The following is a 54526-nucleotide window of genomic DNA, read 5'->3' as shown; positions in this document are numbered from 1 at the left end:
TCGTCGAACCGGTCCCATCAGCGGCGGAGAGATCCACGTCAAAACGCGAAACCACCTCCGAGGCCGAGGGCACCAAAAACACATCAGCATAGGTCAGGTCGGTGGACGGATCATTGATGAATCGCATGACTTCCAATCTGGGGGAGGGCCCGCTGTACCGCCGATGTATCTTCCGGCCAGGGCCCAAGTTTTATACTTTGCGGTCAAAATAACGACGGGATGAAAATTCTATTCCCGGGTTGCTGCGGTACCGGCACGCGAGCATCGGTGACCAGGCCTTGGACGAGGCCGACCGGATGTTCCACTGGGACCGGTCCGGCCCGCGCCCAGCCGACCACCCCAACCTCACCGATCTCGGGTGGGGGGGGGTCAGTCGTCACTGCGGGCAGGTGCTCCCGCCAGGATCAACGACTGTATGGCGCGGAGTTCCTCGTTCGACGGCACGCGCTGCGGCTTCTGCTCGAGGTGGTACCCGTCCCCGGCGCTGCGGGGGAAAACATGCAGGTGCGTGTGGAAGACAGTCTGGCCCGCAGCCTGCCCATTGGACATCAACAGGTTGAACCCCTCGAAGCGCGGCAGGGTGTGCGAGAGGTTGTGGGCAACATCGTGGGCAAGATCGGCGACCGCCGCCCGGTCCTCGGCCGGCATATCGAGGAAGTTTTCCGAATGGTGCTTCGGTATTACCAGCGTATGGCCGTCGCTGATGGGATGCCTGTCCAGGAAGGCAAGCGCCCTTGGATTCTCACCGACCACCAGGGCGTCGAGCCGGCCCTCGCCAATGGCGCAGAAAACGCATTCCTCGCTCATAGCTCCCGAGGGTAGACCTCTCGGTGCCGCCCGGCCAGAACCTGGAGCATGCCTGTTTCTGCCGAAGGCCATGGGGACGCCGGCCGCTGGGCCGTGCGCCCCCATGGCTCTTCCCGATCAGGCCAGGGAATCGGCTACCAGATTGGTCAGGTCCACCATCCGGTTGGAAAAGCCCCACTCGTTGTCGTACCAGGCAACAACCTTCACCTGGTTGCCGATGACTTTGGTGAGCCCGGCGTCGAAGATCGACGAGGAGGGATCTCCCACGATGTCCGAGGAGACAATCGGATCCTCGGTGTACGTCAGATAGCCCTTTACCGGACCCGACTCGGCAGCAGCCTTATAGGCCGCGTTGACCTCCTCGGCCGTGACTTCGCGGCTGATCGTCGCGGTGAGGTCGGTGGCGGAGCCAACTGGTACGGGGACGCGCATCGCGTAGCCATCGATCTTGCCCTTGAGTTCGGGCATGACGACGCCGATGGCCTTCGCCGCGCCGGTGGAGGTCGGGACGATGTTGATGGCCGCGGCGCGTGCCCGGCGAAGATCCCGGTGCGGTCCGTCCTGCAGGTTCTGGTCCGCGGTGTAGGCATGGATCGTCGTCATCAGCGCCTTTTCAATGCCGAACGCCTCATGCAGGACCCGGGCCAGGGTGCCGACCGAGTTCGTGGTGCAGGAAGCATTGGAGATGATGTGGTGCCTGGCCGGATCGTAGTCGCCTTCGTTGACTCCCAGCAGCAGGGTCACGTCCTCATCGGTGGCAGGAGCGGAGATGATGACCTTCTTCGCGCCGGCGCTCAGGTGCTTGCCGGCGTCCGCGCCCTTGGTGAAGAAGCCGGTCGATTCGATGACGATATCGACGCCCAGCTCGGCCCAGGGCAGCGCCGCCGGATCCTTTTCCGCAAAGGTGCGCACGGTGTGCCCGCCGACGATGAGATTACCCCCGCTCACCTCCACCGGGACGGGAAGTTTACCGACGACGGAGTCGTAGCGCAGCAGGTGGGCCAGTGTCCCGGCGTCGGTGAGGTCATTGACGGCGACGATCTCGAAGGGGGCGCCCTGCTCCAGGGCGGCCCTGAAATAGCTGCGTCCGATGCGTCCAAATCCATTGATTGCTACACGGGTGGTCATTGTGGTTCTCCTCAGGAGATTGGGGATATTGATCGGCGCCCCACCCATCGGCGAAGCGTCAGTAAAGGTCCGCTAGCGTGCGGCCGCTGTCCACCGGAACCCGTGGAGGGGGTCGGTGCCTTGTCCCCTCAGGAAAGGATCGCATGTCCCCCGTCCCCGGCGAAGGGACCGCGGACCGCTCGAGCCCGGGGCGGCACGCTTCCCTGCGCCGGTGGAACCGGAAATGCCGATGGCCCCGCCCCGAGGGGAGGAGCCGCCGGCGCCGGTATCTAGGAGACGGTGGCGGAGGTGACGACCGGGAAGTCGATGTCGACGTCGGCGGTCTTGTTGAAGAAGTTGGTGAAGACGTTCAGCGCGATGTTGGCCACGATCTCGCCCATTTCCTCATCCGAAACTCCGGCGGTCCGGACGTCGGCGATGTCCTGCTCGGATACGGATCCGCGGCTCTCGAGAACCGCGGCGGCGAACTTGAGGATGGCGTCGGACTTGGCATCCGCAGCGGTGCCGCGGCGTGCGTCCTGGACGTCCTGCTCCGTGAGTCCCACGCGGGGTGCGGTGAAGGTGTGGGCCGAGAGGCAGTAGTCGCACCCGTTGGCCTGGGCGAGGTTGAGGGCCAGGCGCTCCTGGGTCTTTCGGCCGAGGACGCCGCCGGCCAGGGCGCCGGACAGTGCCAGATACCCCTTCAGGGTTGCCGGGCTGTTCGCCATGGCCTTGGTCATGTTGGGTACGGCACCCATCCCCTTCTTCACCTGGGTCAGGAGCTCCTGTGCGGCACCTGAGGCCTGGTCCAGTTCAATGAGCGGCATGCGGGTCATGGTTCCTCCAGATTTGTAACGCTAGAACTTGTTTCTTGGCGTGAGAATAATCCTACTCTTAATTCTCACGGATCCAAATCGAACTAGACGTTAGAACTGGAATCCGGTCCGTCCGGCCGCTCAATCGGCTGCGGAGCGGCCGGCAGGAACCGACGGAGGCACTGTGGCATGGTGAAGGACCGCCCGGTCACCTGGGACCCGCGGTCGGGTCGGCGGCTTCGACGGGCGGGGGCGCCGGCGGGTGACGCCGTGGGGGGCGGACCGGGCCGGGTCAGTGATGCGGCGGGTGGGCCTTAGGCCGGCACCTCTCCTAGCACGGGAAGAACCTTGATCGAGGTCAACGCGACGGCCGTGAGTTCGGTCCGGCTGACGCCGGCGCCGCCCAGGACCTCCATGCCGCGGGTCAGGGCCACAAAGAAGGATGCCAGCGCTGTGGCATCGGCGGCCTCGTCGACCTCTCCGCCGTCCTGCGCGTCAATGATGCATTGGCGGTAGATCCCCTCGAGATCGCGGAAGCCCTGGAGGGCAGTTTGGGTGACGTCGGCGTCCCGGCCGGCCAGTTCCACTGTGGCTTTGGTGAAAAGCACGCCCTTGTCGCCGCCATCGCTGAGGGTGATTGCCAGTTTGATCAGATGGCCGCGGATCCGTTCCAGCGGCGTGGCAGTCGAGTCGCCCAGTTCCTCGTCCAGGGCCGCGACGGCGTCCGCGGTGTCGGAGCTCAGTGCCCGCAGGAAGAGCTCCCGCTTGCCGCCGAACGCGTTGTACAGGCTCTGCTTGCCCAGGCCTGTCGCTCCAACCAGATCCTCGAGGGTGGTGCCTCCGTAGCCGTGGTCGGAGAAGGCCTTGCCCGCGGAGTGGACGACATCGGTTTCGAGGAATTTACGCGGTCTGCCCATGGAGTGAGCCTATCGTTTGTTGACCAGCCGGCCCAGTACCACGGCTGTAACTCGCTGGGTGGCGGGACTCCGGGTCCGGGCCACGCTGCCGGGTCACCTGCGGGCAGGGGGACCGTTCCAGTGGTCTTAAAGCAGGGCCATCCCGTGCTGTCTCTTGCGTCCCCGCTGGGGAAGGATTCAAATGGTGCGATGAGTGAAAAAACCGGCACGGCGACACCGAGTGAGCACGTCGGACTGAAGCGGGCCGTCGGTGCCCCGTTGCTGTTCGCGTTCATCGTGGGGGATACCCTCGGGGCGGGCATCTACACCCTCGTGGGTTCCATGTCCGCCGACGTCGGGGGCGTGATCTGGCTGCCGCTGCTCATCGCGCTGGTCGTGGCGCTCCTCACAGCGGGGACCTATGCGGAGCTCATCACCAAGTATCCGCACGCCGGCGGAGCCGCACGGTACGCCGAGCGTGCCTTCAAAGTTCCCTATGTATCCTTTCTCGTCGGATTCCTGATGATGGCCTCGGGCATCACCACGGCTGCAGCCCTGGCGAACGCCTTCGCGGGCGACTATCTGGCGGCGCTCATCGACGTGCCGGCGCGCCCGGCGGCGGTGGTCTTCATCATCCTGCTGACGCTGATCAACCTCCGCGGCGTCCGTGAATCGCTCGGCGCGAACCTCATCGCGTCAATCATCGAGGTGACCGGCCTCGTGCTCGTCATCGTGGTTGCCGCCATCGTGCTCGGTAGAGGTGACGGGGAACCGGCCCGGCTGCTCGAATTCGCCCCGGATGTGTCGCCACTGGGCGGCGCCTTCGCGGCGTCCGTCATTGCGTTCTTCTCCTTCCTTGGCTTCGAGGCAGCCGCCAACATGGCCGAGGAGGTGCGCGACCCCTCCAAGGCCTACCCGCGGGCCCTCTTCGGAGCCATCGGCACCGCGGCGGTCGTCTACCTCCTGATCGCACTCGGTGCCGTGATCGTCCTGCCTCCGGCCGAACTGGCCGACTCCACCGGTCCGCTGCTCGACGTGGTGCGGGCCAGCGGCGTCGGGATCCCGCTCTGGCTGTTCAGCCTGATCGCCCTGGTCGCCATCGCCAACGGCACCCTGCTGTTCATGGTCATGGCCAGCCGGGTCGGCTACGGCCTCTCGGAAGCGAAGCTTCTTCCCGATGCGTTCTGCCGGGTGCTGCCGAACCGGCGCACGCCCTTTGTCTCGATCATCGTCGTCGCCGTCCTGACGATCATTTTGACCCTCGTCGGAAACGTCAACTCACTGGCGGAGACCACCGTGCTGCTGCTGCTCCTGGTGTTCCTGTCGGCCAATGTCAGCGTGCTTGTGCTCAAGAAGGACAAGGTGGAGCACGCCCACTTCTCGGTTCCCCGGATCGTGCCGATCCTCGCGATGATCGCCAGCATTGTGCTGCTGGCCCAGCAGTCCGGGATCATCTGGCTCGGTGCCATCGCCTACGTGGTGGTCGGATCGCTGCTCTACCTGCTCGCCCGCGCCGGCCGCAAACGGGAGGAGCGCGTCTCGGCCTCGGTGTAGCGCCGCCCGCCGGCATACCGGGTTCGCCGCAGTGCCGGGCAGCCGGATTCCGGTACCTCCCACCATGCCGCTCGACGGTTGTACCTTTACCTGTGCTGGGAGCTGCGTTTTTCGGCGCCCATGCTGATCAGGAAACCGTCGGGGTCTTTGATGCTGGCAACCCGCTCGCCCCACGGCATGTCGGCGGGCCCCCTCACCGCCTGGCCGCCGGCTCGAAGGGCCTGCTCGTAGGCAGAATCGGCGTCATCGACGTAGAACCAGAGTGCTATCCGGTCGGCGGCGGCGGTGGGCACCTCGTCGGCTGCGATCGCGACGGTGGCTCCTCCGACGCGGAGGGAGACGAAGACGTCGTTTCCATCGGGCCCGGGGTACCCGTATGTGCGCTCGGCGTCGAATGCTGACTCGTAGAAGCTCACGAGTCGCTCAAGGTCCTGGGTTGAAAGGATGGGGAATCCGCCGCGCACCGCCATGCGGAAAGTCTAGGACGCTCCGTTGGGCGGTGGCGATGCCGCCGCCGGCAGAAATTCAGCGGAGGCTCATCAATGTCCAGGTCGTTCGGTGCCGCTGATCACCCGGTCGCGGCCGGCAAGCACACCGGTTCCGGCGAGCACAGCCATGACGCCCGCGGTGGCCAGGAGCGGAAGCGTCCACTCTCCGCTCACATCACGGAGGCCGCCGAAGATCACCGGGCCCGCCGCTCCCAGACCGTAGCCGAAGGATTGCGCCATGCCGGACAACGAGGCTGCCTGCGGGTAGTTCACGGTGCGGAGGCTGAAGAGGGACAGGGCGATGACGATCAGGCCCCCGCATCCGATTGCGCCCAGAATGACCCACAGCAGGATGAGCCCCGGCGCCAGCGCGAGCCCGAGGAAGGTCACGACCATGAGCGCGCTGGTGGAGAAGGCTACGAGCCGCTGATCCGGTCCCCGGTGCAGGATCCGTCCGGTGGCGAGGCTGGCGAACACGCTGACCAGCAGGAAAACGGAAAGGTGGATACCCGCCGTGGTGGCGGGGACGCCCCGGCTTTGTTCGATGGTGGGAAGCCAGGCCATCAGGACGTAGAAGGCGATCGATTGCAGTCCCATGAAGACCGTCACCTGCCAGCCCAGGGCCGAAGCCCAGGGCGAGCGGAAACGGGCCTGCGGCGCGGTGGCGTGCGCGGCGGCTGCCCCGTGCCGGCGCAGCCACGGCAGGAGCACCGCCAGGGCGATGAGGGCCAGCCCCACCCAGATTCCGAGGGCGAGCCGCCACCCCGCCGGGGACGTCTGCGCCACCGGAACGACGACGGCCGCCCCGACCGCGGCGAAGGCGGCCTGGGTGGCGGTGTAGCTTCCGGTGACCTGGCTGACCCTCCGTGGGAAGTCCCGCTTCACGAGGGATGGCACGAGGACATTGAGGAACGCGATGGCCAGGCCGATCAGGGCGGTGCCTCCCCAGATGAAGCCGGGCACGGGCAGGGAGCGGAGCACGATGCCCGCGGCGAGGAGCAGCAGGGATACCCACAGCGCCCGGTCCAGGCCCAGACGGGCGGCGAAGCCGGGCGCCACGGGTGAGAAGACGGCGAAAGCGATCAGGGGAAGGCCCGTAAGGAATCCCGCTGCGGCACTCGAGAGCTCAAGGTCTGCGCTGATGTTCCCGAGAACCGGTCCCACGCTGACGAAGGACACCCGAAGGTTGACTGCGATGAGCAGGACGCCGATGAAGGCGAAGCCGAACCTGGCGGTGCGGTCTGGTGTGTTCCGGGCAGCAGCGGGCATCGGGTGATCTTCCATCCTTCGGGAGACGACGAGCGCTCGTGCGCCATGCGGTCCCGTCTTTGCCGGGGCAGGATCGGTTCGGGCCCGGACTTTCAAACTGCCGACAACTTACCGCATCTCGAGGTGTGAAACGCCCAATCCTGCACTCGCCGAAGAGCGGTTGTTCTCCTCCTGGACGCGTTGAGGAGTGGGGGCGCCCCGAGGCAGTGTCTGGCCGCGCCCGCCTGGAGCGTCGGCTAGACTCCTGAACCGGGCTGCCTCCGCAGGATGTTCAATCCGAAGTTGTGCGATGGTGCGATCATCCCGGCCCATTGGCGAGCGGGTTCAGTGAGGAGCGGTTGAGGATGAGAATGACGGTCGTCGGCGGAGGCTCGACCTACACGCCCGAACTGATCGACGGCATATCCCGGCTTCGGGACTCGCTGTTGATCGACGAAGTGGTGCTGACCGATCCCGCCGCCGAACGGCTGGAACTGGTTGCCGGTTTGGCCCGGCGGATTCTCGCCCGAGGTGGCCACCCCGCGAAGCTAATCGCGACCACCGATCTCGATGCCGCCGTGACGGATTCCGACGTGGTCCTGATCCAGCTGCGCGTCGGAGGGCAGGCGGCCCGGATCGGCGACGAGACCTGGCCCCTTGACTGCGGCTGCCTCGGACAGGAAACCACGGGAGCCGGAGGCCTCGCGAAGGCGCTGCGCACGGTTCCCGTGGTGCTCGATGTCGCGGACAGGGTGCGCCGGCTTGCCGCACCGGGTGCATGGATCGTCGATTTCACCAACCCTGTGGGCATCGTGACGCGCGCCCTGCTCGACGCGGGCCACCGCGCCGTTGGCCTCTGCAACGTGGCCATCGGCCTGCAGAGATATTTCGCGCGGCTGCTCGAGGTTTCCCCCGAGCGCGTCGAGCTGGACCACGTCGGCCTGAACCACCTGACCTGGGAGCGGGCGGTGCGCCTCGACGGCGTGGACCAGCTGCCTCTGCTCCTCGATCGCCATGCGGCCGACATCGCAGGGCACCTGCACCTTCCCGAAGGTGTCCTGACGCGGTTGGGTTCCATCCCGTCCTATTACCTCCGCTACTTTTACCAGCATGATGTTGTGGTTGGGGAGCAACGCCGGGAGTCCTCCCGCGGGCAGCGGGTGGCGGACATTGAAGGGCAGCTCCTGAGGATGTATGCGGATGAGTCCCTCGATGAGAAGCCCGCGCTGCTGTCCGAGCGCGGTGGAGCGTTCTACTCCGAGGCGGCCATCAACCTGGTCGCCTCACTGATGAGCGACCGCGGCGACGTCCAGGTGGTCAATGTCCGCAATGAGGGAACGTTCCCGTTCCTCCCGGCCGAGGCCGTCATCGAGGTGCCCGGAAGGATCACGTCCGGGGCCGTTGTCCCGGCGAAGGTGGAACCGGTGGATGCGCTGTATGCGGGATTGATTTCCCATGTGTCGGCCTACGAGGAACTGGCGCTGGACGCCGCGCTGCAGGGCGGCCGGGACCGCGTCTTCCGCGCCCTGCTCGCCCACCCCCTCGTGGGGCAGATCGACCTTGCCGACCAGCTGACCGACCGGTTGCTCAGCGCGAACCGGCAGCACCTGCCATGGGCAGGATGAACGCGGCGGTGCTGGCCATCGACGGTGGCAACAGCAAGACAGATGTCGCGCTGATCGCTTCCTCCGGGGAGGTTCTCGCGCACGTACGGGGGCCCGGGTCCTCACCCCACTTCCTGGGCATCGACGGCTGCGCCGATCTCCTCGACGGACTCGTCGCAGAAGCCGCCGCCCGGGCCGGTTTCGAGGGTGCTGTGGGTGTGGCAGACTCTGCCGGCGCCTATCTCGCCGGAGCTGACCTGCCAGGCGAAACGGCAGAGCTGACGCACGCACTGGCCGCCAGGGGCTGGGCACGCGAGACCGTCGTGGACAACGACACGTTCGCCCTCCTGCGTGCCGGAACCGATGACCGTGATGCGGTGGCCGTGGTCTGCGGGGCGGGAATCAACTGCGTCGGTGTGTCGCGGGACGGCAGGCAGGCGCGCTTCCCCTCACTCGGACGGATTTCCGGTGACTGGGGCGGCGGGATGCAGCTGGGCGACGAAGCTCTGTGGTGGGCGGCGCGGGCGGCCGACGGCAGGGGCGAGCCCACCTCGCTGGTTCACCTCATCACGGAACGGTTTCGTGCCGACTCGCTCGAGGACGTCATCGAGGCCCTCCACTATGGCCGGCTGGACCCAGCCGAGCTGAGGACGCTCGCTCCGGTGGTGTTGCAGGCAGCCTCTGGAGGGGACGCCGTCGCAGTCCGGATTGTCGAGCGGCAGGCGGAGGAAGTGGTTGTCCTCGTCCTTGCCGCGCTGCGGCGGCTGGAGCTGCTGAAAAAGCCCACCACCGTGGTTCTCGGTGGAGGCGTGCTCACCAGCGGGAACGATCTCCTTCACTCTGAGATCCGTCGTGGTCTTCGGGGCGCCGCACCGCTGGCCGCTGCGCATACCACCGGATCGGCGCCGATTGTGGGCGCCGCCCTGCTGGGCCTGGACCGCCTCGGGGCCAACCGGGAGTGCGAGAGCCGCCTGCGGGCATCCTTTGCGCGGATTCTCTCGGGGACAGACCTTCGTGGGCCTGTCGGATCGGCAGCCAACTGACGCCTGCTGCGCGGTGTCCGCCCCGAGCAGCGTCGGTGACGGGTCGGTTGAGGGTCAGCTCTTGTTCAATTACTGGGCGAGCTTCTTCAGGATGCCGCTGGGGCAGCGGACGCAGGTGAGATTGTTGACGTCCCCGTAGGGGGCCACGCCGCGCCGCGGGTGACACGGGACTCCGCCGGGCCCCTTGGCACTGACGGCAGGAGGACCCCGGAACGGTGGTGTCCGGGGTCCTCCTGAACGGCTCGGCGCGGGGTGGGTCAGCCGTGCAGGGTGGCTGTCAGCGAGATGTCCTTGACGGCGGCAAGGGCCTGCGAGACCGGGCAGCCCTCCTTGGCGGCCTCGGCGAGGCGCTGGAAATCCTCTTCCGAGATCCCGGGCACGGTGGCGTCGAGCGTGAGCCGGATGGCGGTGATCCCGGTGCCGGGCTGGAAGTCGACCTCCGCCTTGGTTTCCACGCGCTCCGGGGTTTTGCCTTCCTCGCTCAGGGCGTGGCTGAAGGCCATCGAGAAGCAGGCGGAGTGAGCTGCGGCGATGAGCTCCTCAGGGCTGGTCTTGCCCTCGGACTGCTCAGCGCGTGCCTTCCAGGTGACGTCGTAGGTGCCGATGCCGGAGGAATCGAGGGTGACCTGTCCCGAGCCTGAGGCGAGGTCGCCACTCCAGACGGTGTGGGCTGTGCGAACGGTAGCCATGGTTCTCCTTGCTGTTGGACGGACGCGTCGATTCGTGTCCGCGGCTGCATTCCCTATCCTAGGGAGCGCATCTCGGATGTGTGCTTGACTTTCTCCAGGCCAATGTCGACGCCGCCCGGATCCGGGACGTCGTTACAGCACGGTGCGGAGGTACTCCAGCTGGGCGGCCACCGAGCTCTCGGCCGCCCGCCGCACCGAGGGATCCGCATCGGCGTAGACGACGTCGGTGACCTCCCGTACTCCGGCATCCGGCCCAAGCCCGGTGATGGCGGAGCGGATCTGCGCGAGGCGGTCCAGGCGGTGCGCGCGGTAGGCGCGCACGACGGCGTCGAGTGCCGGCAGGACCGGGCCGTGGGCTGGCAGCACAGTGGCCGGTCCGAGCGGTTCGAGCCGGTTCAGTGAGGAAAGGTAGTCGCCGAGGCGGCCATCGGGATGGTCAATCATCGTTGTTCCGCGGCCCAGAATGGTGTCACCGGTGAGGACCGAGCCCGCCGGGCCGTCGGAGGGCAGGTGTAAGCACACCGAATCCGACGTGTGCCCCGGCGTTGCCATCACTCGCATTTCTGTTCCGGCGACCGAGAGGACTTCGCCGTCCTGCAGCGGCTGTGCCTCGATGCAATGATTCGGGTCGGCGGCGCGCACGGGTGCGCCCGTCAGTTCGTGCAGGCGCGCGGCCCCGGCCGTGTGGTCAGCGTGGCGGTGCGTGATCAGGATGAGTTGGACACGGCCGGCAGCGAGCGCGCGGAGGTGCTGTTCGTCCAGCGGGCCGGGATCCACCACTGCCGCTCCCGCGCTGTCTTCCGGACCTATCAGATACGAATTGGTGCCCTCGAGGCTCATCGGCCCGGGGTTCGGAGCAAGCCGGGATCTGGTCAGGGCGGTGCGGCGGGCCAGCGGCGAGGAACTTTCGGCTTCCACCGTCCCATCCTCGCATCATCGGCCGCAGGCCGTGCGGTGACGGCGCTACCGATGCAGGACGATGGCCAAGTGTCGTCGGATATCCTGCATAACCCCTTCGACGCCGAGGGGGGCGTTGGTGCCGACCGCCATGCTGAAAAAGAGGACCGAGGAGATGATCCGGGCGACGGTTGCGGCGTCGTCCGCTCCGAACCGCTCGTCCCTTTGGACCGCTGCAGTGAGGATCTTTTCGCTTTCCGCGATGATGGCCAGGGCGTCGCCGTGGTTCGGCTCGCTGGGGTCCCCGAAGATCATCTCGCGCAGGTACGTTCGGCCGTTTCCGGCATGGGCGCGGTTGCACTCCACGATGGGCCGCACGATGGCGAGAGCCGCCTCCAATACATTCGGGGCGGCCTCGGCATCCGCCCGGCCCCGCTCAAGCGCTGCCCCATAGATGGCGTTTTCCACCAGCAGTAGGAGTTCGCCCTTGTTCCTGGCATAGAGGAAGAGGGTTCCCGTGCCGATATCGGCCTTATCGGCAATCTGCTGGGTCGTGACGTCGTCCACCCCATGCCTGGCGAACAGTTCGCTGGCAGCGGCGATGATCCGATCCAACTTCTCCTGCTTGTTCCGTTCGCGCCGGCCAGGCGGCCGAGAGGCGACAGACATAACGGACCCTCCGGAGATAGTTTCTGAGTGCGCTCGGTTTCGAGATTAGTTGCATACGTGCGGAGTGCAAGCACCGGGATCATTCTCCCATCTCCGGCAGGTCGCAGCCTGATCGGCGGGCACTCCCATCCGGTGAATGCCCGGCCCCCCGAGCCGCAGCTAATCCCGGAATAATTTATGAGTGCGCTCGGTTATGAGTGTAGTCGCAATCGCGACGACGGTCTGGATCACCGGAATTCGGGATTGAACAGCCTGCGGGCCACGTTCCACCAGCCCATGTGCACCACCCATCACAACCAGTCAGGAACAGAATCATGGATTACAAGCTCGAACTCATCATCCTGCCCGTCGCGGACGTGGACCGCGCCAAGGCGTTCTACGACAAGCTCGACTGGCGCCTCGATGTGGACATCCAAGGGGAGGGCGGCTTCCGCGCCGTGCACTACACCCCGACCGGATCCCACGCCTCCCTCATCATCAGCAACGGCCTCACCGACGCCGCCCCCGGCTCGACCCGCGGCACCTACCTGATCGTCGACGACGTCGAGGCCGCCCGCGCCGACATCGCCTCCCGCGGCATCGAAATCACCGAGGTCTTCCACGAAGCACAGGGCGGCATTCCCAGCGTCCGGACCGAGGGACGCACCCCTGGCCTGGCCCCGGAGCGCGCCAGCTACTTCTCCTTCGCCATCTTCAGCGATCCCGAGGGCAACGAATTCATCCTCCAGGAAATCACCACCCGCTTCCCCGGCCGCGTCTAACCGCCAAGCCTGACCACGAAAACCTCCTACCTTCAGCGAGTCTCATGAAAGGGGACCCCATGTACAACCCTGCTTCGAATCCAGATCAGGAAAATCTCCACGCGGCGTCATCGCGTCCTGCCAGGCGGACCCACCGCCGGTGGATAGGCGCCGCGGCCGCGATCGCCGCGGCGCTCGTGGTCGGCACCGTCTCCGTCGGAGCCTCCGAGCCCAAGGCGGAAGTGAAAAGCTGGGTGACCAGTGGGCAGCAGAAGCTGCCTGCCGGCTTCAGCGACACCTTCGAGAGCAAATTCGTCGAGGCCAACGGCATCCGCCAGCACGCGGTGGTCGGCGGGGAAGGCCCGGCGGTTCTGCTGGTGCACGGCTGGCCGGAGGACTCCTCCGCATGGCGTTCGGTGATGGGCCCGCTGGCCGAAGACCACACCGTGATCGCAGTCGACCAGCGCGGCATCGGCCTGACCGAAAAAGCCACTGACGGCTACGACACCGCCACCCTTGCCGATGACCTGGCCGCCCTGATGACCGAACTCGGCCATGAGAAGTTCTCCGTGGTCGGACACGACACCGGGTACATCATTGGCTATGCCCTGGCCGCCGACCACCGCGACCGGGTCGAGCGTTTCGCCGGCGCCGAGATCCCGGGCCCTCCCGGGATCACCCCCCAGGGCCCGCCGCTGTTCCTCGACGAGGCCACCAACAACCGCCTGTGGCACATCCCCTTCAACCGGGTCGACGATGAGCTGATCATCGACCTGGTGCGCAGCAACGCGGACGCGTTCTACCGCTACGAGTTCAAGATCCAGGGCGGCGGGGAGACGCTGTCGGAACGGGCGATCAAGTACTACGTCAAGCAGTACAACCGCGACAAGGACAGCCTGCGCGCCAGCTTCGGGCTCTACCGTGAATGGGACGCCACCCTTGCCCAGAACGCCGAGCGCGCCAAGACCCCGCTGACCATCCCCGTCCTCGGGATCGGTGGAGAAAACAGCTGGGGACCCGCCGCAGCCGAAGGCATCAAGCCAGCCGCCCCGCAGGTGCAGACCGCGGTCATCCCCGGCGCCGGCCACTGGGTCGCGGAACAGGCCCCCGAGGAACTGGTCAAGGTCCTGAACTCCTTCCTGGCACCCACTAACAACACCAAGTAACACCCAACCAGCAGTCCCACGAAGCCCATCACCATCCCGGTGATGGGCTTCGTTCATGCTGGCCCGCGGTCGCGTCCCCCCGGGCTCCCCGGTACCGGCCGGGCATCACCCCGGTGGAAGTGACCAGTCAGGGGGTGGAAATAGTCCTAAGGGAGTACATCGTGTACTCAATTTGGCGGACGAAATTGCCTAGAACCTCTCTATAAAGTGACTGCGGTGACGCACAATGCGTCCACCACTTCACTTGAAGGAAAGAAATGGCCGAGCAGCAGGACCTGATCATGGCAGCCGCCGGAGAAGGAAGATGCGGTCCTGATGAGATCCGGAGGACACCACGGCGTATCCGCCGCGGAGCGCTGCTTTCGGCCCTGAGAGCGGCGACTCCGATCCTGGGACGGATCCTGATTATTGCGGCTGCGGTTATCGGCGTGTGCTACTTGCTTTTCAAAGTGTGGGTGGTCGTACTCCCGCTGATCCTGGCCCTGCTGCTGTCGTCGATACTTTGGCCTGTCACAAAGTTCCTGCGTCGCGCCCTGCCCACGGCGGCAGCCGCAGCCATCACGATCGTCGGTCTGGTGGGTGCGGCGGTCGGGGCGGGGTGGGCGACTGCCGCCTTGTCCGTGAACGGGGTGCGGGAACTATCGATGCGCACGAAGGACAACGTTCGGAGTCTGAACGAGTTCGCGGCGTCGTTGTCGTTCACGGAGGCGGACATCAACGGGCTCCTCGAATCGGCGCTCATCTGGCCGCAGGAGAACCTGGGCCACATCCTGGCACAGCTGTTCACAGGCCTCGAGACGGTCGGTTCCATCACGGTGACGGTGCTGCTGACGCTGATTCTGACGTTCTTCTGCCTCAAGGACGGAGACAGGTTCTCCGACTGGCTTCTGCGGTGGACGACGGGCACGGCGTTCGTCCATGCCGCAGGGGTGTCATCGAGGAGCTGGCAGACCTTGTCCGCATACGTGTCCTCCCAGGCGGCAGTAGCTCTCGTGGACGCCGTGGTCATCGGGGTCGGGCTGTGGGCCCTCGGGGTCCCGCTTGCTCTGCCGTTGGCGGTGCTGATATTTTTCGGCGGATTCCTTCCGGTGATCGGCGCCGTCGCGACCGGGCTCCTCGCGACGCTCGTGGCGCTCCTGTCCGAGGGGTGGGTTACAGCCCTGATTGTGCTGGGCATCGTCCTGCTCGTGCAGCAGATCGAAAGTAATGTCCTGCAGCCGCTGCTGGTCGGTAGGTCCCTCAGGCTCCACCCAGCTGTAGTCCTCACTGGAGTGGCGGCCGGCGCGTCGCTGTTCGGCATCGTTGGCGCGTTTCTTGCCACACCCGTCATCGCCGTGGTGATGGTCGCCTTGCAGTACTCCAGGGAGCAGATGCTCGAACCCGCCGCGATGTCCCCGACCAGGGCATAGTCTGGGAGGGCGTGCTGCGCCTGTCCGAAGAGTATCCACTCCACGCCTCGAGCCAGATCGGGCCGGCTCGTCGCCGGGATCCGATGCAAGGCCGCATGACGTCCGAACCTTCCGACCAAGGAACCACTATGAGTTATCGGTACATCGCGATCGGGGATAGTTTGTCCGAAGGGGTTGGGGACCTTCCCTGGCCGGACGGAACCCCGCGCGGATGGACGGACCGCCTCGCGGGTCTGCTTACCGTTCAGCACGGACCCGTCGAGTACGCGAACCTTGCCGTGCGCGGATACAAGACCGACCAGGTGCGCGAACATCAGCTGAACCAGGCACTGAGCCTTGCTCCCGATCTCGTCACTATCACGGCGGGTATGAATGACATCTTGCGTCCGCGAGTCGACTTCGACGCCCTCCAGGCCAGCCTTGCTGGATTGGTCACCCCGTTCAGGGAATCAGGCACCGACGTGATGTTCGTTCCGATCCCTGATCTGTTGGGCGTATCGCCGGCAGGAAGCCTTATCGGCGTCCGCCGACGACGCCTGAACGCCATCTACCGGCAGCTGTCCGACCGGTGGGGTGTCGTCTCGCTCGCCAGCACCGAGGGGACAGTCTTCGAAGACCCCCGGGCCTGGGCTCTCGACCGCCTCCATCTTTCCCAGCTGGGACACGAACGTCTCGCTCTGGGGGCGGCTGATGCGTTGGGTCTGCCAGGCGCTTATGCCTGGAATGCGGCACTGGAGGGAACACGGCCTCCGCGAACGTTCCGTACAGAAGCACAGTGGTGGTGGTTTTACGTGCTGCCTTGGCTCAACCGCCGTATCCGAGGGCGATCATCCGGAGACGGACGGGTAGCTAAGCTGCCCAAGCTCAGCATCGTCGAATCAGCAGAGACACGATGGGCCGGCACAACGGAGGGTCCGGCCTAACAGCCGAGTACGCCGGGCTGACCGGCAGGGGCGTTGTGTTCACGCAACCGCCCACCGACATCGGTGCCGCTGTCGTGGCCGTCTTCGACGATACCTGCGGCAACCTCATTCAGCTCATCGAAACGAAGTAGGACGAGGGACACGCCCCTACTGCTCCAGCTTCATGGCCTTCCGCAGGGACAGGGAGCCGGGCTGCATCACCGCTCGGCGGTAGATCTTCTCGCCGAGGTGGATAAGCGCCGCCGCGGCCGCCAGCGCGATCACCAGTGACAGGATCGGCTCCCACACGGCCACCTCGGTCTTGAGCATGCGGATGGGCATGGCGACGGATGACACCACGGGCACATAGGAGGCAACGACCAGGAGCTGTCCGGTGGCGAACAGGCCGGCGCCCAGCGCCGCCAGGATCAGCGCCAGCACCGGCGCGGAGCTGTTGTTCAGGTCCTCCGGCCGGCTGGCCAGCGATCCAAGCACCGCCCACATCGCCGCGAGGATCAGGAATCCGAAGAGGAAGAACACGAGGAACCAGCCGGAGGCCGGGATGATGCCGCCCACGAGGTCGGACGTGCCTGTGAGGTTGAGGGCGAGAAGCGCGGCGCCGCCGTACATCGCCAGCTGAACCATGGCGAGAATGGTGTTACCCAGAACCTTCCCGTACAGCAGCTGCCGGATGGGAATGGCGGTGGCGAGGATTTCGACCACCCGATTCTGCTTTTCCTCAACGACCGAATTCGCGATCTGCAGGCCGAAGATGATTGCCGCCATGTAGAACAGGAAGCCGAAAGCGAACCCCGCTACGGAGGCGACGGCCTGGTTCTCGGTGCTGCCCTCAAGCAGCGATTGTTCGAGCTCCGACCCGGCGAGCAGTTCCTGGGGGGACATTCCGGTGGCAGCGGCGTTGGTGCGCAGGACGAAGCTCTCCAGTGCGGCTCCGAGCCCGCCGCTCAACCCTGGGGAGACCTCCTCCTTGCCGGTCAGCGTCCAAAGATTGTCTTCGTTCTGCAGGAGTGCGGCGTCGACGTCCCCGCTGCGTACCTGGTCCAGGGCGGCGTCGTCCGACCCGACAACCACCGCCTCGAACGCGGTGTTGCCGTCGTCGGCCCTGCCTTCCTCGTCGGCGAGCGCCACCACGGACCGGCCGGCGTCCGACGTGACGGCGACGGCGAAGTCTTCCCCGCGGTTGTCCATGTAGGCGTTGAACACCACGCCAGCGACGATCAGCACCAGGGTCACCACGGTGGAGATCGCGAAACCGCGGTCCTTCGTCTTCACCATCACCTCGCGCAGAGTGACGATCAGCCATGCTGGCTGGGTGCCGCCCGGGACGGAGGGCGCAGCACCTTCGGGCTGGTGCCCGCTGTGCTGGAGTTTCGTGATGGTGCTCATTGGGATACCCCCCGGTAGATTTCGCTGAGACTTGGCCGGATCCGGCTGAATTCGTGCACGTGTCCGCGTGCCATGGCGGCGGTGAGGAGCCGCTGCGCGTCGTCGTCGTTGTCCAGTTCCACCACGGCGTCCTGGCCTGCGACGTCGATGACGGTCACTCCTGCCTCTTCCCGCACCCACCCGGCGTCGGGCGACACCGTGAGCCGGTGCCGGCGTGGGGCGGCGGCACGGAGTTCATCACCGCTGCCGGAGGTCACCAGCCGGCCCTTCTGGAGGATCACGAGGTTGTCGCACAGGCGGTCCACGAGGTCGAGCTGGTGGCTGGAGAAGAGGACCGGCACCCCCTGGGCCGTGTGCTCGCGGAGAAGTTCGACCATGGAGTCAACGGCGACGGGATCGAGTCCGGAGAATGGCTCATCAAGGATCAACACGGACGGCCGGTGCAGGAGTGAGGCTGCGATCTGAACCCGCTGCTGGTTGCCCAGTGACAGCGACTCCAGCTTGTCCTTTCGGCGGTCACCGAGCTGGAATCGTTCGAGCAGTTCCTGGGCGCGGGATCGTGCATCCCCCTGGCTCATCCGGTGCAGCTGTCCGAGGTAGATGAGCTGATCGATGATGGGCTGCTTGGGGTAGAGGCCGCGTTCCTCGGGCATGTACCCAAACGTCGCCCGGTCGTCGGCGGTGACGGGGCGGCCGTCGAGCAGCACCTCCCCGGCATGCGCCGTGAGCACTCCCATGATCATCCGCATGGTCGTTGTCTTTCCTGCGCCGTTCGCGCCGACGAACCCGGTCATTTTCCCTGACGGGACTGAGAAGGTGACGTCGTCGACGGCGGTGTGCTCGCCGAAGCGTCGGGTCAGGTTCTGCACCTGCAGCATGGGTTCCTCCGATGGGGCCGTGGGATCGCGTCCTGCACTCAATCTATAGAGACCGGCCCCGTGAGGGATGAGCCGAAAGGTGGAACTTTCATTCCCCCGGACGGATGAGCCCGCTCTCGTAGGCGAAGACCACTGCCTGCACGCGGTCGCGCACCTGGATCTTTGCCAGCAGGGAGGAGACATGGGATTTCACTGTCGCTTCCGCAAGGGACAGCTTCGTGGCCAGCTCCGCGTTGCTCAGGCCCGCCGCCATGCACGTCAGGACTTCTTTCTCGCGCTGGGTCAGGGGAGCGAGCAGGGCCTGTTTCTGCTGCTGTTCCGGGCTGGGCTGCCGATGCGCCGGTGGAGCGTTTCCGCCGCCGAGCTGGCTGGCGAACTGTCGAATCACCCGCACCGTGACCTCGGGTGCGAGCAGTGCGTACCCGCCTGCGACGGCCCTCACCGCTGCGACGAGATCCTCGGGATCGGCGTTTTTCAGGAGGAAGCCGCTCGCGCCGCCCCGGATGGCATCGAAAAGGTAATCGTCGCGTTCGAAGGTGGTGAGGATGATGACCTTTCCCCGCCCCTCCGCCGTGATCAGCTCGGTCGCCCGGATGCCGTCCATCACCGGCATCTGCACATCCATGAGGACGACGTCGACGTTCCGGGAAGCCGCGAAGTCCACCGCCTCCTGCCCGTTGGTTACCTGGCCCACCACCTCAATATCGTCCTCAACGGAAAGCATTGTGGCGAAACCTGCGCGGACCAGTCGCTGATCGTCTGCAAGCAGTACTCGAATGGGGTCCATTGCGGCCTTTCCCGGTGGGTTGGAGGTCAGCGCCAGGGTGGCTGCGCTCTGCTAATTCAGTGAAGCAGGAAACGGGCGCGGACCCGCCACCCGCCGTCGGACCTGGGTCCTATTTCCGCGGTGCCGCGGTGCAGTGCCACGCGTTCGCGGACTCCCTGCAGCCCGTACCCGGAGCCGGGCTCCGCGTGCCGGAGCGGCCTGCCGTTGTCGACCGTCTCAAGTTCCACCCAGCGCTGCTCGCCCGATCTCCCGGTGCGCAGGGTGAGCACGGCGGCGGACGCGGTCGAGTGGCGCCGGATGTTGGTCAGGGATTCCTGGGCGGTTCGGTACACGGACAGGGCGAGCGGCGCCGATACCTCCTCAAGCGCGCCCGAAACATCCTCGATCCGGGCGAAATCAACCTCCAAGCCGAAGGCACGCTGGCTTTGGGCCAAAGCGTCAAGGTCTGCAAGGCCCGGCTCGGGATGGCGTCCTTCATTTTCTTTGGGGTCTTCGTCGAAGGTTCCCGAGCGGAGTACTCCCAACAGGCCCCGCATATCCGTCACCGCCTGGCGGCTGACCTGCTCGATCGTGCGGAGGGCTTCGGCGGCGGCCTCGGGCTTCCGGTTCAGAACGCGGCGGGCAGCTCCGGCCTGGACTCCGATGACCGACACGTGGTGCGCGACGACGTCGTGCAGTTCCCGCGCAATCCGCAGGCGTTCCTCGATGACCGCCCGCCGGGCCAGTTCCGCGGACTGGCGGGTGATCCTCCCGGCCTGTTCCGCCAGCTGCGCCCGCTGCAGGGCGTTCCGCCGGGAGGACAGACCGACAAGGATGGCACCCCCGAAGTATGCGATATTCACGATCGAGTTGTAGAGCGCTATTGACGTGAGTGGATCAAGGATCCCCTTCGACGTCTCGTCACCTTCCTCGATGCTCTCGATCAGCCCGTCGAACGTCGATGACACGGTCAACGCCAGAATCAGCCACAGTGCCATTGCGACCACCACCACGGTGGTCCCAAGCCACAGCACCCGGCGGTCCTTCGCCCAGGCCACCGCCGAGTAGAGCGACGCGAAATATGCCATCTGGAAGGAGAGCTGAAGCGAAAGAGCGGGAATCCACAGCCCCAGGGCGATAAAGAGGGCTGACATTGCGAGCATCACGGCGACCGGGAACCGGCGCCGCAGCACCAGCGGAAGGATCATCAGGGCAAGAACCGCGTGCTGCAGCCAGATCGGGCTGCGTTCATCGGCCATCGCTCCCGCGCCGCGGCTCAGTTCAAGGGCGACTGCGCTCACGAGGAAGAAGATGAGGACGCCGATGACGTCTGCGCGCTGCTGGTCGGGGGTGGGACCCGGCCGCTCCCACTGCCCCTCCACGGAGCCCGTTGCAGGCAGGAAACGGTTCACAATGTTCGGCATGTCGACAGCAGCACCCTCCGGATCGTCCCTGCGTAGTGTAGCGAGAGCCGCCCTTCCGGCGGATCCACCATGAGGTCTAGTCCGGAAGGACCACTAAGCAGCTTCACCTCTGCCCTCCGCGGCACACCCCAGTGGGTAGGAGGCCCTGGTGGTCTCCGTGGGCGTTAGGGCAGGGTCGGGGTGGAGGGGCGGGTGTCGAAGCGGCGTCGATAGTCGGTCGGAGTGGTCGAGAACGCGGCCGCGAAGTTCTGGCGGAGTGTGACCGCGTTGCCGAACCCGCAGTCCGCGGCGATCTGATCAATCGACAGATCGGTGGTTTCCAGGAGGCGGCGGGCGGCATCGAGCCGGCGGGACCGCACCCAGGCGGCGGGTGTTGTCCCGGTGGCTGCCCGGAAAGCACGGACGAAAGTGCGCCGGCTCATGTGGGCCCGCTGCGAAAGCTGATCAATGGTGAGCGGCTCGCGGAGATTTCCCAGCGCCCACTCCATCAAACGCGCAATCGGATCGTCCGCGGAACGCTGGGGAACCGGATGCTCGATGTACTGTGCCTGTCCGCCCTCGCGGTGGGGCGCGACCACGAGGCTGCGCGCCACCCTGTTCGCCGCGTCCGCTCCCAGGCGGGTCCGCACAAGGTGAAGGCACGCGTCAAGGCCCGATGCCGTTCCCGCCGAAGTCATCACGTCACCGTGGTCGATATACAGCACGGAGCGGTCGAGGAGGATGTCCGGATGCCGCTCGATCAGGGCGGTGAAGGCCTGCCAGTGCGTGACGGCCCGTCGGCCCGCGAGCAGGCCCGCGTCCGCCACGGCGATCGCCCCAAGGCACAGGCCCAGGATTGCGACGTCCTGCCGGTGTGCATCCTGCAGTACGGCCCGCAGAGCGTCGCTTGGAACGCGGCCGTCGTCGAACCACGAGGGCACCACCACAACATCCGCCCCCGCCGCAGCGTCCGGTCCCTCGATTCCGGCCAGCTGATAGCCCTCGGCTGTCCGGACCGCGCCGGGGCGGTCGGAGAAGAGGGTGGTCGTCCAGTCGCCAAGTCCCTGCCGGGCCACCTCATCGAAGACCATCTGCGGGACGGCGAGATGGAACATCGTCACCCCGTCGAAGGCGTAAACCGCAATCCGCATGAAGTCTCCCGTTTGGCCTGATTCCATCGTACCCAGGCATGTGTGCCACTGTTGTGCCGCCTCTGCACGGTGAAGCATGGAATCAAAGCCACCGGACGGTCACCGACCTTCCCTACCCAGGAGCATCCCCATGAGCACACCCCGCCGCGCCCTCGTCCTCGTCGATGTCCAGCAGCAGTACTTCAGCGGTCTGCTCGAGATCCAGTATCCGCCGCATGAGGAGTCACTGCCGCGTATCACTGCAGCGATTGACGCGGCCACCGCGGCAGGCATCCCCATCGCCGTCGTTCAGCACACCGCCGGCGAGGGAGCTCCCGTCTTTGCCCCGGGCACGCCGGAATTCGAGCTCCACCCGGAGATCCAGAACCGGCGCACCGACACGTGGAAGAGCGTCGTGAAGCAGTACGGCTCCGTGTACGCCGACACCGACCTCACCGCATGGCTGCACGAGAACGGCGTCGACACCGTCACCCTCGTGGGCTACATGACCAACAACTGCATCCTCGGCTCGGCCGTCGAGGCCGAAGCCCTCGGCTTCACCACCGAGGTCCTTTCCGATGCCACCGGGGCGATCAACCTCGCCAACGATGCCGGTTTCGCCGACGCCGAGACCGTGCACACGACCCTGCTCGCACTGCTGAACTCCAACTGGGCCGCCGTCGGCTCGACCGATGCCTGGACGACGGCACTGACCACCCAAGAGCAACTGCCCGCAGGAGACCTGGGCGGCTCGGCTGCGGCCGGAGCGGCACGCGCCACCTCGACCCTTTCCTCATCACCGAGGTAATGACGGGTCAGGTCCTGTTCAGTTCTTGTTCAGTTCCTGCGCGAGCATCACCAGGATGCCGCTGGGGCCGCGGACGTAGGTGAGCTTGTAGACATCCCCGTAGGTGGCCACGCCGCGCAGCGGGTGGAATCCGTGCCTTGCGGCGATGTCGAGGGCCGCGTCGATGTCGTCGACGGAGAAGGCGACGCGGTGCATACCGATCTCGTTGGGCAGGGTGGGCTCCGTCTCGATCGCGTCGGGGTGGAGGTACTCGAAAAGTTCGAGGCGGCCGTTGCCGTCGGGCGTCTGTAGCATGGCGATCTTGGCGTGGTTGCCATCGAGGCCGACGGCGGTGTCGGCCCACTCTCCACTGACCGTGTCGCGGCCGAGGACGGTGAGCCCGAGGTCGGCGAAGAAGGCGATAGCTGCTTCGAGGTCGCTGACCGCGATGCCGACGTTCTCGAGTTTGATGGGCATGCGCCACACGCTAGCAAGTCACGGCGGCCCCGTCACGGCCATGGCCGCTGGTCATCCCGCTGGCAAATCAGGTCCAGTAGAGAGGTCGAGCAGCCGGTAGGCGCCGCTCCAACTCCTCTGTGAACCAGCCGCGCATTTCCGCCATCGTCTGCCTCGGGTACACGTACTTCACTCCGCCGAATTTTGAACGCTTCTGGCTCCGCGAATCCTCGTCCATTTCAAGCTTGGTTCGTGGATACCAGCCCAGCAGCACCTCCTTGCTCGCGGGCGTGAAGCGGTGCGTGATGATCTCGGCCGTGAGATCGAGGTCGGGGATGCCGGCGAGGGCCTCGGAAATATCGTCCAGCAGTGCGCCATACTGCTCCCGCCAGCCAGGTACGGGCATGACCGGGGCAATCGTCAGTCCCACGCGGTAGCCGGCCGTCGCCACGGCACGGAGAGCGGCGAGCCGCGCGGGCATGCGCGCGGTTCCGCCTTCGAAGCGGTTCGCCACCTCTGCGGCGTTGACCGAGAACCGGATCCGCGTACGACGCCCATGATCGAGCGTCACCAATTCCCCGACGTCGTCGAACTTCGTCGTGAACCGCAACTGCACGTCGGACCCGAACTCGCCCGCCCCGACGCGGGAGATCGCGGCAGCGAGCGAACCGGTCACGTTTTCGATGGCGAGAGGGTCGGTGTAGCAGGACATCTCGAACGTCGTCCCCTCGTCACCGCGCTTGAGCGTCCCGCGGGTGACGGAACCCCGGCCAGCGTGAGTGCGTATTCCCTCCAGCACATCGTCGAGATTGGCATGAACGCGGGTCACAGGCGGCCCCTGAAGGGATCCGGCAAGGTAGCAGTACTGGCAGTGGGCCGGGCAGCCCCTGGCGAGGTCGATGCGCCAGTCAGCGCTCGGCGGGATCGGCTGAGGTTTGAGGGCGCTGGGCGGGGCCACGACCACGGCAAGCGTGTTCTTCGCGGACGCGTAGGTCTCGCGGTCGCTGGCGCCGCGGAGACCCGTTAGCGCATTTCCGGACAGGAAGCGGATGTCGTCGACGCCAGCCCGCCCGCAACGTCTGATGATCTCGGCTGTATGCGGTAGATCGGCTGCGGCCCGCGTGATCATCACGTGTTTAGGGACCCACAACCGCGTGGGAGAGATGGAGGTCAGGTCGGTTTCCTGAAAAGGCATCATTACCTTGTACAACGATCTCGAGCGCACCGATGTTCCGCTGAACCCGGGGATTTACGGCGTTGGCGCCGGAAGTGATCGGCCACCTCAGCACGCCATTCCGCACGAACCTACCCTGGCAATGGCGTGGACCCGGGGGAGGGTTCGATGACCCTCCACCGGGTCCAAGGTGGTGAGGTGGTGAGCTGATGCACCCCGTCCGTTGCCTGCTTCAGGGATGCCCGGCAAGCCGTTTAGAAGGCCTGACCGTGGTGTGAACTACTGCTAATGGCGGCCGTCCTTACGGCAGTCGATCCGGAGCTTGTCGCTCTTGTCCCGGCCGTCTTTCTTGCTGTAACTGTAAGCCCGGTATTCATTGCCGCACTTCGCCTTCTTGCTGTCGAACTTGAAATCGCCGTGGCGGGTCCATACCTCACGCTCGTCGATTACCCGTTCCCGGTCCTTATGGTTGGTTTGGACGATCTTCACATAAACTTTTTTGGCCTCGTAATCCTCGCCAATGACCTTCAGTCTGCCGTCGCGGTCGACCTTCAATCTGAGATCGCTGTCGTCGTCCTTGTCGTCATAGTGATCCGTAGTGGCCACAGTCTGAACGGGGGCAGCAACCGCGGGAGCTGACAGCCCGAGGCCCGCAAGCAGGCCAAGCAGCGTCCCGGCAACAAGGATTAACAGCCTCCAGCTGAGAGACTTTTTCATGATGATTTTCTACTTCCACATACGCCGGAGCGGTGATGGGGAGGGGGCGCGCGATCAGCGCTGCGGCTGGATGTCCGGCGGATCCGTCCGCTTTTGCCCAGAGCGGATGCAGCTGAATTCGAGCGGACCCGGCGTCCGTGACCCGGAGCCGTTCATCTCAGGTGCATCTGATGCAATTTTCACTCGGTCGGTCCGGACCTCCCAGCAAAGCCATTCCTGAGCCGCCTCGCAAGGCGCAACTTAAGCCTAGACCACGGCCAGTCACTGCAAAAGAGCCGGCGCAGACCTCCCCGAAACAGCCGCGCCCGGCTTCCCTCCCCGGCCACGCCGAGGAGGATCATCACCATCTCGTGGCTGACCCCGATAGAAGGCAGTCGCATCGTGGGCAGCGGCGGCCTGGAGCGGAGCGGTGAGTCTGGACGCAGGTCTAGATTAGGTTCGTGCAGAAGAACCCGGCCTTCAGCGACTACCTTAAGGCGAGGAGGAAGCTCGTACGTCCCCAGGACGTCAACCTCCATACCTACGGGCGGCGTCGTGTCACCGGGCTGCGGCGAGAGGAAGTCGCGCAGCTGGCAGGAATCAGCGTCGACTACTACGTGCGCCTCGAGCAGGGCAGGGACCACCAGCCGTCCCCGCAGATCCTCGATGCACTGGCGCGGGCGCTGATGCTCGACCCGCCCTCCACCCTGCACCTCCACCAGCTGGCCCAGCCCCGCTCCGGACCTGCCGCCCCCGGTCGGGCAAAGGACGCGGCGGCTTCGGATACCGTTGCGCCCGGTCTGAGGCTTCTTCTGGGCACAATCGGCAGCGTGCCGGCCTTCGTGCAGGACCGGTTCATGACCGTGCTGGCCGCCAACCCGCTCGCGATCGCCCTCTCGCCCCGTAATGCTCCCGGCACAAATGTCCTCCGGGAGGCGTTCCTCGACCCCGCCGAACGCGACCTCTATGAGGACTACGACCAGGTGATGCGCGAATCCGTGGCAGGGCTGCGCGCATCTGTCGGCGAACGAACCAACGATCCCCGCCTCGTGCGACTGGTCACTGATCTCTCCGAACGCAGCGCGTATTTCCTGCAGCTCTGGAACCGGCACGACGTACGCCCGAAAGTCGCCGGGCGCCGGACCCTCCACCACCCCGTGGTCGGCGATCTGGAGCTGTTCCACGAGAAGTTCGCCGTCACCGGAACCGACGGCCACCTGCTCGTCATCCACCATGCCGCGCCCGGCAGCCCCTCGGCCGCAGCGCTGGAACGGCTCGCCCGCCCGCAGTAGCGGACTCCGGCCGGTAGGACTCGACCGCTGCCCTGACTGGGTTCAACCGCCGAAGGTAGCCCTGCCATTCCTATGAAAGACAGGGTGCTACCTACCGCTTTCGCGTAAGAGCACACTTCTATCCGGGCCCCTACTCCGCCCAGCGGCATTTTGGCTGGGGCCGGCGTGACAGCGGACCCCTCCGCACGATGAAGCATCCTCTCTTCGACGAAAGAAGTTCTCCGTCATGACCCGCATCACCACCCCGTTTGGTTTCTCCTCGACCACCTCGGATGTCACCGAAGGCATCGACTTCACCGGCAAGCGCATCGTCATCACCGGCGGCGCCTCCGGCATCGGCATCGAAACCGCCCGCGCGTTCGCCAGGATCGGTGCGGAGGTGACCCTCGCCGTGCGGAACCTGGAGGCTGCTGCCCCGGTCGCCGAGGAACTGCGCGCCTCGACGGGAAATCAGAAAATTTTCCTCGGCCGGCTCGACCTCGCCGACCTCACCTCGATTACGGAATTCGCCGACGCATGGACCGGGCCCCTGCACGTGCTGGTCAACAATGCGGGCATCATGGCCCTGCCCGAGCTGGAGCGCACCGCCGAGGGGTGGGAGATGCAGTTCGCCACCAACCACCTCGGTCACTTCGCCCTCGCCCAGGCCCTCCACCCGGCACTGGCTGCGGCGGGTAACGCCCGCATCGTGTCGCTGAGCTCCAGCGGACACCTGTTCGCCCCGGTCCTCTTCGACGACCCGCACTTCAACTTCATTCCCTACGACGCGTTCCTCGCGTACGGCCAGTCCAAGACCGCCGCTGCCCTGTTCGCTGTGGCGGTGACCGGTCGGTGGGCGAAGGACGGCATCACCTCAAACGCCGTCATGCCAGGTGCTATCGCCACAAACCTGCAGCGCCACACGGGCGGCCTGCGCACGCCGGTCGAACGCCAGAAGACGCCCCAGCAGGGCGCTGCCACGACCCTGTACGTGGCGACCTCACCGGACCTCGAGGGCATCGGCGGACGTTACTTTGAGGACGTCAACGAAGCACCCGTCGCCGAACACCGCGGCCCCGACTACACCGGCGTTGCGCCCTATGCCCTCGACGCCGCGAACGCCGACCGGCTCTGGGACCTCTCCCTGGAGCTTCTCGCCCGGCGCTCTGCCTGATCCCCTGACAACGAAGGAGACAATCATGACCACTGCTACTTCCGGCTCAACTCCGAATGACGGCGCCCTCCGCGTCGGATGGGTCGGGCTCGGCGACCAGGGCGCACCAATGGCCCGCGCCATCATTCAAGCGGGTTTTGAACTGAACATCTGGGTGCGCCGGGAGACGTCCCTGGCCGCCCTTGAGGGGCTGCCTTACGTCCGACAAGCAACTCTCTCGGACCTCGGCATGGTCAGCGACATCGTGGGACTGTGCCTGCGCGAGGACTCCGACATCGAGGACGTCCTCACCACCGGTGGGCTTTTGGCCAGCCTGAAACCCGGGACAATCCTCATCAACCACGGGACAGGTCTGCCGGGCTACGCTTCCTCTCTCGCTGACCGTGCCGCACGGGCCGGGGTCGTCGTCCTTGACGCGATAACGCCGAGCACCTGAGGACGCTGCAGGTCATCGACATGGACATCTTCACCGAAGCCATGACGACGCTCGGTCAGGACGTCGCCGAGCTCGACGCCTACGCTCGGTCAGGAGCACATGGCCTGCCGGTGGCCGCCCGACTCGTCACGGGGGATATGGCCTGATAACCGCTCTGCCGGATGACTGCGGACATCACTGCGGACGCCGGTCCGAGGACCAGCGCCCGCAGTGATGATCGGCCCGATCCTTCACCGGTCGATGCCGGCTCTTATGCCAGTCGAAGGATTCCTCGGCCGTCCGCCGGTGAAGGGCGCTATTCGTTCCTTGTCCGGATTCTATACACCAGCTCGACCAGACCCTGGTCGTACGCTGTTGCGCTCTGAAGGGTCAGAATCCTCGGGTCCTGCCCGGGCGGAAAGACGCCCTGGCCCGCGCCTATGGCGATCGGCATCAGCACGAGCCTCACCGAGTCCACGACGCCCGCGGCCAGAAACGTCTGTGCCAGGGTAAGGCTTCCCCAGACAACGATGTCCCCGGCGGCCTCGGCCTTGATCCGCCTGATCGCTTCGATAGGGTCACCTGATTCGATAGCCGCCTCCGCCATGTCTCCCCACGGGGCGTGTGTCAGGTGGCGGGAGAAAACGACGCGGTGCAGCGAGTTTAATGTTGGCGCGATGATCTCGTCTTTGGACGCCGGTGTCGGCCAGTACTCAACGAACATGCGGTAGGTGTTTGCCCCGAGGACCATCGTGTCGATTGTCTCCAACCACTTCAGCTGGCTGCGGTCGAATTCAGCAGTGCCCCCGTCAAGGAATTCATAGAAGGTGAACTCGTTGTTGGCATCGGCCGCGAAACCGTCGGCGCTGACAAAGTCCTGAACGATCAGTTGCCCCATGATCCGCTCCTCGCTCCCATGTCGTCGAGGACTCTACGCCGAGGCCTCTTCCCCCATCAAGCCCCGGACGAATGCTCAACTTCGAATGCCGGTGGCCTCAGCATCGGATGGAAGGGTCGGCCACCGTCGCCCGTGCGGGTCAGACGGGCCTGGCTACGAGTAGCGTCCGGTGAACGTTGATCCACGGTTGAGTTCGATGAATTCGAGGCCGACGACTTCCCCGTCCTCGACGAGGTACCGAAGCTCGTAGCATGCGCGGTAGCTCGGCGGCCAAAAGGAGCAGAACCGTCCGCTGCCATCGACGTACCATTCACCCCGGGTCGGCCGCCCGTGCTCGACGTAGATTGTCGTGCCGCCCTCCTCGAACGTCTGGGTGGCTCCGTCATCGTAGACGAAGTTGCCGGCGGTGACCGCCTCGGCAATCTCGGCCGCTGGCACCGGTTCCCGATCGGTGATTGACCGCTTTTTTGCGAACTTCGACACGGGTACCTCCCTGTACTCAATGGTTGGAACTGGACCACTGCTTGGTACAGCCGCCGCGTCGTCTGCCGGCGGGACGGAGCGGCCCCCGTAGCCCAGTTTCGGCCTTCGGATCAAAGTCGACAAGAGCCGAAAGGGAGGGGTCACGGCGGGGGTTGACACCGTGTCCAAATCCTCGCACTCTTGAATCGTTATCCTGGACCGTGGTCTCCCTATTAGAAAGCTTTTCAGGGAGCCCATATGCCACCGGAACCAAAAGCCGGGCACCCCCGCATACGCCGTCCAGTCCGTCATGCTGGGCCCGCGGGCGCGCTGGCCAACAGACGCCCAGCCGGCTTACCTACGGCGCTCTGGAGCACGTCCGGCCCTGCGGCCACGCTTCGACCACTCCACCCAAGGCGCTGGCGCCATGGCCGATGAGCAGATAGCACCCACGGACATCATCGCCAACGCCCAACGGGTGTGCGAGGTGCTGAGCGCCTACCGTTACTACGACGAGGGTCTGACCTCGGAACGTGAACTAAGAAGCCTAATCGCCACTGTTCTGGCCGGGGCCGATGTTCCCCTGTTGGTCACATCCCTGGCCCACAGCACGATCGAATTTGTGAAGCGGACCGCGTCGGCCCGGGGAGAGACGGTCGAACAAATCATGGAAGCCATCGAAGATGAACTCCGCCCCTTCACCGATCCCAAGATGCCGCGCACCTGACTGCCCGCCCACGTTGGCCCTGTTCGCAATAACCACTGCGGGCGCCGGTTCAAGAACCGGCGCCCGCAGTGCTGATCGGCCCTATCCTCCACCGGTCGATGCCGGCTCAGATGCCAGTCGCAGGTTCCATCGGCCGCCCGCCGGCGAAGGGTAAGGAGTTCTTAGGCGGCGTCGGCCGCAGGGAGCCGCCCGAGGGTGCGGCCCATCCACGAGTCCCGTGCGGCCACGGCGGTGACGGACAGCAGCGCTTCCGGCGCCGCACCGTCGAAGATGTGGAAGCCGCCGGCCCAGACGTGCAGTTCCGCCTGCACTCCGGCCGCCCACAGACGGGACGCGTAGTCGACATCCTCATCGCGGAAGACCTCGGCCGATCCGACATCGATGAACGCCGGCGGCAGGCCCGTCAGGTCGGTCGCCCGGGCCGGTGCACTGTAGATGTCGACGGCGTCGGTCCCGCGGCGGTCCCCGAGCAGGGCGTTCCAGCCCGTGGAGTTGCTTTCGCGGCTCCACGAGCCGGTCTGCGTGTACTGGTGGCTCGACGCGGTGGCGTCCCGGTCGTCGAGCATGGGGCTCAGCAGCATCTGGGCGATCAGGTTCGGGCCCTTGCGGTCGCGGGCGAGCAGCGTCACACCGGCCGAAAGGCCGGCGCCGGCGGAGGTTCCGGCGATCATCACGCGCTCGCTGTCGATTCCGAGTTCGCCGGCGTTGGCCACCAACCAGAGCAGTCCCGCGTAGGCGTCCTCCACCGGGCCCGGTGCGGGGCTCTCAGGGGCGAGCCGGTATTCGAGCGAAACGACGACGGCCCGGTGCTCAACGGCCCAGTCGAGCACATGCCCGATGCCGGTGAAGCGGTTGCCGATGATCATTCCGCCGCCGTGCAGGAAGTAGATCGCCGGAGCCGAGGCGTCCTTGTCGGCGGGGGTGAAGACCGAGGCGATGATCTCGCTGCCCGGGCGGGCGATCGTGTACTCGCGGTGCGAGATGGGGCGGGCCGCAAGGAGGTCCTCGAGGGTGGGGCCGAACGGATTGGCCCGGAGGAAATCGATCATGTCGGCGGTGACCGTTGAGGGCAGCGGGCTGTTGTCGAGCAGCTCGGCCAGCTCAGGGTCGTACGGCGGGCGGGCGGGGGCGGTGGGGGCGGTGGTCATGGTTTTCCTTTGAAAGTCTTGGGTGGAGGAGAGGTGGGGGGATCAGGCCTGGTTGGCTCCGGAGACGACGATCTTGCCGCGGAGGTGTCCGCCCTGGCTGAGCGCGAGGGCCTGGGAGACCTGCTCGAAGGGGAACTTCCGGGCGATTTCGGTCTGGAAGCCGCCCCGGGCGGCGAGGTCCAGCACCGGGGGAAGGGTTTCGGCGGTGAGTGCCGTGGGATCGCCTGCTGCGACGATCGCGCCCTGGGCCCCGGCGGCGAAGTCGACGATGGTGACGATCCGCGATGCCGGCACGAGCCCGGCGACGCGGGCGATGAATTCCCGGCCTGCGGTATCGAACGCGGCGTCGACTCCTTGAGGTGCGGCGGCCGTGATCTCGTCGGCCATGGTCTCGCCGTAGGTCACCGGTGTTGCGCCGAGGGAGCGGAGGTAGTCGTGGTTGTCGGGGCTGGCGGTGCCGATGACCTTGTGGCCGTCGGCGACGAGGATCTGCACGACGGCGCTTCCTACGGCGCCGGCCGCACCGTTGACGACGACGGTGGACGCCGGCGACGGCGCCAGCAGGGACAGGCCACGCTGGGAGGTTTCACCGGAGGTGGCCAGGGTGACCGCCTGCTCCGCCGTCAGGCCGTCCGGGATCACCGCGAGCCGGGCGGCGCCGGTGACGGCCTTCTCCGCGAACGCTCCACTGTCGGCAAAGCCGACCACCCGGTCGCCGACGGTGAATCCCTCGACGCCGTCCCCGACCTCGAGCACCGTGCCCGCGATGTCCGTCCCCAGAACCGCCGGCAGCGGCAGCGGGAACATCTCGGCGAGGTAGCCGTTGCTGAACTTCCAGTCCAGCGGGTTGATGCCGATCGCTTCGACGGCAACCTTGACCTGCCCGGCCGCTGCGGTGGGCTCATCGGCCTCGCCGAGGACGATGGAGTCGGGGCCGTAGCTGTTGAGGAGATGCGCTTTCATGATGGGTCCTTTGGTCTGGAGTTCGTTCACGGGCTGCTGGTGTTGCTGCGGGGCTGGGTCTATGTCCCGCAAGGTGGTCGACCACTCATTCTGAGATATGTTGCCGACCCCGTTTTCCTTCATGCTGTTGGAACCAGTGACTGACGCACATTATTCCGGCCGGACCTCAAGGGCCCGTCGAGATCGCCGCAACATTACCCTCCGGGCACCGGCCCGGGGCTCTCCGGGTCCGAATGGTCCGCCCGGTCAGGGACGTTCCGGCGCGCTTCCCGAGGGGCCTGCGGCCTTGTCCACGAAGTAGTGGAGTGCCGCGCCGGTCAGCGGGCTCGTGCCGGCGATGAGTTCGGCCAGATGGATTCCGACCTCGGTGCCCTCGATCCAGCGCGGGTCGTCGATGCCGGCGAGCTGCCGCGCCCGGGTACGGACGACGCCCAGGATCACCTCATGGACCCGCGGTCCATGCCCGTCCAGCTCGGCGGCGAGGGTGCGGGTGAGCGACTTCGTGGCCGCAGCGGTCAGCGCGACACCGCCGGCACCGGGGAAGGGGAGGTCGGCGCTCAGCCCGTTGAGCTGCACCAGCACGCCGCCCGCGGCAATCTGTGGGACCAAGGCGCGGTACAGGCGGAACACGCTGGTCTGGTTCGCTGCCACGAGGGCGTCCCATTCGGCATCGGTCAGGGCAAGCAGAGGCTTGCGGCCCTGATCTCCCCACGATGCGACGCTCACGACGACGGCGTCGAACCCGCCGTGTTCGGCCGAAAGGGCCGACACCGCCCGGTCCAGGTCCTCCGCCAGGGCATCAAGCAGCGTGGTGCGCAGCCGCGGGGAGCGCAGCCGGGAGGCAAGCTCGTCGAGACGGGTACTGCTCCGGCCCGCGGCCACGACTCGCGCGCCGGCATCGAGGAGTGCCCGGACAACGCCTTCACCGACACCACCTGCGCCTCCCACGACGAGCGCGGTCCTGCCGGTGAGGTCGGTGTGCGGGTGGGCCCAGGCGGGCGGGGTGAGGGTGTTCATCGTTTGTCCTTTGCGGTGGGTAGGCTCCTGGAGGGTCATGCCCTCAGGGGGAAGTTGGCGTTGAAGAGCCCCGCCGGGTCGTAGGCGGCCTTCAGGCCGCGGAGCCGGGCCAGCGTCGCGGTCGGGAAGGCATCGGCGAGCCGGCGCGGATCCTTGTCCATTTCGAAGCTGAGGTAGAGCCCGTCGAGGTGGGGGTGAAGCTCCTCCCACTCCCGCCAGAGATCTCCTCGGCGGGCAGGGTCGGCGCCGACGAAAACGGAGAAGTTCTGATGCCGGTGCCCATACGCAGTGGCGTCGGCGTCGACGTCGTTGATCCTCCCGCCGACCGCGCGGATCTGCAGTGTGGCGGCGGTTCCGCTGGACAGCATCCCGGCGAGCCGGACGGCGATCGGGGCGTCGAGGTGCACCGCGAGCCCGCTTCGCGTCTGCAGCGGCACCGCACCGGTGTGCGGGGCGTGGGTGGACGTGACCAGTTCGGCGTAGGGCATGGCCTGGGACTGCCCGCCGAGGAGCGGGGCCAGCGCGAGGAACGGTGCGAGCGCCCGCCGGGCGGCGTCCGCGTCCAGCCCCGCGTAGACGATGCTGGCCATGCCGGCGGTGGAGCCGGCGAACAGGTAGAGGAACGCCGTGATCTCCCGGGGTGCCGCCTCGACGGCGTCGCCCCACCGCTGCAGGAACCCGGCGGTGTCCGACGTGTCGTACTGGACGGTGGTGGAGATGACGCCGGGGACCCTGGCTGCGGTGAATTCGAAGTCCGTCACAATGCCGAAATTTGCTCCCGCGCCGCGGACCGCCCAGAAGAGGTCCGGATTCTCGGCCGCGCTCGCGGTCAGCACGGTGCCGTCGGCGGTCAGGACGGTGGCCGCTGTCATCGAATCGATGGTCAGCCCGTGCTTGCGTCCCATCAGGCCGATTCCGCCGGCTGTGGCGAGCCCGCCTACGCCGACGTCGCCGGAGTCACCCGAGCTGACCGCCAGGCCGGAGGGGGAGAGGGCCCGCGCAACCTCTCCCCACCGGGCGCCGGCGCCGATGCGCACCAGCCCCGCGCCTGGATGGAGGACCTCGACCGTGTTCATCGCCGAGAGGTCGAGGACGATTCCGCCGTCGTTGGTGGAGGCGCTGCTGATGCCGTGGCCGCCGCTGCGCACGCTCAGGGGGAGGGTCGACGCCGTCGCGTAGGACAGTGCGTCAACGACGGCTCCGGTCGTGCGCGGGCGCAGCACGGCCGCCGGTGAGCCCCGGTAGGAGTAGGTGTGCCGCAGTGGCCCGTACCCCGGGTCGGAGGGGAGGACCAGGCTCTCCCGGAGGGAGGAGGGCAGCGACGAGCGGGTGATGCCGCCGGCCCTGCCGCGCTGCGGTGTGGAACTCATGCGCGGGCCGGGTCGGTCGATGCCTGCGCGAAACGACGCTGCCGCACGGCCAGGACCAGCAGTCCGCCGAGAACGATGACGGCGGCCACCCCGAGCGCGGCACCGTACCCGGTGTCGACGGCGCCCGGTCCGCTTCCGCGAAGCGATCCGGTCACTGCGGCGGCGATGGCGCCGATGACGGTGAGCCCCACCGCGCCGCCCAGCTGCTGGGCGGTCTGGATCAGGCCGCTGACCGAGCCGGCCTCGCGGGGGCTGGCGCCCGCAAGGGCCTGGGTGGTCGCCGACGTGACAGCTATGCCGACCGCTGCACCGAAGGCCACGGTGGCCGGGACGAGAACGGCCGGCGGCGCGCCGAGCGCGCTTGCCAGCGCCAGGGCCCCGGTGGCCAGGCCGAGCAGTGCAAGCCCGATGAACAGGGAGGCCAGCGGGCCCCGCACGGCGACAAGCCGCGGGGTGAACAGGGCGGCCCCGATGGTGGCCAGAGACATGGGCAGCATCATCAGCCCGGCGCCGATCGGTGAGAAGCCGAGGGATCCCTGGAGGATGAGTGAGAGCAGCAGCATCGTCGGGTACAGGGCCACGGCGATGAGGACCATGCCGATGTTTCCGCCGGTCGAGGGCCAGCGCCTGAGCAGGTGCGCGGGTATCAACGGAGCCTGCTTTCCCCGTTCGGTGAGCCCGAAGGCAGTGAGCAGGACGGCGCCGCCCCCCAGCAGGCCCAGGGTGATGGGGGAGAGCCAGCCCTGCTCATTGCCGAGGGTCAGGCCGCCGATCAGTGCGGAGATTCCGAGGAAGGACAGCACGGCACCCGGGACGTCCAGGCGCTGCGCCGCTCCCCGCGGAATGGCGGGAATCAGCAGGGGAATGGCCACCAGCATCAGCACAATGAGGGGAACGTTCACCAGCAGCACCGCGCGCCAGCCCCAGGCCGCAGTGAAGCCTCCGCCCACCAGGACGCCCGCGGCACCACCGGAACTGGCGACCGCACCCCACACGCCGATGGCGCGCCGTCGGGCCGCCGGATCGGTGAAGAGGGTCGTCAGCAGCGACAACGCAGCTGGGGCAAGCCCGGCGGCTGCGGCGCCCTGCACGGCACGGGCGGCGATGAGCGTCTCAAGAGTCGGGGCAAGCCCGCCCGCCAGGGCCGCCGCACCGAAGAGTGCCACCGAGATGGCGAACATCCGGCGCCGGCCGATGACATCACCCAGCCGGCCGCCGAACAGCAGCAGGGCGCCGAAGGTCAGCAGGTAGGCGGAAACCACCCACGCGGACAGCGATGCGGAGGCGCCGAGATCCCCAATCAGGCTGGGAAGCGCCAGGTTGACGCTGCTCGCATTGAGCACCACCACGAACTGGGCTGCCGCCAGCAGGGCGAGCACCGCCCCTGCTCTCCGGCGGGGATTTTCGATCGCGGGCGGCGGTGGGGCGGCTCGGTCGTGGAGGGTGGGTTGGAGGATGGACGGCATGAGAAGCCTTTCGGGAGTGCCCGCCTGCTCCGCCCGCCTGGGGCGGTTCCGGCTGCCGGGTTCGAAGTTGCTGATTCGTCAGCAACATAAGACGACCGTAGCTGACGCGTCAGCAATCTCGCAAGTCCTCCATGCTCTCGGCGTAAGCGGCGGGGCAGCGGTATCCCGGCCCGGGTAGACTTCCTGATATGTCAGCAAACATGACCGAGCGTCAACTCCGGACCTGGGAAAACCTTCAGGAGGTCACCGAGCTGCTCCGGCGCGAGGTCGGCCGCGACCTGTGGAACGACGCGAAGCTCTCGGAGGCAGAGTTCACGGTGCTGGCCCATCTGTCGATGGCTGCGAAGGGCACTGCGCGGCCGTCCGAGTGTGCGCGCGCCATCGGCTGGGATTCAAGCCGCCTCGCCCACCAGCTCCGCCGGCTGGAGAAGCGCGGGCTGGTCGAAAAAGCCGCGAGCCAGGCCGCCGACGGCCGGGCCTCCCTGATCGCCCTCACGGACGAGGGGCGCACCGCCTACCGGCGCGCCCTCGGGCCGCATCTGCGGTCGGCGCAGAAGTGGTTCGCTGACGCGCTCAGCGATGAGCAGGTGGACAACCTCGCCGACGCCCTTGAGACCCTGCTGCGGCATGGCTCGCACCTCGCTGGGGCTCCGGCTCCCACGGCGGAACCGCAGGCCTGACGGCGTGCGGGACGTGCGGGCCCGCCTTTAGATGGAGGGCGCTCCCCGGCGGCAACGGCCTCCAGCGCTAGGCCGCCACCTAGTCAACCGGCCACCGTTCAACCGCTCCGCCGCCGGTCAGCGGGGCGCGACGTTGTGGTTGAGCTGGAAGACATTGCGCGGATCGAGCTCGGTCTTGAGCGCGGTGAGGCGGTCGAAGACCTCCCCGCGGTAGACGGCGGTGTCGTCGGGGGAGCGGGTTCCCGGGTCGGCCGCGGCCGGTTCCTCGGCGCCCATGAAGTTGACGTACCGGCCGGGCGCGGCGTGCGGGGCGATGTCCCCGGAGAGCGCCTTAACGAACCCTACGTTCCGCCCGTCGTCGCCGTCGTCGGTCCAGAATCCGTAGATGTTCAGCCAGTAGGGCGACTGGCGGTCGGGGAACGCGGTGGCGCCGGCCGGCACCCGGGCCACCGCCCCGCCCATGTGGTGAATGTCGAACCCTGTGCCCTGCCAGGTCTGTTCGGCTGCCCGGCGGAGGAGGATTTCCTGGACCTCCGGCGAGAGATGCTTCAGCGCGGAGTTGCGCCAGTAGGCGCGCACGCCCTTGGGGAAGAGCTCGTCGACGGCGGCCTGCCATCCGGTCCAGGTGGTCGGCTCCACCTCCTCCATCTCGGGAGGGGCCGCGGCACGCAGGTCGGCAATGAGAGCTTCCCCGACGTTCTGGTCCTCACCGGCCCAGACGAAGCCGACGATCATCAGCGGATCGGTTCCCATCTCCCAGTGCGGCGGCGGGGTGATGAAGGTCAGGATGCTGTTCAGCTCATTGGGGAGCGTTTCGGTCCAGGCGGCGTAGGCGGCCAGGGCCGTGTCCCAGGTCCGCGGGGTGTAGACGAGGTTGCCGGCGTAGAGGGGCCGGGGGAGGCGGTGGGCACGGAAGGTGAACGAGGAGACGACGCCGAAGTTGCCGCCTCCGCCCCGCAGGCCCCAGAACAGCTCCGGATTCTGCTGTTCATCGGCCTCGACCACCGTCCCCGACGCGGTGACGACCCGCGCCGACACCAGGTTGTCGATGCTCAGCCCGTAGGGCCGCGTCAGCCATCCCATGCCCCCGCCCAGGGTGAGCCCGCCTACGCCCGTCGCCGACACAACTCCCAGCGGCACCGCCAGCCCGTGGGGTTCGGTCGCCGCGTCCACCTGCGCCAGCGTCGCCCCGCCGCCGATCCGCACCAGGCTCCGGTCGGCGTCGACGTCCACCGCGGACAGGGCGCTGAGATCGAGCACGATCCCGCCGTCCACCGTGCCGTTACCGGCCACGCTGTGCCCACCGCCGCGGACGGCAAGCGGGATCCCGTGTTCGATGGAGCACCGGATGGCGGCGGCGATGTCGTCTTCGCCCGCGGCCCTGAGGACGGCGGCGGGGCGGCGGTCGATCATGGCATTCCAGACGCGCCGGGCGTCGTCGTACTCCGGGTGGGCTTCGTCGATCACCTCCCCCGACGTTTCCGCGTTGAGGGCAAGGACGGCGGCTGCCGCGCCGTCATGACTGGGCATCAGGGGAGTGTGCATGATTCACCGACCGGCCGCGTCGGGGCTCTGTGTGAGTCCGCGGGGAAACGCGGCGGGTCCATTATCGGGTCCGCCGATCCGGCGGGTCAACGGGTTACAGACTGATTACAGGACCCGCTGGCCCCTCTCCACCGGCCGTGGCCGTGCCCGACCTAGCGGAGGAGCAGGTCCCGGATGGCCTGCGCAATCTCCGCCGGGGTTTCCTCGGCCATGAAGTGCCCTGCCTGGGTGCTGAAGTGCTCAAGGTCGGGCGCCCACGCCTTCCACAGCGCGGCGGCGTCGAAGCCCAGCGCGGAGCCCCAGTCCTGCTGGATCACGGTCACCGGCATCCGGAGCGTGTTCCCGAAGTCCAGATCCGCCTGGTCGTGGACGACGTCGATGCCGGCGGAGGTCCGGTAGTCGGCCACGATGGAGGGCACCGCGTTGGCGCTCGCCCGGAGGTAGGCCGACCGGACGTCCGCCGGGATGGCGGTGGAGTCCTTCGTCCAGGCGTCCAGGAAGTAGGAGAAAAAGGCGTCGGCGCTGTTGGAGATCATCTCCTCGGCGAGACCCGGGGGCTGGGCCATGAGGTAGAGGTGGAATCCGACCGCGGCGGACTGTCCGTGCAGCACGTTCCACATGTCCAGCGTCGGCAGGACGTCGAGGCTGGCGAAGTGCGTGACGGTATCGGGGTGGTCCATTGCGGTGCGGAAGCCGACCAGGGCGCCCCGGTCGTGCCCGGCGAGGGCGAACCTCTCGTGGCCCAGTGCGGCGGCCAGGGCGACGACGTCCTGGCCCATCGTCCGCTTGGAATATACGTCCGGGCCGGTCTCGGCGGGCTTGCCGCTGTCGCCGTATCCCCGCAGGTCCGGGCAGATCACGGTGTGGTCTTCGGCCAGAGCGGTGGCGACGTGCCGCCACATCAGGTGGGTCTGGGGAAAGCCGTGAAGCAGCACGATGGGGCTGCCCGAGCCGGCAACGGCGACGTTCAACTGCACGTCGGCGGCGACCGTCACCTTTGAGTAGGTGAAGTTTTTGATCGTGGGGGTCATGAAGGAGTCCTTGGGTCGGGAACTGGGTGCAGCCCAAGGCTCGCACCGCCGACTCAACGGCTTCTCAATGGCGTCCGCCGCCGGTGCATGCGTCAGTCACACTTGAGGAAGGCGGTGTGGAAGGTGGTCCGGGCATGGGTGTGACAATCGGCGTTCTGGGGACGACGGCGGCCTGGGATGCGAACGGAGCCCCGATCCCGTTGGGCGGCCCGCGGCAGCGCGCGCTGCTGGCGCGGCTCGCTGCGGCGCGGGGGCGCCCCGTCGCGATGGCGACGCTCGTCGAGGACCTCTGGGAGGACCCTCCGGCGAACGTCGCCGGAGTAGTGCACACCTACATCGGCGTGCTGCGCCGGGCTCTCGAGCCCGAGCGCCCGGCCCGGGGCAAGGCGCGGGTGGTCGTGTCGGCCGGCTCCGGGTACGCGCTGCAGCTGGATTCCTGTGAGGTGGACTTCCTCCTGTTTGAAGAGGCCCTGAGGCCGGCGGCCGGCGGCGCCGGCCTTCCGCTGCCCGCCCTCGAGGAAGCCCTGTCCCGATGGCGGGGGCCGGCCTACGCCGATTTCGCCGACGAGCCGTGGTCCTTCGCCGAGCGCAGGCGGCTCGGGGGACTTCGCCTCGGGGCGGTGGAGGCCCGCGCGGCGGAGCAGCTCCGGGCCGGGCAGGCAGTGCACGCTGTGCCCGACCTCGAGGTCTTCGTGGAGGAACACCCCTGGCGGGAGGAGGGATGGCGCCTCCTTGCCCTGGCCCTCTACCGGTCGGGCCGCCAGCACGAAGCCCTTGAAGTGCTGCGGCGGGCGCGGGCCCTGCTAGATGAGAAGCTGGGGTTGTCCCCGAATTCGGTGCTCCGCGCGCTCGAGCACGACATCCTGCACCAGTCGCCCGGGCTCGACCTGGACCCGGCTCCCTCGGATGCCCCGGAACTGGTGTGGACCCGGACGCTGTCCGGCTACGGCCGGAATTCCGGCGTTGGCTCCAAGGGGCGGCTCCGCTCGACGGTGGAGCTGCTGCGCCATCTTGCCATCACCGGGGGTGGCGGGCTTGAGACCTCGCGCAGACAGCGACTGGCGGCGGTGGTTGCAGCCGACGGGCTGGCGGATGTGGACCTGACGGCGCGGGTGATCGGCGCCTACGACGTTCCGGCCTTGTGGACGAGGTCCGACGATCCCGTCCAGGCGGCACACATCCTCGCCCTCACGGAGAAAACCCTCGCCGCGCTGCCCGCCGGACCGCACGGGACGCTCCGGGCGCGGCTGCTGACGACGATTGCGGTCGAATCCCGGGGACTGCCCGGAACCCGGGGACGGGAGGCCGCCCAGGAAGCGGAGGAGCTGGCCCGCGGCCTGAACGCCCCGGCGCTGCTGGCCTTCGCGCTGAACGGGACGTTTCTTCAGTCGTTTTCCGGATCGGGGCTGGCCCCGGAGCGGGCGCGCCTCGGCTCCGAAATCCTCGAGCTCGCCGGACAGCACGACCTGCCCACCTACGAGCTGCTGGGCCACCTCATCCGAATGCAGGCAAGCGCCGCACCGGGGGACGTGGCTTCCGCCGATCACCACGCCGCCGAGGCCGACCGGCTGGCGGAGGAGTACGAATCACCGCTGGTCGGCGTTTTCACCAGCTGGTACCGCGCCCTGCGGATGGACCTGACCGGCGGGGCTCCCACCGAGGTGGCCGCAGCCTACCGCGCCGCGGCGGGCCGCCTGCACGGCGCCGGAATGCCCGGAGTTGAGCGAGGTGCCCTGGCGCTGTCCCTGCTGTGCCTGCGGATTCGGCACGGGCGGCCCGCACCCACGGAGGAGGGGATCGCCTGGGGCCCGTACCGGCCCTGGGTCGAACCCCTGGTCCTGCTGGCCAGGGGAGAGCGGCAGGCGGCGCTCGCCGTCCTCCGCGGGGTTCCGGAGCCGGAGCCGACCCATCACCGCGAGACGCTCTGGTGCCTGATCGCCGAGGCGGCTCTTCAACTCGGTGAGAAAGACACCATGGGCAGGGCGTACGTGGAACTGCTTCCCGCCGCCGCCGAATACGCAGGTGCCGGAAGCGGGTTCTGCAACCTGGGACCCGTCTCCGGTTTCCTCTCCCGGCTCGAGGACCGGCTGGGCGGCCGGCCGGAGTAAACGGACCAGAAATTCATCCCCGGAATCCACCCCGCGGCGCGCCCTTGTCCCGTAGGGTGGCGCCCATGGAACTCCGCCTTGAGGTTGTCCAGGTGCCTGTCTCCGATGTGGACAGGGCCAAGGCCTTCTATGTCGACGCCCTCGGCTTCGTTCTCGACCACGACGCCGAGCACATCGCCGGGATGCGGGTCGTCCAGCTCACTCCGCCGGGATCGTCCTGCTCCATCGTGATTGGCACTGGGATGACCGGCATGGTTCCCGGAAGCCTCGAGGGACTCCAGCTTGTGGTGCCGGACATGGCAGCGGCGCGCTCCGAACTGGTCGGCCGCGGAGCCCCGATCGGCGAGCCGCAGGACCTTGGGGGTTTCCTGTTCGCCTATTTCGCCGATCCGGACGGCAACCGGTGGGTCCTCCAGGAGATTCCGCCCCGGGAAGCCTGAGGTACCGGGTAATCCTGAGCCCGCCACGATCGTCTCCACCGTGATGGCATTCGGTTCGCCGCGAGGTGCCGGCTCCGTGCCGTTAACGCCGAGACCGGCCGGCACCTCCAGGGGGCACCGACCGGTCGGGTGGAGTGGGGATTGGGAGGGTGTTACTTCGTGTCGGCCGAGGCAGTCACGGTGGACCAGGCATCCAGCTCGGTGAGGCGGCCGTTCAGTGCCGCACGCATCTGGTCGGCACCCGCTTCGCCCAGGGCGATGCGGAGCGGCGGGGTGTCCGAGTCGACGACGGCCATCAGGGCAGCCACGGCGGCTGCCGGTTCAATGCCGGATCCGGCCGGGATCTCACCGATGGCTTTCTGCACGGCCCGCACTGTTCCGTCGTAGGCCTTGATGGGCTCGGCAAACGCAAGGTTCGCCAGGAACGGCGTCTCGGTGGCGCCGGGCTGGACGATGCTGACCTTGATTCCCAGAGGGGCAACCTCCTGCGCCAGGGCCTCGGAGAGGCCCTCGACCGCGAACTTGGTCGCGGCGAGCATCCCGACGCCCGGGTGCGCGAACTGACCGTAGAGTGATGAACCCTGGAGGATCAGGCCGCTTCCCTGGGCCCGCAGTACGGGAAGGGTCGCGCGCAGGACGTTGAGCACGCCGAACACGTTGGTGTCGAAGATGGCACGCGCCTGCGTATCGCTTGCTTCCTCGATGCCGCCGAACAGACCGTAACCGGCGTTGTTCGCCACGATGTCGATCGTCCCGAAATTCTCAACGGTGCGCGATGCGGCGGCGGTGACCGCCGCTTCGTCCGCCACGTCGGCGCTCAGCAGCAGCAGGCGGTCCGGGTACTCGCGCGCCAGGTCATCCAGCGGCGCGGTCTTCCGCGACAGTGCAGCGACACTGTCGCCCCGGCCCAGAGCCGCGAGAACAAGCTCACGGCCAATGCCGCTCGATGCGCCAGTGATAAACCATGTCTTCGCCTCGATGGGCGTCTGTGAAATGATCATGTTATGATCATAAAAGGTTAGAACATTACATACAAGCCCTTGGGGTGTGCATGTTATGTTCAAAGTAATTTGACGTAACAGAAGGGGTGTATACTGTACGCGTGAGCACATCATCCAGCCCGTCGGTTCTGACCGCCACTCCAGGAGTGGAGGCCCTGATGGCGTTCGCCAACACCAAGGCGACCGGGGAAAAAGGCGAGGAATGGGAGAGCCCCGATCAGCTCGCCCACTGGCTCTCCCAGCACATGGGGGCACCGGAGGGTCTGGCCCTCACTCCTGCGGACCTTGCCGCCGCGAAGGAACTCCGTGACGCCCTGGTCGTGAGCATGCTGCACAACGCCGGCCATGCCGTCTCGGAGGAGGAGGTGGCCCGGGCGCAGGACGCCATCGCCAAGATCGGCGCGGCACACCCCCTGACGGCCATGCCGTTCTCCCTCCGGCAGAAGCTCGTCCCCCTGCAGTCCGGGTTCGCGGCCATCCTGGGCCAGGTCGTGGCAGCCCTGACCGTCACCACGATTGAAGAGCGGTGGCACAGGGTCAAGGCCTGCGGTAACCCGCAGTGCAAGACTGCGTTCTACGACCGCACCCGTAATGGGGCCGGAGCCTACTGCAGGGCGAATCCGTGCGGCACGAAGATGGCGATGCGCTCCTACCGGCAGCGCAAGGCCAGTGCCGCGGCGAAGGACGCTACCGACCAGTAGCTTGATCGATCGTCGTCAGCCGCCGGAGCTCACTGGGTCTGATCCTGGGACGGAGAAGGCAGTCAGGTCAATCACCCGGTCGGCGGCGGCCCTCGTCGCGTCAATAAGGCGGGCGTTCCGCTCATCCACCTGCTCGACCCAGGCGCGGGCGGCATCCTCGGACTTGCCGAACCGGACATGCCGGTCGATCAGGCGCTGCACCCGAAGGGGCGGATCGACGTCGACGAACCACACCTCGCTCAGCTGCCCGTGAACCTCCCGCCACCCCGGGGCGTCGAGAAGCAGGTAATTGCCCTCGGTGATAAGCAGCGGAAGCCCGGGCGGCACCGGCAGGGCGTTGGCGAGGGGCTGTTCGAGGTCCCGCTCGAAGGCCGGCGCGTAGACGGTGTGGGCCGGCCGGCAGCGCAGCCGTGCCAGCAGGGCGGCGTACCCATAGGCGTCGAAAGTTTCCGGGGCGCCCTTCAGGTCACGCAGCCCCTGGCGCACCAGTTCCTGATCGGCAAAATGGAATCCATCCATCGGCACATAGCCGCGCCGGCCGGGTTCAGCGTCCACCAGGGCCCGGGCGAGCGTCGACTTTCCGGCGCCTGGAGCTCCGGTGATGCCCAGCAGGACGCGCCCGCCGTCGACGGACCGCGGGAGAAACCGCTCCAGGTCACCGGGGCCCGCGGCCCTTATCGCTTCAGCTGACACGGCTCCCCTTCGCCTTGGGCACGATGTACCGCCATTGTGTCGGGACGGCTCACGGCGCGCCACCCGGGCGGGCGCGCGTGGGCACTTCCCGGGACTCCGTGTCGGAGTGCAACAATAGATTCGCGGCGGGTGGGGTGCAGGCGCCCTGGCCTTCTCGGAGGCCGGGATTGCACTGATCCGTCCGGCGTTGCGCGGCTGGGCGGGGGTCGACGACGCGACCGTCTATGACGGCGTCGAGCACCATCGCGCGCGAGTGCCCTCGGCTTCGGCATCGACCAGCTTTCGCCTTTCGCCGTGGGGTCCTTCGCCGCCGCGCTCGAACTGGTCGAGGCCGCCACCCTGCCCGGAATCGAGGCGGGGATCGCGGCGGGGGTGGACCGCCTGCTCGCCGAACTCGATGCCGCCGGTCTTCCGGTGCTCTCGCCCCGGCGGCGCGCTGAGCGTGCGGGGATCGTGTCGGTGGGGGTTCCCGACGCGGGAGCGGCCCTGCGGGCACTCGCGGACGCCGGCATCAGCGCGACAGCGCACGACGGCCGGCGTATCCGCCTTTCACCCCACGTCACGACGCCGGTCCAGACGTTCGTGAAAGCTGCGGGGATTCTGGCCGGTTAGGCCGATGTTCAGGGGGAGTCGGGGCCCCGGCCACCTTGCCGACCCGGTCCGTTCGCTGATTCCCGCGACGGTGGAAGCGCAAACCACCCCCGACCAGGAGCTCAAGTGAAACCACGACACCTTCCCGCCACGGCAGCGCTCTGCCTCGCCCTGGCATTCGGCGCCGCCGCCCCCGCCGCCGCACAGGCCGGTCCCGTGCCTGCCCCCAACGGCCCCGCCGCGCCGGCCGCCGGTGCCCACTTCGACCTTCAGGCGCACCGCGGCGGCATCGGCCTCACTGTGGAGAGCACCCTCCCGGCGTTCGCCGCCGCGCTGCGCACCGGGGTCTCGACGCTCGAGCTTGACCTGCAGATCACCCGCGACGGCCGGGAGGTGATCACCCATGACCGCCGGATCGACGGCCGCAAGTGTGCCGACACCGCGCCCGTGGTCCCCGGCGACCCGCAGTTCCCCTACGCCGGCAAGTACGTCAAGGACCTCACCTTCGACCAGGTCCGTACCCTCGACTGCGGATCGCGGGCGCTGCCCGCCTACCCCGGTCAGGTCACCGCGCCGGGTGCAAAGATGCCGACTCTGGCCGAACTGTTCGCCCTGGTGAAGGCACACCGGGCCAGCCAGGTCGAGTTCAACATCGAAACCAAGGTGGAGGCAGGCGCCCCGGAACAGACCGCCCCGCGGGAGCAGTTCGTCGAGGTGGCGCTGCGGGAGATCCGCGCGGCCGGCATGGAGCGCAGGGCCTCCATCCAGAGTTTCGACTGGGGCGCCCTGCGCCTCGTGCAGCAGCAGGCGCCGGAAATCCGCACCGTCGCCCTCACCAATAAGGACTTCCTGCAGGTCGGACAGCCCGGTGCCTCGCCCTGGCTCGGCGGCATCGACGCCGACGACTTCGGCGGCGACCTCGTCCAGGCGGCCTCCTTCCTGGGCTTCGACGCCGTTTCCCCGGTGCATGGCTCGCCGCAGAACGGCACGGTCACCGACGGAAACTACGTTCCCTACGTCACCGCCGACATGGTTCAGCGGGCGCACGTCGCGGGAATGCAGGTCATTCCCTGGACGGTGAACGACGAGGCCACCATGTCCAGCCTGATTGACCTCGGCATCGACGGGCTGATCACCGACTACCCGGACCGGCTGCGCGGGGTCCTCGCCGGGAAGTCGATGAAACTGCCCCACCAGTACAAGGAAGCCAAGGCGTCCTCCTAGGAGGTGCTGGCAGCGGGCCGGGACTCCGCGCAGGTTCACCCTGCCGGAGATGCCCGGCCCGTGCGACACTGGCGCATGACTTCGGACCGGCCGAATGGGGGCGTCGGCGGCGGACCGCCCGACGATGAGCTGAGCTGGGTGCAGCGGCTGATGCTCTACTTCACCACGCCGCGGCGGAAGACCGCCGCGGTGCTGGTGGCCGTGGCCGGGTGGGTGGCAGCTTCCGCGCTGGAGGACCTGGCTGAGGCCCACGTTCGGTTCGTCCCGCTGTCCACGCCCTACTTCTACCTGGCCGGCTTTGCGCTCGCGGTGCTCTTCACCCAGGGCGCGGTCTTCCGGCGGCCCGTCCGGCTGCCCTCGGACGTCATGCGGCGTACGGCCGCCGCGCGGTTTTCCACCCGGGACTCCTGGACCTCGCCCCAAGGAGTTTCCGAAACGCTCTCCACCCTGCAGGCGGTGTTCACCCAGCCGGGTGCCACCGCCCGGGAGGTTGACTCCTCCGTCTGGGTGGAGCTGGCCAGGGATTGGGACACCACGGGGCTGCGCCACCACGAAGCGTCAATCCATCGAAAGCATCCGGTCTTCCTTCACTTCTTCGCCGCGCACGACGGCGGCGGAACCACCGTGACGGCCTTCAGCGGGGATCTGCGGCTCACGGGGGTGTGGGATGTTTTGAAGCTTTCCGACGAGATGGCCGCCGCCGCCGTGCAGCTCGCCCGGGACGCCACCTCAGGGGAATCCGATGGCACCCCGGCCCCGGGTTCGGTATCGTCGCCGGAATGACGACATCGAGCCCAACGACCTCAAGCCTCGTGACGGGCGCCGGCCGCGGCATCGGCGCCGCCATTGCATATGCGCTCGCGGACGCCGGCCACCGGGTGGCCGTGCACGCAGGGCATGACGCCGACGCCGCCGAGCGGGTGCGGGCCGGGCTGCCCGGTGACGGCCACGCCGTCGTCGTCGGCGACGTCGCCTCACCGGAGGCCTGCCGGCGGGTCTTCACCGCGGCGGTGCGGGAGCTCGGCGGCATCGACGTGCTGGTTAACAATGCGGGCATCTTCTCCTCCCACCCCGTGGACGGCACCTCCTATGCCGACTGGCAGCAGGCGTGGCGGCAGACCCTCGAGGTCAACCTGATGGGCCCGGCCAACCTGTCCTGGCTGATGGCAGACCACCTGATCCACCGTTCCCGCGGGCCCGCGGGCGGGCGGCTGATCAGTGTGGGCTCCCGCGGCGCCTACCGGGGCGAACCGGCCACCCCCGCGTACGGCGCGAGCAAGGCCGCGCTCCACTCAATGACCCAGTCGCTCGCGGTGGCCCTGGCACCGCACGGCATCGTCGCGGCCGCCGTCGCCCCCGGGTTCGTCGACACCAGGATGGGCCGGCCGGTGCTGCAGGGCGCCCAGGGCGACGCCGTCCGCGCCCAGAGCCCGTTCGGGCGGGTCGCCGAGCCGGAGGAGGTCGCCGCCGTCGTGCTGTGGCTGGCGACCGGCGCCCCAGAGTGGGTCAGCGGAACCGTGGTCGACGCAAACGGGGCGTCCTACCTGCGCTGACCGCTGGTAGGACGCCCCGGCAACCGCGGGCCCGGCTACAACCGCTGGGTGCGGGAGAGCACTGTCTGGATGATGACCACGACGGCCAGGAAGATCCCGGACACCACCGCCTGCACCGAGGAGGTGAGGGAGCCGACCTGGTTGATCAGGTTCTGGATCACCGTCAGCAGCAGCACGCCCGCCGTCGTCCCGATCAGGTTGCCGCGGCCGCCGGTGAGCAGCGTTCCGCCGATGACGACGGCGGCGATCGCGCTCAGTTCGAGCCCGACGCCGACGGTCGGCACCCCCGAGGAGGAGTAGGCCGCATTCAACGCGCCGGCGAGGCCGGCGCACAGGCCGCTCACCACGTAGACGCTGAACTTCACGCGGGCCACCGGCAGGCCCATCAGCACCGCCGCGCTCTCGGAGCCGCCGACGGCCAGGACCGTCTGGGAGCCCCTGCCGCGGGCGAGCAGCACCGACCCGATGACCACGACGACCACGGCGATCACCACCGGCCAGCGCAGGCCGAGTATGCCGCCCTGGCCCAGGGCGGTCACCGCTGCATCCTTGATCAGCGGGGTGTTGGCGCCCTCGTTGGTCAGGGCGAAGACCAGGCCGCGGATGCCGAGCAGGCCCGCCAGCGTGACGATGAAGGGCGCCATCCCGCCATAGGCGATCAGCAGGCCCTGGAGAATGCCGACGGTCCCGCAGACCAGCAGCGGCAGGAGCACGGCGCCGGCGATCCCCCAGGTGGAGCCGTAGGCGGCAAGGATCCCGCCGAGCGCGTAGACGGAGCCGACGGAGAGGTCGATCCCGCCGGTCAGGATCACGAAGGTCATCCCGACGGCGACGATGAGCAGGAACGAGGACTGGGTGGCGATATTCGTGAAGTTGCTCAGGGTGGGGAAGGTGGGGAAGGCAAGGCTGCCGACCACCAGCAGCAGCCCCAGGACGATCGCCGCCCCGTAGCGCTGCACGTTCCCGGCGATGCGCTCCCGCGTGACCTGCTTGGTCGTTGCCGGTCCGACACTGGGTTCAAGGGCCAGGCTCACTTGAGCACCGCCTTTCCACGCTGAAGGTAGACCGCGAGGAGGATGATGACGGCCTGTGTGATCTGGGAGTACGCATCGGGCACATTGTGCTTGATCAGCGACGCCGCGATGAGCTGAAGGAGCAGGGCGCCGGCGACGGTCCCCAAAACCTTCACCTGGCCGCCGCTGAGCGGGGTGCCGCCGATCACGACGGCGGTGATCGCCGAAAGTTCGATGAGGTTTCCGACCGTCGAGGGCACCGAGGCGCTGAGCCTTGCGGTCTGGATGATGCCGGCGATGGAGGCGAGTGCGGCCGCGAGGATGTAGATGGTGATCAGCACGCGCTTCACCGGCAGCCCGGCGAGCTCGGCGGCCCGCCGGCTTCCGCCGATGGAGACCAGCTGCTTGCCGAAGGTCGTCCGGTTCACCAGCACCGCCACGAGTCCCACCAGGATCAGGGCGAGCAGGACGCTGTAGGGCACCCCGGCGATGGTTCCACGGCCCAGGGCCAGGAAGCCCGGGTCGACGACGGACTTGAGCTGCTCGTCGGCCACCAGCAGGGCGATGCCGCGCCCGGCGACCATGAGGGAGAGTGTCGCCACGATCGGCTGCACCCCGATGAGCGCGATCATCGTGCCGTTGGCCAGGCCGATCAGGCAGCCGGCGAGGACCGCAAAGATTGCCGCCGGCAGCGCGCCGTACCCGATATAGAGGGGGATCACCGCCGCGGAGAGCGCCATGACCGCACCGACGCTGAGGTCGATGCCCTCCGTGCCGATCACCAGGGCCATGCCGAGGGCCACGATGAGCACCGGCACGACCTGGATGAACTGGACACGGAAGTTATCGATCGTCATGAAGTTCGGAGTGAAGAACAAGTTGAACAGCAGGAGCAGCGCAATGGCCAGGTACACGCCGTACCGCTGGAGGAAGACCAGCGCCGATCCCTTCTGCGGCAGGCGGACAGCGGACGTTACGGTACTCACAGGCGTTCCTTAATCTCAGCTGGTGATTCTTCGGCCGGTGAGTGGTTCTCGCCCACCAGCGCGGCCAGGAGGTGATGCTCGGTGACCTCGCTGCCGCGCAGCTCCCGCTCGACCGCGCCGTCGCGCAGGACGACGACGCGCGCGGATCCCTCGACGACCTCCTCGAGTTCGGAGGAGACCAGGACGATCGCCAGGCCTTCGTCGGCCAGCTCGTTGATGAGCGCCTGGACCTCGGCCTTGGCGCCGACGTCGATCCCGCGGGTGGGCTCGTCGAGCAGCAGGACCTTCGGGTTCATGGCCAGCCAGCGGGCGATCATGACCTTCTGCTGGTTGCCGCCGGACAGCTCGGAAACCACCTGGTTGGGGCTCGCGGCCTTGATCCGCAGGCGCTTCATGAACACGTCCACGATGGCGTCCTGCTTGGCGCGCGAGGTGAACCCGGCGCGGGAGAGGCGCGGCAGGGCGGCCAGGACGATGTTGTCGCGGATGGAGAGGTTCGGAATGATGCCTTCGGCCTTCCGGTCCTCGGGGAGCATGACGACCCCCGCCTTGATGGCGGCCGCGACCGATCCGCTGCGGACGCGTTTCCCGTCGACGGTGAGGCTTCCCTCGTCCAGTTGCATGACGCCGGCCATCGCCTTGAGCGTCTCGGAGCGCCCGGAGCCGAGCAGGCCGCCCAGGCCCACCACTTCCCCGGGCCGGATGTCCAGGCCGATGCCGCTGATCTGGTGCTTGCGGCTCATGTCCCGGGCGGTGAGGACCGGTTCGCCCTCGCCCTCCTTGACCTCGCCGAAGGCGGTCACGCCGCCGCGCTTGACCTTCTCCACCGACCGCCCGAGCATCAGCGCCACCAGTTCGACCCGTGACAGGTCGGCCAGGCGGCCGTTGTGGACCACCTTGCCGTCCCGCAGGACCGTGACCGTTTCGCAGATGGTGAAGATCTCATCCATCCGGTGGCTGACGTAGACGATCGCGATGCCCTGCGAGCGGAGCATCCCGATCACCCGGAAGAGGGTCTCCACCTCGCGGGCCTCGAGCGACGACGTCGGCTCATCCATGATGACGACGCGGGCGTCGATGGAGACAGCCCGGGCGAGCGCGACCATCTGCTGCATGCCCAGGGCCAGGCTGCGCAGCGGACGGCGCACGTCGACGTGGATGTCGTACGTCGCCAGGAGGGCGCGGGCGTCCTCCTGCATCTTCCGGAAGTCGATCAGGCCGAACCGGTTCCGGGGCTCGCGGCCCAGGAAGATGTTCTGGGCCACCGTCATCAGGGGGACGAGGTTGACCTCCTGGTAGATGGTGCTGATCCCGGCGTGCTGGGCGTCGACCGGCTTGGCGAAGCTGGCCGGCTCGCCATGGAGGAACAACTGGCCTTCGTCCGGCTGGTACACCCCGGTGAGCACCTTGATCAGCGTCGACTTCCCGGCGCCGTTCTCTCCCATCAGGGCGAGGCTTTCACCGGCGCGGAGGGTGAAGTCGACGCCCTGCAGGGCCGCGACTCCGGTGAAGGTCTTGCCCACCCCGCGGGCTTCGAGCACGGGCGCCGGTGCGGCGGTGCTGAGCTGCTCTGTCACGTTTGCTGCCTTTCTGGAACGATGGGGCGGGACCGGTGCGGCCCCGCCCCCGGGGAATCAGTACGCGGAGTTCACCCGTTCGGCAGCGTTCGAGGGGTCGTATTCCGAATCGGCGATGATGATGTTCTGCCCCACCGGCTTGCCGTCCATGAAGTCGACCAGGGTCTGGAAGGCCAGCGGACCGAAGCGGGGGTTGGATTCGATGACGCCGTTGTAGGAGCCGGCGGTGATCTGTTCGACCGCGTTCCGGGTGCCGTCGATGGAGTAGATCTGGATGTCCTCGCCGGGCGTCTTGCCTGCGGCGACGATCGCCGCCTGGGCGCCGAGGCCCATCTCGTCGTTCTCCGCGTAGATCGCGGTGATGTCCGGGTTGGCCTGCAGCAGCTGTTCGGTGACCGACTGGCCCTTGTCGCGGGCGAAGTCGCCGGTCTGCTCGGCCACGATCTCGATGCCCGGCGCCTCGGCGGCGACCTGGTCCTTGAACCCCTTGGTCCGGTCGGTGGTCACGGCGTTGCCGGAGGAGCCCAGCAGGATCGCGACCTTCGCCTCCCCGCCGGTTCCCTCGATCAGCTGGTCGGCGGCTCGTTTGCCCTGCTCCACGAAGTTCGAGCCCAGAAAGGTGACGTAGTCCTCGCAGGCGGTCGCGTTGACCTTGCGGTCGATGGTGATGACCGGGATGTTCTTGTCGCGGGCCGCCTGCAGGGCAGGCTCCAGGCCGTCGGAGTTCAGGGGGGCGACGATGAGCGCCTGGGCTCCCTGGGAGATCATGTCCTGGATGTCGGAGATCTGCTTGGACAGGGTCGACTGCGCGTTGGTGGTGATCAGCTTCTTCACCCCCAGCTTCTCGGCTTCATCCTTGATCGACTGCGTCTCGGCGATGCGGAAGGGGTTGTCCTCCTTCTCCGACTGGGAGAACCCGACGACGGCGTCCTTCAGGTCGATCTTCTCGGCTCCGTAGTCCTCAATGGAGCAGGTGGGGCCCTCGGAGGAGGCGACGGACTGCTGAGTTCCCTCAGGGGTCTCGGAGCCGCCTCCGGAGCCCCCGGTGGTGGTCCCCGTGTTGGTGCAGCCGGTCAGGGCGAAGCCCAGCACGGCGGCGCAGGCCAGGGACTTGAGGATCGGGGTGGCGTGCAGATTCATGATTCCAACTTCCTTGTTGAGTTTCGTGCTCGGCTGCGGCCCCGACTGCTGTGGCGGGGCCTCGAAAGGCGGAGGCGGCTAGTTGCCACGCCGGTAGTCCAGGTAGACAGTTTTCTTGCGGGTGTAGCGCTCGAAGCCGTGCTGGCCGTCGTCGCCGCCCAGACCGGACATCTTCCAACCGGTGTGGAAGCCCTGCACCTGCTCGGGGCCGGTCTGGTTGATGTACACCTCGCCGAACTCAAGGTCCTCGGTGAGCGAGAGTGCCGTCCGGAAGTCCTCGGTGTAGGCGTACGCGGTCAGGCCGTAATCGGTCGAGTTGGCGTACTCCACCACCTCGTCGTAGGTGTCGAAGGGGATGATCGGGAGCACCGGGCCGAATACTTCCTGCTGCACGATGTCCATGTCGTTGCTGACGCCGGTCAGGACGGTGGGGGCGAACCAGAATCCCTTGTCCTCCGCGAGGTGCTCGGGCCGGCCGCCGCCGGCCTCAAGCCGCGCACCGGCGCCGACCGCGCCGTCGACGAAGGCCTTGACCTTGTCCCATTCGGCCTGGGAGACCTTGGGGCCGATCTGGCTGCGCTCGTCCAGCGGGTCGCCGACCACGAGCCCGTTCACCTTCTCCAGGAGGCGCCGCACGAACTCGTCGTGCACCCCCCGCTGGACGTAGGTGCGCTCGTTGCAGGTGCAGACCTGCCCGCAGTTCCAGAACCGCGACTCGAAGGCCTCCTGCACGGCCAGGTCGAGGTCGGCGTCGTCGAAGACGATGACGGGGGCCTTGCCGCCGAGTTCGAGGGACACCGGGATCACCTTGTGCGCCGCCTGGGCCAGGATTTCCCGGCCCGCGCGGGTCGACCCGGTCACGGTGACCATGCCTACCAGCGGGTGTTCGACGAGGGCCTTGCCGATGCTCCGGCCCCCGCCGGTGAGGACGCTCACCAGACCGGCCGGGACGCCCGCCTTCTCGCAGACCTTCGCCAGGGCGAGGGCCGACAGGGGGGTCAGCTCGCTGGGTTTGAGCACGATGGCGTTGCCGGCCATCAGGGCGGGGGCGACCTTCCGCGCATAGATCGCCGCCGGGAAGTTCCACGGGATGATCGCCGCGACGATGCCGATGGGTTCTTCGCGCACGATCAGCTGGCGGTTGGCCGCCGAGGAGGCGACCACCTCGCCGACGTTGCGGTACTTCTGGGTGAGCGCGAAGTCGAAGAAGGCCTTGACCCCGCCGATTTCCCCGCGCGCCTCGGTGATCGTCTTGCCCTGCTCGGCGACGACGATCTGCGCCAGTTCGTCGGCGTGCTCCTCGACGGCGTCGATCACGGCGGCCAGGACGTCGGCGCGCTCCGCGTAGGTGCGCCGGCCCCAGTCCTTCTGGGCCTTATAGGCGACGGCGAGCGTCTCCTCAAGGTGTTCCGGGCCGGCCTCGGGCACTTCGGTGAGCACCTCGCCGGTGGCAGGGTTGTCCACGGGCCGGGTTTCGTCGGTGGAGACCCACCGTCCGCCGACGAGCATGGCGGGTGTTGATCCAAGCAGGGAGTTCTCGCTCAGGAGGGAAAAGCTCACGGCTGTCCTTTCGGGAACAGGTTGGGGAGGGGGATGAGCCGGAAGGCTCAGCTCATGACCATTCCACCCTCGACGTTGTACGTCTGGGCCGTGATGTAGTCCGAGCCCGGGCCGGCGAGGAAGATCGCCAGCGGCACGACGTCCTCGGGGACGGACGTGCGGCCCAGCGGGATGTTGTCGGCGGCGCTCTTGAAGGTCTCGCCCTCGGCCTTTCCGGTGATCTCGCCGAACTGCTTGTCGACTTCCTTCCAGTAGGGGGTGTCGACGATGCCCGGTGCCATCGCGTTGACGTTGACGCCGTACTCGGCCATGGCCATGGCGGTGGACTGGGTGATGGAGATGACGGTGGCCTTGGAGGCGCAGTAGGCGGCGACGAGTGCCTCGCCGCGGCGGCCGGCAATGGAGGCCATATTGATGATCTTGCCGCTGCGCTGCTTGCGCATGGGTTCGCACACCGCCTGGGTCAGGAAGAACAGGCCCTTGACGTTGACGTTCATGATGCGGTCCCACTCCTCGGGGGTGGTCTCCCAGAGCGGCTTGATCAGGCCGATGCCCGCGTTGTTGACCAAGATGTCGATCCGGCCGTGCTCGTTCACGATGTCTTCGGTGACGGCCTTGGACTGCTGGGGATCTGCGACGTTGAGTGAAACGGCCGAGGCCGATCCTCCCGTGGCGCGGATGGCCTCTGCGGCCTCCTTCGCCCCGTCCAGGTTCAGGTCGGCGATGACGACATGTGCGCCTTCTCCGGCGAACCCGACCGCCATCGCCTTGCCCATTCCGGAAGCGGCGCCGGTGATGAGTGCTACCTTGCCCTCAAGTGATCCCATGTGTTTCTCCTCAGTAGTATTCCGGCGGCGCGGAGCGCGCCCTCCGCCTGATGCGGCTGAAAAACCGGTTTTCTGCTGTGATCCAGATTACAGCGGAGGACACGACTGTCAAGACGAAAAGCTGGCGGCGGAGTGTCTTGCGGCGCCGATGAGGAGGTGAAGGCGGGGGAGGAGGCGGGGCCGGACACGGTCGGGAGTGGCGCCTGCGGGGGGG

General features: G+C 67.5%; 55 protein-coding genes. 21 read left to right on the top strand and 34 right to left on the bottom strand.

What is annotated here, in order from left to right; translation table 11 throughout:
* Window positions 1–369 precede the first annotated feature (369 nt).
* The 4 genes from GVV86_RS16760 to GVV86_RS16745 form a co-directional block, all read right to left on the bottom strand.
* Window positions 370–807 (bottom strand): HIT family protein, encoded by a 438-nt coding sequence (locus GVV86_RS16760; protein ID WP_159803449.1) that lies wholly within the window; start codon window positions 805–807, stop codon window positions 370–372.
* A gap of 117 nt (window positions 808–924) precedes the next feature.
* Complete coding sequence (gene gap / locus GVV86_RS16755; protein WP_159803448.1) at window positions 925–1935, bottom strand: type I glyceraldehyde-3-phosphate dehydrogenase; 1011 nt, start codon at window positions 1933–1935, stop codon at window positions 925–927.
* Window positions 1936–2204: 269 nt separating this feature from the next.
* A complete protein-coding gene (locus GVV86_RS16750) occupies window positions 2205–2750 on the bottom strand; it encodes a carboxymuconolactone decarboxylase family protein (protein WP_159619985.1) in 546 nt (181 codons plus the stop codon).
* A 293-nt stretch (window positions 2751–3043) separates the two neighbouring features.
* On the bottom strand, window positions 3044–3646 hold the full coding sequence (locus GVV86_RS16745) for a TetR/AcrR family transcriptional regulator (RefSeq protein WP_159619986.1): 603 nt from the start codon (window positions 3644–3646) through the stop codon (window positions 3044–3046).
* Window positions 3647–3835: 189 nt separating this feature from the next.
* Between GVV86_RS16745 and GVV86_RS16740 the strand changes: the two genes are divergently transcribed.
* Window positions 3836–5179 (top strand): APC family permease, encoded by a 1344-nt coding sequence (locus tag GVV86_RS16740; protein ID WP_159619987.1) that lies wholly within the window; start codon window positions 3836–3838, stop codon window positions 5177–5179.
* Between the two features lie 86 nt (window positions 5180–5265).
* Here GVV86_RS16740 and GVV86_RS16735 read toward each other — a convergent pair whose 3' ends face one another.
* Both GVV86_RS16735 and GVV86_RS16730 read right to left on the bottom strand, forming a co-directional pair.
* Complete coding sequence (locus GVV86_RS16735; protein ID WP_159619988.1) at window positions 5266–5649, bottom strand: VOC family protein; 384 nt, start codon at window positions 5647–5649, stop codon at window positions 5266–5268.
* A 69-nt stretch (window positions 5650–5718) separates the two neighbouring features.
* Window positions 5719–6936 carry an MFS transporter gene (locus GVV86_RS16730; protein ID WP_159619989.1) on the bottom strand — a complete coding sequence of 406 codons (1218 nt, stop codon included), beginning with the start codon at window positions 6934–6936 and terminating at the stop codon, window positions 5719–5721.
* A 344-nt stretch (window positions 6937–7280) separates the two neighbouring features.
* Here GVV86_RS16730 and GVV86_RS16725 point away from each other — a divergent pair, with 344 nt between their 5' ends.
* Both GVV86_RS16725 and GVV86_RS16720 read left to right on the top strand, forming a co-directional pair.
* On the top strand, window positions 7281–8540 hold the full coding sequence (locus GVV86_RS16725) for a 6-phospho-beta-glucosidase (protein WP_159619990.1): 1260 nt from the start codon (window positions 7281–7283) through the stop codon (window positions 8538–8540).
* Complete coding sequence (locus GVV86_RS16720) at window positions 8528–9562, top strand: N-acetylglucosamine kinase (RefSeq protein WP_159803447.1); 1035 nt, start codon at window positions 8528–8530, stop codon at window positions 9560–9562. The genes GVV86_RS16725 and GVV86_RS16720 overlap by 13 nt, the downstream gene beginning before the upstream one ends.
* 257 nt (window positions 9563–9819) lie before the next feature.
* Here the strand turns inward: GVV86_RS16720 and GVV86_RS16715 are convergent, their stop codons facing one another.
* The 3 genes from GVV86_RS16715 to GVV86_RS16705 all read right to left on the bottom strand — a co-directional run bounded on the left by GVV86_RS16715 (window position 9820) and on the right by GVV86_RS16705 (window position 11817).
* Window positions 9820–10251 carry an OsmC family protein gene (locus GVV86_RS16715; RefSeq protein ID WP_159619994.1) on the bottom strand — a complete coding sequence of 144 codons (432 nt, stop codon included), beginning with the start codon at window positions 10249–10251 and terminating at the stop codon, window positions 9820–9822.
* Between the two features lie 132 nt (window positions 10252–10383).
* A complete protein-coding gene (locus tag GVV86_RS16710) occupies window positions 10384–11169 on the bottom strand; it encodes an MBL fold metallo-hydrolase (RefSeq protein WP_246670026.1) in 786 nt (261 codons plus the stop codon).
* A gap of 45 nt (window positions 11170–11214) precedes the next feature.
* Window positions 11215–11817 (bottom strand): TetR/AcrR family transcriptional regulator, encoded by a 603-nt coding sequence (locus tag GVV86_RS16705; RefSeq protein WP_159619996.1) that lies wholly within the window; start codon window positions 11815–11817, stop codon window positions 11215–11217.
* Window positions 11818–12131: 314 nt separating this feature from the next.
* Here GVV86_RS16705 and GVV86_RS16700 point away from each other — a divergent pair, with 314 nt between their 5' ends.
* From GVV86_RS16700 to GVV86_RS16685, 4 genes are all read left to right on the top strand, one after another.
* Complete coding sequence (locus GVV86_RS16700) at window positions 12132–12578, top strand: VOC family protein (RefSeq protein WP_159803446.1); 447 nt, start codon at window positions 12132–12134, stop codon at window positions 12576–12578.
* Window positions 12579–12637: 59 nt separating this feature from the next.
* Entirely contained in the window at window positions 12638–13723 is a 1086-nt protein-coding gene (locus tag GVV86_RS16695; protein ID WP_159803445.1) for an alpha/beta fold hydrolase, read from the top strand.
* A gap of 257 nt (window positions 13724–13980) precedes the next feature.
* The gene (locus GVV86_RS16690) at window positions 13981–15132 is read left to right on the top strand and encodes an AI-2E family transporter (protein WP_159803444.1); all 1152 of its coding nucleotides are present in this window, start codon (window positions 13981–13983) and stop codon (window positions 15130–15132) included.
* Between the two features lie 128 nt (window positions 15133–15260).
* Window positions 15261–16055 (top strand): SGNH/GDSL hydrolase family protein, encoded by a 795-nt coding sequence (locus GVV86_RS16685; protein WP_159620004.1) that lies wholly within the window; start codon window positions 15261–15263, stop codon window positions 16053–16055.
* Between the two features lie 147 nt (window positions 16056–16202).
* On the opposite strand, the gene GVV86_RS16675 is transcribed toward GVV86_RS16685, so the two are convergent.
* The 5 genes from GVV86_RS16675 to GVV86_RS16655 all read right to left on the bottom strand — a co-directional run bounded on the left by GVV86_RS16675 (window position 16203) and on the right by GVV86_RS16655 (window position 21639).
* Entirely contained in the window at window positions 16203–17441 is a 1239-nt protein-coding gene (locus GVV86_RS16675) for an ABC transporter permease (protein WP_159620006.1), read from the bottom strand.
* The gene (locus GVV86_RS16670; protein ID WP_159620008.1) at window positions 17438–18319 is read right to left on the bottom strand and encodes an ABC transporter ATP-binding protein; all 882 of its coding nucleotides are present in this window, start codon (window positions 18317–18319) and stop codon (window positions 17438–17440) included. The genes GVV86_RS16675 and GVV86_RS16670 overlap by 4 nt, the downstream gene beginning before the upstream one ends.
* Window positions 18320–18407: 88 nt before the next feature.
* Window positions 18408–19106: a response regulator transcription factor gene (locus GVV86_RS16665; RefSeq protein WP_159620010.1), complete on the bottom strand. Its 699-nt coding sequence runs from the start codon at window positions 19104–19106 to the stop codon at window positions 18408–18410.
* Between the two features lie 56 nt (window positions 19107–19162).
* The gene (locus tag GVV86_RS16660) at window positions 19163–20509 is read right to left on the bottom strand and encodes a sensor histidine kinase (protein WP_159803443.1); all 1347 of its coding nucleotides are present in this window, start codon (window positions 20507–20509) and stop codon (window positions 19163–19165) included.
* 164 nt (window positions 20510–20673) lie between these two features.
* Window positions 20674–21639 carry a GlxA family transcriptional regulator gene (locus tag GVV86_RS16655; RefSeq protein ID WP_159803442.1) on the bottom strand — a complete coding sequence of 322 codons (966 nt, stop codon included), beginning with the start codon at window positions 21637–21639 and terminating at the stop codon, window positions 20674–20676.
* A gap of 130 nt (window positions 21640–21769) precedes the next feature.
* Here GVV86_RS16655 and GVV86_RS16650 point away from each other — a divergent pair, with 130 nt between their 5' ends.
* The gene (locus GVV86_RS16650) at window positions 21770–22426 is read left to right on the top strand and encodes an isochorismatase family protein (RefSeq protein ID WP_159803441.1); all 657 of its coding nucleotides are present in this window, start codon (window positions 21770–21772) and stop codon (window positions 22424–22426) included.
* An 18-nt stretch (window positions 22427–22444) separates the two neighbouring features.
* Here GVV86_RS16650 and GVV86_RS16645 read toward each other — a convergent pair whose 3' ends face one another.
* From GVV86_RS16645 to GVV86_RS16635, 3 genes are all read right to left on the bottom strand, one after another.
* A complete protein-coding gene (locus tag GVV86_RS16645; protein WP_159803440.1) occupies window positions 22445–22882 on the bottom strand; it encodes a VOC family protein in 438 nt (145 codons plus the stop codon).
* 67 nt (window positions 22883–22949) lie between these two features.
* Entirely contained in the window at window positions 22950–24059 is a 1110-nt protein-coding gene (locus GVV86_RS16640; protein WP_201291492.1) for a spore photoproduct lyase family protein, read from the bottom strand.
* A 261-nt stretch (window positions 24060–24320) separates the two neighbouring features.
* Window positions 24321–24752, bottom strand: coding sequence for a hypothetical protein (locus GVV86_RS16635; protein WP_159620024.1), 432 nt, complete (start codon window positions 24750–24752; stop codon window positions 24321–24323).
* A gap of 440 nt (window positions 24753–25192) precedes the next feature.
* Here GVV86_RS16635 and GVV86_RS16630 point away from each other — a divergent pair, with 440 nt between their 5' ends.
* The 4 genes from GVV86_RS16630 (at window position 25193) to GVV86_RS18885 (ending at window position 27758) form a co-directional block, all read left to right on the top strand.
* Window positions 25193–26023, top strand: a complete 831-nt coding sequence (locus tag GVV86_RS16630; protein ID WP_159620026.1) for a helix-turn-helix transcriptional regulator — start codon at window positions 25193–25195, stop codon at window positions 26021–26023.
* A 226-nt stretch (window positions 26024–26249) separates the two neighbouring features.
* Entirely contained in the window at window positions 26250–27176 is a 927-nt protein-coding gene (locus tag GVV86_RS16625; RefSeq protein ID WP_159803439.1) for an SDR family NAD(P)-dependent oxidoreductase, read from the top strand.
* A 25-nt stretch (window positions 27177–27201) separates the two neighbouring features.
* Window positions 27202–27612, top strand: a complete 411-nt coding sequence (locus GVV86_RS16620) for an NAD(P)-binding domain-containing protein (protein ID WP_159803438.1) — start codon at window positions 27202–27204, stop codon at window positions 27610–27612.
* A 20-nt stretch (window positions 27613–27632) separates the two neighbouring features.
* Entirely contained in the window at window positions 27633–27758 is a 126-nt protein-coding gene (locus GVV86_RS18885) for a hypothetical protein (protein ID WP_281406969.1), read from the top strand.
* Window positions 27759–27907: 149 nt separating this feature from the next.
* Here GVV86_RS18885 and GVV86_RS16615 read toward each other — a convergent pair whose 3' ends face one another.
* Both GVV86_RS16615 and GVV86_RS16610 read right to left on the bottom strand, forming a co-directional pair.
* Window positions 27908–28489 (bottom strand): dihydrofolate reductase family protein, encoded by a 582-nt coding sequence (locus GVV86_RS16615; protein ID WP_159803437.1) that lies wholly within the window; start codon window positions 28487–28489, stop codon window positions 27908–27910.
* Window positions 28490–28642: 153 nt separating this feature from the next.
* Window positions 28643–28972 carry a hypothetical protein gene (locus GVV86_RS16610; RefSeq protein ID WP_159620034.1) on the bottom strand — a complete coding sequence of 110 codons (330 nt, stop codon included), beginning with the start codon at window positions 28970–28972 and terminating at the stop codon, window positions 28643–28645.
* Window positions 28973–29378: 406 nt separating this feature from the next.
* Here GVV86_RS16610 and GVV86_RS16605 point away from each other — a divergent pair, with 406 nt between their 5' ends.
* On the top strand, window positions 29379–29678 hold the full coding sequence (locus GVV86_RS16605) for a hypothetical protein (protein WP_159620036.1): 300 nt from the start codon (window positions 29379–29381) through the stop codon (window positions 29676–29678).
* Between the two features lie 161 nt (window positions 29679–29839).
* Here GVV86_RS16605 and GVV86_RS16600 read toward each other — a convergent pair whose 3' ends face one another.
* The 5 genes from GVV86_RS16600 to GVV86_RS16580 all read right to left on the bottom strand — a co-directional run bounded on the left by GVV86_RS16600 (window position 29840) and on the right by GVV86_RS16580 (window position 35642).
* On the bottom strand, window positions 29840–30826 hold the full coding sequence (locus GVV86_RS16600) for an alpha/beta hydrolase (protein WP_159803436.1): 987 nt from the start codon (window positions 30824–30826) through the stop codon (window positions 29840–29842).
* Window positions 30827–30868: 42 nt separating this feature from the next.
* Complete coding sequence (locus GVV86_RS16595; protein ID WP_159620040.1) at window positions 30869–31789, bottom strand: NADP-dependent oxidoreductase; 921 nt, start codon at window positions 31787–31789, stop codon at window positions 30869–30871.
* A 246-nt stretch (window positions 31790–32035) separates the two neighbouring features.
* Window positions 32036–32806 (bottom strand): SDR family oxidoreductase, encoded by a 771-nt coding sequence (locus tag GVV86_RS16590; RefSeq protein ID WP_159803435.1) that lies wholly within the window; start codon window positions 32804–32806, stop codon window positions 32036–32038.
* Between the two features lie 35 nt (window positions 32807–32841).
* On the bottom strand, window positions 32842–34176 hold the full coding sequence (locus GVV86_RS16585; RefSeq protein WP_159803434.1) for an FAD-binding oxidoreductase: 1335 nt from the start codon (window positions 34174–34176) through the stop codon (window positions 32842–32844).
* Entirely contained in the window at window positions 34173–35642 is a 1470-nt protein-coding gene (locus tag GVV86_RS16580; protein ID WP_159620046.1) for an MFS transporter, read from the bottom strand. Before GVV86_RS16580 ends, GVV86_RS16585 begins: the two co-directional genes overlap by 4 nt.
* A gap of 188 nt (window positions 35643–35830) precedes the next feature.
* Between GVV86_RS16580 and GVV86_RS16575 the strand changes: the two genes are divergently transcribed.
* Window positions 35831–36322 carry a MarR family winged helix-turn-helix transcriptional regulator gene (locus GVV86_RS16575; protein ID WP_159620048.1) on the top strand — a complete coding sequence of 164 codons (492 nt, stop codon included), beginning with the start codon at window positions 35831–35833 and terminating at the stop codon, window positions 36320–36322.
* A 117-nt stretch (window positions 36323–36439) separates the two neighbouring features.
* Here the strand turns inward: GVV86_RS16575 and GVV86_RS16570 are convergent, their stop codons facing one another.
* Together GVV86_RS16570 and GVV86_RS16565 are read right to left on the bottom strand one after the other, a co-directional pair.
* Entirely contained in the window at window positions 36440–37852 is a 1413-nt protein-coding gene (locus GVV86_RS16570) for an FAD-binding oxidoreductase (protein WP_159803433.1), read from the bottom strand.
* Window positions 37853–38019: 167 nt separating this feature from the next.
* Window positions 38020–38898 (bottom strand): alpha/beta fold hydrolase, encoded by an 879-nt coding sequence (locus GVV86_RS16565; protein WP_159803432.1) that lies wholly within the window; start codon window positions 38896–38898, stop codon window positions 38020–38022.
* A gap of 134 nt (window positions 38899–39032) precedes the next feature.
* Here GVV86_RS16565 and GVV86_RS16560 point away from each other — a divergent pair, with 134 nt between their 5' ends.
* Together GVV86_RS16560 and GVV86_RS16555 are read left to right on the top strand one after the other, a co-directional pair.
* Complete coding sequence (locus GVV86_RS16560; protein ID WP_159803431.1) at window positions 39033–41006, top strand: AfsR/SARP family transcriptional regulator; 1974 nt, start codon at window positions 39033–39035, stop codon at window positions 41004–41006.
* 65 nt (window positions 41007–41071) lie between these two features.
* Window positions 41072–41446 carry a VOC family protein gene (locus GVV86_RS16555; protein ID WP_159620056.1) on the top strand — a complete coding sequence of 125 codons (375 nt, stop codon included), beginning with the start codon at window positions 41072–41074 and terminating at the stop codon, window positions 41444–41446.
* Between the two features lie 152 nt (window positions 41447–41598).
* On the opposite strand, the gene GVV86_RS16550 is transcribed toward GVV86_RS16555, so the two are convergent.
* A complete protein-coding gene (locus GVV86_RS16550) occupies window positions 41599–42447 on the bottom strand; it encodes an SDR family NAD(P)-dependent oxidoreductase (protein ID WP_159620058.1) in 849 nt (282 codons plus the stop codon).
* A gap of 101 nt (window positions 42448–42548) precedes the next feature.
* On the opposite strand from GVV86_RS16550, the gene GVV86_RS16545 reads away from it, so the two are divergent.
* The gene (locus tag GVV86_RS16545; RefSeq protein WP_159620060.1) at window positions 42549–43148 is read left to right on the top strand and encodes a CGNR zinc finger domain-containing protein; all 600 of its coding nucleotides are present in this window, start codon (window positions 42549–42551) and stop codon (window positions 43146–43148) included.
* 15 nt (window positions 43149–43163) lie between these two features.
* Here the strand turns inward: GVV86_RS16545 and GVV86_RS16540 are convergent, their stop codons facing one another.
* Window positions 43164–43841, bottom strand: coding sequence for a nucleoside/nucleotide kinase family protein (locus GVV86_RS16540; RefSeq protein WP_159620062.1), 678 nt, complete (start codon window positions 43839–43841; stop codon window positions 43164–43166).
* A gap of 294 nt (window positions 43842–44135) precedes the next feature.
* Here GVV86_RS16540 and GVV86_RS16535 point away from each other — a divergent pair, with 294 nt between their 5' ends.
* The 4 genes from GVV86_RS16535 to GVV86_RS16520 all read left to right on the top strand — a co-directional run bounded on the left by GVV86_RS16535 (window position 44136) and on the right by GVV86_RS16520 (window position 47209).
* Entirely contained in the window at window positions 44136–44453 is a 318-nt protein-coding gene (locus GVV86_RS16535; RefSeq protein WP_159803430.1) for a hypothetical protein, read from the top strand.
* Window positions 44454–44558: 105 nt separating this feature from the next.
* Window positions 44559–45656: a glycerophosphodiester phosphodiesterase gene (locus GVV86_RS16530; protein ID WP_159803429.1), complete on the top strand. Its 1098-nt coding sequence runs from the start codon at window positions 44559–44561 to the stop codon at window positions 45654–45656.
* Window positions 45657–45731: 75 nt separating this feature from the next.
* The gene (locus GVV86_RS16525; RefSeq protein ID WP_159803428.1) at window positions 45732–46439 is read left to right on the top strand and encodes a hypothetical protein; all 708 of its coding nucleotides are present in this window, start codon (window positions 45732–45734) and stop codon (window positions 46437–46439) included.
* Window positions 46436–47209, top strand: a complete 774-nt coding sequence (locus GVV86_RS16520; RefSeq protein ID WP_159620070.1) for an SDR family NAD(P)-dependent oxidoreductase — start codon at window positions 46436–46438, stop codon at window positions 47207–47209. The genes GVV86_RS16525 and GVV86_RS16520 overlap by 4 nt, the downstream gene beginning before the upstream one ends.
* Window positions 47210–47244: 35 nt before the next feature.
* Here the strand turns inward: GVV86_RS16520 and GVV86_RS16515 are convergent, their stop codons facing one another.
* The 6 genes from GVV86_RS16515 to GVV86_RS16490 form a co-directional block, all read right to left on the bottom strand.
* Complete coding sequence (locus GVV86_RS16515) at window positions 47245–48243, bottom strand: ABC transporter permease (RefSeq protein ID WP_159803427.1); 999 nt, start codon at window positions 48241–48243, stop codon at window positions 47245–47247.
* Window positions 48240–49208, bottom strand: coding sequence for an ABC transporter permease (locus GVV86_RS16510; protein ID WP_201291491.1), 969 nt, complete (start codon window positions 49206–49208; stop codon window positions 48240–48242). Before GVV86_RS16510 ends, GVV86_RS16515 begins: the two co-directional genes overlap by 4 nt.
* Complete coding sequence (locus GVV86_RS16505) at window positions 49205–50785, bottom strand: sugar ABC transporter ATP-binding protein (RefSeq protein ID WP_159620074.1); 1581 nt, start codon at window positions 50783–50785, stop codon at window positions 49205–49207. Before GVV86_RS16505 ends, GVV86_RS16510 begins: the two co-directional genes overlap by 4 nt.
* 57 nt (window positions 50786–50842) lie before the next feature.
* The gene (locus GVV86_RS16500) at window positions 50843–51925 is read right to left on the bottom strand and encodes an ABC transporter substrate-binding protein (RefSeq protein ID WP_159620076.1); all 1083 of its coding nucleotides are present in this window, start codon (window positions 51923–51925) and stop codon (window positions 50843–50845) included.
* Between the two features lie 78 nt (window positions 51926–52003).
* Window positions 52004–53485: an aldehyde dehydrogenase family protein gene (locus GVV86_RS16495; RefSeq protein ID WP_246670025.1), complete on the bottom strand. Its 1482-nt coding sequence runs from the start codon at window positions 53483–53485 to the stop codon at window positions 52004–52006.
* A gap of 47 nt (window positions 53486–53532) precedes the next feature.
* Window positions 53533–54312 (bottom strand): glucose 1-dehydrogenase, encoded by a 780-nt coding sequence (locus GVV86_RS16490; RefSeq protein ID WP_133403503.1) that lies wholly within the window; start codon window positions 54310–54312, stop codon window positions 53533–53535.
* Window positions 54313–54526: the final 214 nt, after the last annotated feature.

The organism is Arthrobacter zhaoguopingii, assembly GCF_009828595.1.
Taxonomy (GTDB): Bacteria; Actinomycetota; Actinomycetes; order Actinomycetales; family Micrococcaceae; genus Arthrobacter_D; species Arthrobacter_D zhaoguopingii.
The sequence above is the reverse complement of the archived record's forward strand: the minus strand, read 5'-3'. Positions and strand labels throughout refer to the sequence as shown.

What these genes read in the sequence shown, in the direction of transcription:
- GVV86_RS16760 (WP_159803449.1), bottom strand. Translation starts at nt 807, where the DNA reads ATGAGCGAGGAATGCGTTTTCTGCGCCATTGGCGAGGGCCGGCTCGAC.
- gap (WP_159803448.1), bottom strand. Translation starts at nt 1,935, where the DNA reads ATGACCACCCGTGTAGCAATCAATGGATTTGGACGCATCGGACGCAGC.
- GVV86_RS16750 (WP_159619985.1), bottom strand. Translation starts at nt 2,750, where the DNA reads ATGACCCGCATGCCGCTCATTGAACTGGACCAGGCCTCAGGTGCCGCA.
- GVV86_RS16745 (WP_159619986.1), bottom strand. Translation starts at nt 3,646, where the DNA reads ATGGGCAGACCGCGTAAATTCCTCGAAACCGATGTCGTCCACTCCGCG.
- GVV86_RS16740 (WP_159619987.1), top strand. Translation starts at nt 3,836, where the DNA reads ATGAGTGAAAAAACCGGCACGGCGACACCGAGTGAGCACGTCGGACTG.
- GVV86_RS16735 (WP_159619988.1), bottom strand. Translation starts at nt 5,649, where the DNA reads ATGGCGGTGCGCGGCGGATTCCCCATCCTTTCAACCCAGGACCTTGAG.
- GVV86_RS16730 (WP_159619989.1), bottom strand. Translation starts at nt 6,936, where the DNA reads ATGCCCGCTGCTGCCCGGAACACACCAGACCGCACCGCCAGGTTCGGC.
- GVV86_RS16725 (WP_159619990.1), top strand. Translation starts at nt 7,281, where the DNA reads ATGAGAATGACGGTCGTCGGCGGAGGCTCGACCTACACGCCCGAACTG.
- GVV86_RS16720 (WP_159803447.1), top strand. Translation starts at nt 8,528, where the DNA reads ATGGGCAGGATGAACGCGGCGGTGCTGGCCATCGACGGTGGCAACAGC.
- GVV86_RS16715 (WP_159619994.1), bottom strand. Translation starts at nt 10,251, where the DNA reads ATGGCTACCGTTCGCACAGCCCACACCGTCTGGAGTGGCGACCTCGCC.
- GVV86_RS16705 (WP_159619996.1), bottom strand. Translation starts at nt 11,817, where the DNA reads ATGTCTGTCGCCTCTCGGCCGCCTGGCCGGCGCGAACGGAACAAGCAG.
- GVV86_RS16700 (WP_159803446.1), top strand. Translation starts at nt 12,132, where the DNA reads ATGGATTACAAGCTCGAACTCATCATCCTGCCCGTCGCGGACGTGGAC.
- GVV86_RS16695 (WP_159803445.1), top strand. Translation starts at nt 12,638, where the DNA reads ATGTACAACCCTGCTTCGAATCCAGATCAGGAAAATCTCCACGCGGCG.
- GVV86_RS16690 (WP_159803444.1), top strand. Translation starts at nt 13,981, where the DNA reads ATGGCCGAGCAGCAGGACCTGATCATGGCAGCCGCCGGAGAAGGAAGA.
- GVV86_RS16685 (WP_159620004.1), top strand. Translation starts at nt 15,261, where the DNA reads ATGAGTTATCGGTACATCGCGATCGGGGATAGTTTGTCCGAAGGGGTT.
- GVV86_RS16675 (WP_159620006.1), bottom strand. Translation starts at nt 17,441, where the DNA reads ATGAGCACCATCACGAAACTCCAGCACAGCGGGCACCAGCCCGAAGGT.
- GVV86_RS16670 (WP_159620008.1), bottom strand. Translation starts at nt 18,319, where the DNA reads ATGCTGCAGGTGCAGAACCTGACCCGACGCTTCGGCGAGCACACCGCC.
- GVV86_RS16665 (WP_159620010.1), bottom strand. Translation starts at nt 19,106, where the DNA reads ATGGACCCCATTCGAGTACTGCTTGCAGACGATCAGCGACTGGTCCGC.
- GVV86_RS16660 (WP_159803443.1), bottom strand. Translation starts at nt 20,509, where the DNA reads ATGCCGAACATTGTGAACCGTTTCCTGCCTGCAACGGGCTCCGTGGAG.
- GVV86_RS16655 (WP_159803442.1), bottom strand. Translation starts at nt 21,639, where the DNA reads ATGCGGATTGCGGTTTACGCCTTCGACGGGGTGACGATGTTCCATCTC.
- GVV86_RS16650 (WP_159803441.1), top strand. Translation starts at nt 21,770, where the DNA reads ATGAGCACACCCCGCCGCGCCCTCGTCCTCGTCGATGTCCAGCAGCAG.
- GVV86_RS16645 (WP_159803440.1), bottom strand. Translation starts at nt 22,882, where the DNA reads ATGCCCATCAAACTCGAGAACGTCGGCATCGCGGTCAGCGACCTCGAA.
- GVV86_RS16640 (WP_201291492.1), bottom strand. Translation starts at nt 24,059, where the DNA reads ATGATGCCTTTTCAGGAAACCGACCTGACCTCCATCTCTCCCACGCGG.
- GVV86_RS16635 (WP_159620024.1), bottom strand. Translation starts at nt 24,752, where the DNA reads ATGAAAAAGTCTCTCAGCTGGAGGCTGTTAATCCTTGTTGCCGGGACG.
- GVV86_RS16625 (WP_159803439.1), top strand. Translation starts at nt 26,250, where the DNA reads ATGACCCGCATCACCACCCCGTTTGGTTTCTCCTCGACCACCTCGGAT.
- GVV86_RS16620 (WP_159803438.1), top strand. Translation starts at nt 27,202, where the DNA reads ATGACCACTGCTACTTCCGGCTCAACTCCGAATGACGGCGCCCTCCGC.
- GVV86_RS18885 (WP_281406969.1), top strand. Translation starts at nt 27,633, where the DNA reads ATGGACATCTTCACCGAAGCCATGACGACGCTCGGTCAGGACGTCGCC.
- GVV86_RS16615 (WP_159803437.1), bottom strand. Translation starts at nt 28,489, where the DNA reads ATGGGGCAACTGATCGTTCAGGACTTTGTCAGCGCCGACGGTTTCGCG.
- GVV86_RS16605 (WP_159620036.1), top strand. Translation starts at nt 29,379, where the DNA reads ATGGCCGATGAGCAGATAGCACCCACGGACATCATCGCCAACGCCCAA.
- GVV86_RS16600 (WP_159803436.1), bottom strand. Translation starts at nt 30,826, where the DNA reads ATGACCACCGCCCCCACCGCCCCCGCCCGCCCGCCGTACGACCCTGAG.
- GVV86_RS16595 (WP_159620040.1), bottom strand. Translation starts at nt 31,789, where the DNA reads ATGAAAGCGCATCTCCTCAACAGCTACGGCCCCGACTCCATCGTCCTC.
- GVV86_RS16590 (WP_159803435.1), bottom strand. Translation starts at nt 32,806, where the DNA reads ATGAACACCCTCACCCCGCCCGCCTGGGCCCACCCGCACACCGACCTC.
- GVV86_RS16585 (WP_159803434.1), bottom strand. Translation starts at nt 34,176, where the DNA reads ATGAGTTCCACACCGCAGCGCGGCAGGGCCGGCGGCATCACCCGCTCG.
- GVV86_RS16580 (WP_159620046.1), bottom strand. Translation starts at nt 35,642, where the DNA reads ATGCCGTCCATCCTCCAACCCACCCTCCACGACCGAGCCGCCCCACCG.
- GVV86_RS16575 (WP_159620048.1), top strand. Translation starts at nt 35,831, where the DNA reads ATGTCAGCAAACATGACCGAGCGTCAACTCCGGACCTGGGAAAACCTT.
- GVV86_RS16570 (WP_159803433.1), bottom strand. Translation starts at nt 37,852, where the DNA reads ATGCCCAGTCATGACGGCGCGGCAGCCGCCGTCCTTGCCCTCAACGCG.
- GVV86_RS16565 (WP_159803432.1), bottom strand. Translation starts at nt 38,898, where the DNA reads ATGACCCCCACGATCAAAAACTTCACCTACTCAAAGGTGACGGTCGCC.
- GVV86_RS16560 (WP_159803431.1), top strand. Translation starts at nt 39,033, where the DNA reads ATGGGTGTGACAATCGGCGTTCTGGGGACGACGGCGGCCTGGGATGCG.
- GVV86_RS16555 (WP_159620056.1), top strand. Translation starts at nt 41,072, where the DNA reads ATGGAACTCCGCCTTGAGGTTGTCCAGGTGCCTGTCTCCGATGTGGAC.
- GVV86_RS16550 (WP_159620058.1), bottom strand. Translation starts at nt 42,447, where the DNA reads ATGATCATTTCACAGACGCCCATCGAGGCGAAGACATGGTTTATCACT.
- GVV86_RS16525 (WP_159803428.1), top strand. Translation starts at nt 45,732, where the DNA reads ATGACTTCGGACCGGCCGAATGGGGGCGTCGGCGGCGGACCGCCCGAC.
- GVV86_RS16520 (WP_159620070.1), top strand. Translation starts at nt 46,436, where the DNA reads ATGACGACATCGAGCCCAACGACCTCAAGCCTCGTGACGGGCGCCGGC.
- GVV86_RS16500 (WP_159620076.1), bottom strand. Translation starts at nt 51,925, where the DNA reads ATGAATCTGCACGCCACCCCGATCCTCAAGTCCCTGGCCTGCGCCGCC.
- GVV86_RS16490 (WP_133403503.1), bottom strand. Translation starts at nt 54,312, where the DNA reads ATGGGATCACTTGAGGGCAAGGTAGCACTCATCACCGGCGCCGCTTCC.